The 55,482-nt window shown below is 62.0% G+C and carries 59 protein-coding genes (2 of these 59 only partly in view); 37 read left to right on the top strand and 22 right to left on the bottom strand.

The features are described 5' to 3' along the window. From uvrC to H2509_RS01410, 3 genes are all read left to right on the top strand, one after another. A protein-coding gene (gene uvrC / locus H2509_RS01420; protein ID WP_408022656.1) for an excinuclease ABC subunit UvrC crosses the window boundary here: on the top strand, positions 1-1,696 show its 3' portion. Its footprint begins 293 nt before the window's first position; 1,696 of the gene's 1,989 nt are visible here — the last part of the coding sequence; the start codon falls outside the window, past its left edge; the stop codon is at positions 1,694-1,696. 280 nt (positions 1,697-1,976) lie between these two features. Beyond that, entirely contained in the window at positions 1,977-3,548 is a 1,572-nt protein-coding gene (locus H2509_RS01415) for a tetratricopeptide repeat-containing sulfotransferase family protein (protein ID WP_182161555.1), read from the top strand. A gap of 122 nt (positions 3,549-3,670) precedes the next feature. Beyond that, on the top strand, positions 3,671-3,964 hold the full coding sequence (locus tag H2509_RS01410; protein WP_235974580.1) for an HlyU family transcriptional regulator: 294 nt from the start codon (positions 3,671-3,673) through the stop codon (positions 3,962-3,964). On the opposite strand, the gene H2509_RS01405 is transcribed toward H2509_RS01410, so the two are convergent. Next, complete coding sequence (locus H2509_RS01405) at positions 3,954-4,664, bottom strand: GNAT family N-acetyltransferase (protein ID WP_182161553.1); 711 nt, start codon at positions 4,662-4,664, stop codon at positions 3,954-3,956. The two genes, H2509_RS01410 and H2509_RS01405, sit on opposite strands and share 11 nt — an antisense overlap. 298 nt (positions 4,665-4,962) lie before the next feature. Here H2509_RS01405 and pgsA point away from each other — a divergent pair, with 298 nt between their 5' ends. The 4 genes from pgsA (at position 4,963) to H2509_RS01385 (ending at position 7,772) form a co-directional block, all read left to right on the top strand. Beyond that, a complete protein-coding gene (pgsA, locus tag H2509_RS01400; RefSeq protein ID WP_182161551.1) occupies positions 4,963-5,535 on the top strand; it encodes a CDP-diacylglycerol--glycerol-3-phosphate 3-phosphatidyltransferase in 573 nt (190 codons plus the stop codon). 9 nt (positions 5,536-5,544) lie between these two features. Beyond that, entirely contained in the window at positions 5,545-5,796 is a 252-nt protein-coding gene (gene moaD, locus H2509_RS01395; protein WP_182161549.1) for a molybdopterin converting factor subunit 1, read from the top strand. A gap of 17 nt (positions 5,797-5,813) precedes the next feature. Then, on the top strand, positions 5,814-6,308 hold the full coding sequence (locus H2509_RS01390; RefSeq protein ID WP_182161546.1) for a molybdenum cofactor biosynthesis protein MoaE: 495 nt from the start codon (positions 5,814-5,816) through the stop codon (positions 6,306-6,308). A 141-nt stretch (positions 6,309-6,449) separates the two neighbouring features. After that, entirely contained in the window at positions 6,450-7,772 is a 1,323-nt protein-coding gene (locus H2509_RS01385) for a multidrug effflux MFS transporter (protein ID WP_209001729.1), read from the top strand. An 80-nt stretch (positions 7,773-7,852) separates the two neighbouring features. On the opposite strand, the gene H2509_RS01380 is transcribed toward H2509_RS01385, so the two are convergent. Beyond that, the gene (locus H2509_RS01380) at positions 7,853-8,755 is read right to left on the bottom strand and encodes a branched-chain amino acid aminotransferase (protein ID WP_182161544.1); all 903 of its coding nucleotides are present in this window, start codon (positions 8,753-8,755) and stop codon (positions 7,853-7,855) included. A gap of 274 nt (positions 8,756-9,029) precedes the next feature. On the opposite strand from H2509_RS01380, the gene H2509_RS01375 reads away from it, so the two are divergent. The 3 genes from H2509_RS01375 (at position 9,030) to H2509_RS01365 (ending at position 11,738) form a co-directional block, all read left to right on the top strand. Further along, positions 9,030-9,572 carry a MarR family winged helix-turn-helix transcriptional regulator gene (locus H2509_RS01375; protein ID WP_182161542.1) on the top strand — a complete coding sequence of 181 codons (543 nt, stop codon included), beginning with the start codon at positions 9,030-9,032 and terminating at the stop codon, positions 9,570-9,572. A gap of 43 nt (positions 9,573-9,615) precedes the next feature. Then, complete coding sequence (locus tag H2509_RS01370; RefSeq protein WP_182161540.1) at positions 9,616-10,308, top strand: response regulator; 693 nt, start codon at positions 9,616-9,618, stop codon at positions 10,306-10,308. A gap of 137 nt (positions 10,309-10,445) precedes the next feature. Further along, the gene (locus tag H2509_RS01365; protein ID WP_235974589.1) at positions 10,446-11,738 is read left to right on the top strand and encodes an ATP-binding protein; all 1,293 of its coding nucleotides are present in this window, start codon (positions 10,446-10,448) and stop codon (positions 11,736-11,738) included. Positions 11,739-11,748: 10 nt separating this feature from the next. Here H2509_RS01365 and H2509_RS01360 read toward each other — a convergent pair whose 3' ends face one another. Next, positions 11,749-12,195: a MarR family winged helix-turn-helix transcriptional regulator gene (locus H2509_RS01360; RefSeq protein WP_182161536.1), complete on the bottom strand. Its 447-nt coding sequence runs from the start codon at positions 12,193-12,195 to the stop codon at positions 11,749-11,751. A 249-nt stretch (positions 12,196-12,444) separates the two neighbouring features. Between H2509_RS01360 and H2509_RS01355 the strand changes: the two genes are divergently transcribed. Further along, positions 12,445-13,218, top strand: coding sequence for a VOC family protein (locus tag H2509_RS01355; RefSeq protein ID WP_182161534.1), 774 nt, complete (start codon positions 12,445-12,447; stop codon positions 13,216-13,218). A gap of 67 nt (positions 13,219-13,285) precedes the next feature. Here the strand turns inward: H2509_RS01355 and H2509_RS01350 are convergent, their stop codons facing one another. After that, entirely contained in the window at positions 13,286-13,666 is a 381-nt protein-coding gene (locus H2509_RS01350) for a tautomerase family protein (protein WP_182161532.1), read from the bottom strand. Between the two features lie 115 nt (positions 13,667-13,781). On the opposite strand from H2509_RS01350, the gene H2509_RS01345 reads away from it, so the two are divergent. Then, positions 13,782-14,657, top strand: coding sequence for a LysR family transcriptional regulator (locus H2509_RS01345; protein WP_182161530.1), 876 nt, complete (start codon positions 13,782-13,784; stop codon positions 14,655-14,657). Here the strand turns inward: H2509_RS01345 and H2509_RS01340 are convergent. The 5 genes from H2509_RS01340 to H2509_RS01320 form a co-directional block, all read right to left on the bottom strand. Next, the gene (locus H2509_RS01340) at positions 14,654-14,998 is read right to left on the bottom strand and encodes a tRNA-binding protein (RefSeq protein WP_182161528.1); all 345 of its coding nucleotides are present in this window, start codon (positions 14,996-14,998) and stop codon (positions 14,654-14,656) included. The genes H2509_RS01345 and H2509_RS01340 overlap by 4 nt on opposite strands. Positions 14,999-15,069: 71 nt before the next feature. Then, complete coding sequence (locus tag H2509_RS01335; protein ID WP_182161526.1) at positions 15,070-15,747, bottom strand: TetR/AcrR family transcriptional regulator; 678 nt, start codon at positions 15,745-15,747, stop codon at positions 15,070-15,072. Between the two features lie 103 nt (positions 15,748-15,850). Beyond that, on the bottom strand, positions 15,851-16,669 hold the full coding sequence (gene proC / locus H2509_RS01330; RefSeq protein WP_182161524.1) for a pyrroline-5-carboxylate reductase: 819 nt from the start codon (positions 16,667-16,669) through the stop codon (positions 15,851-15,853). Beyond that, the gene (locus H2509_RS01325) at positions 16,666-17,166 is read right to left on the bottom strand and encodes a type III secretion system chaperone family protein (RefSeq protein ID WP_182161522.1); all 501 of its coding nucleotides are present in this window, start codon (positions 17,164-17,166) and stop codon (positions 16,666-16,668) included. Before H2509_RS01325 ends, proC begins: the two co-directional genes overlap by 4 nt. Positions 17,167-17,503: 337 nt before the next feature. Further along, positions 17,504-17,800, bottom strand: a complete 297-nt coding sequence (locus H2509_RS01320; protein ID WP_182161520.1) for an accessory factor UbiK family protein — start codon at positions 17,798-17,800, stop codon at positions 17,504-17,506. Positions 17,801-17,983: 183 nt separating this feature from the next. Here H2509_RS01320 and lgt point away from each other — a divergent pair, with 183 nt between their 5' ends. The 6 genes from lgt (at position 17,984) to H2509_RS01290 (ending at position 23,955) form a co-directional block, all read left to right on the top strand. Next, on the top strand, positions 17,984-18,820 hold the full coding sequence (gene lgt, locus H2509_RS01315) for a prolipoprotein diacylglyceryl transferase (protein ID WP_182161518.1): 837 nt from the start codon (positions 17,984-17,986) through the stop codon (positions 18,818-18,820). Continuing rightward, entirely contained in the window at positions 18,817-19,920 is a 1,104-nt protein-coding gene (locus H2509_RS01310) for a class I SAM-dependent methyltransferase (RefSeq protein WP_182161516.1), read from the top strand. Before lgt ends, H2509_RS01310 begins: the two co-directional genes overlap by 4 nt. Positions 19,921-19,994: 74 nt before the next feature. Beyond that, entirely contained in the window at positions 19,995-20,765 is a 771-nt protein-coding gene (gene pgeF / locus H2509_RS01305; protein ID WP_182161514.1) for a peptidoglycan editing factor PgeF, read from the top strand. Between the two features lie 53 nt (positions 20,766-20,818). Next, positions 20,819-21,976 (top strand): M24 family metallopeptidase, encoded by a 1,158-nt coding sequence (locus tag H2509_RS01300; protein WP_182161512.1) that lies wholly within the window; start codon positions 20,819-20,821, stop codon positions 21,974-21,976. A gap of 100 nt (positions 21,977-22,076) precedes the next feature. Next, a complete protein-coding gene (locus H2509_RS01295; protein ID WP_182161510.1) occupies positions 22,077-22,625 on the top strand; it encodes a hypothetical protein in 549 nt (182 codons plus the stop codon). 397 nt (positions 22,626-23,022) lie between these two features. Beyond that, complete coding sequence (locus H2509_RS01290) at positions 23,023-23,955, top strand: ribose-phosphate pyrophosphokinase (RefSeq protein ID WP_182161508.1); 933 nt, start codon at positions 23,023-23,025, stop codon at positions 23,953-23,955. A 94-nt stretch (positions 23,956-24,049) separates the two neighbouring features. Here H2509_RS01290 and H2509_RS01285 read toward each other — a convergent pair whose 3' ends face one another. The 4 genes from H2509_RS01285 to H2509_RS01270 form a co-directional block, all read right to left on the bottom strand. Continuing rightward, complete coding sequence (locus H2509_RS01285) at positions 24,050-25,699, bottom strand: EAL domain-containing protein (protein ID WP_328804942.1); 1,650 nt, start codon at positions 25,697-25,699, stop codon at positions 24,050-24,052. Positions 25,700-26,047: 348 nt separating this feature from the next. Next, positions 26,048-26,884, bottom strand: coding sequence for an ABC transporter permease (locus tag H2509_RS01280; protein ID WP_182161504.1), 837 nt, complete (start codon positions 26,882-26,884; stop codon positions 26,048-26,050). After that, positions 26,874-27,644, bottom strand: a complete 771-nt coding sequence (locus H2509_RS01275; protein ID WP_182161502.1) for an ABC transporter ATP-binding protein — start codon at positions 27,642-27,644, stop codon at positions 26,874-26,876. Before H2509_RS01275 ends, H2509_RS01280 begins: the two co-directional genes overlap by 11 nt. A 46-nt stretch (positions 27,645-27,690) precedes the next feature. Beyond that, positions 27,691-28,722, bottom strand: a complete 1,032-nt coding sequence (locus tag H2509_RS01270) for an ABC transporter substrate-binding protein (protein WP_235974579.1) — start codon at positions 28,720-28,722, stop codon at positions 27,691-27,693. Positions 28,723-28,992: 270 nt separating this feature from the next. On the opposite strand from H2509_RS01270, the gene H2509_RS01265 reads away from it, so the two are divergent. Genes H2509_RS01265 through ychF form a run of 3 tightly spaced genes read left to right on the top strand, consistent with a single transcriptional unit; the run spans position 28,993 to position 31,499 of the window. Further along, positions 28,993-29,616: a 50S ribosomal protein L25/general stress protein Ctc gene (locus tag H2509_RS01265; RefSeq protein ID WP_182161500.1), complete on the top strand. Its 624-nt coding sequence runs from the start codon at positions 28,993-28,995 to the stop codon at positions 29,614-29,616. Between the two features lie 41 nt (positions 29,617-29,657). Then, positions 29,658-30,398, top strand: coding sequence for an aminoacyl-tRNA hydrolase (pth, locus tag H2509_RS01260; RefSeq protein ID WP_182161498.1), 741 nt, complete (start codon positions 29,658-29,660; stop codon positions 30,396-30,398). Further along, positions 30,399-31,499 carry a redox-regulated ATPase YchF gene (gene ychF, locus H2509_RS01255; protein WP_182161496.1) on the top strand — a complete coding sequence of 367 codons (1,101 nt, stop codon included), beginning with the start codon at positions 30,399-30,401 and terminating at the stop codon, positions 31,497-31,499. It abuts the gene before it with no gap. An 18-nt stretch (positions 31,500-31,517) separates the two neighbouring features. Here ychF and H2509_RS01250 read toward each other — a convergent pair whose 3' ends face one another. After that, a complete protein-coding gene (locus tag H2509_RS01250) occupies positions 31,518-32,345 on the bottom strand; it encodes a glycosyltransferase family 25 protein (RefSeq protein WP_182161494.1) in 828 nt (275 codons plus the stop codon). A gap of 180 nt (positions 32,346-32,525) precedes the next feature. Between H2509_RS01250 and H2509_RS20785 the strand changes: the two genes are divergently transcribed. The 10 genes from H2509_RS20785 to H2509_RS01200 all read left to right on the top strand — a co-directional run bounded on the left by H2509_RS20785 (position 32,526) and on the right by H2509_RS01200 (position 39,906). After that, positions 32,526-32,984 carry a MaoC family dehydratase gene (locus H2509_RS20785; protein ID WP_182161492.1) on the top strand — a complete coding sequence of 153 codons (459 nt, stop codon included), beginning with the start codon at positions 32,526-32,528 and terminating at the stop codon, positions 32,982-32,984. Continuing rightward, complete coding sequence (locus tag H2509_RS20780; protein ID WP_182161491.1) at positions 32,981-33,466, top strand: MaoC family dehydratase; 486 nt, start codon at positions 32,981-32,983, stop codon at positions 33,464-33,466. The genes H2509_RS20785 and H2509_RS20780 overlap by 4 nt, the downstream gene beginning before the upstream one ends. Before the next feature lie 321 nt (positions 33,467-33,787). Continuing rightward, positions 33,788-34,348: a ubiquinol-cytochrome c reductase iron-sulfur subunit gene (gene petA, locus H2509_RS01235; RefSeq protein ID WP_182161489.1), complete on the top strand. Its 561-nt coding sequence runs from the start codon at positions 33,788-33,790 to the stop codon at positions 34,346-34,348. Between the two features lie 28 nt (positions 34,349-34,376). Then, positions 34,377-35,636, top strand: coding sequence for a cytochrome b (locus tag H2509_RS01230; protein WP_182161487.1), 1,260 nt, complete (start codon positions 34,377-34,379; stop codon positions 35,634-35,636). Positions 35,637-35,672: 36 nt separating this feature from the next. Beyond that, positions 35,673-36,509: a cytochrome c1 gene (locus tag H2509_RS01225; RefSeq protein ID WP_408022655.1), complete on the top strand. Its 837-nt coding sequence runs from the start codon at positions 35,673-35,675 to the stop codon at positions 36,507-36,509. 121 nt (positions 36,510-36,630) lie between these two features. Then, positions 36,631-37,506: an S-methyl-5'-thioadenosine phosphorylase gene (locus H2509_RS01220; RefSeq protein ID WP_182161483.1), complete on the top strand. Its 876-nt coding sequence runs from the start codon at positions 36,631-36,633 to the stop codon at positions 37,504-37,506. A gap of 92 nt (positions 37,507-37,598) precedes the next feature. Continuing rightward, positions 37,599-38,147 (top strand): adenine phosphoribosyltransferase, encoded by a 549-nt coding sequence (locus H2509_RS01215; RefSeq protein WP_182161481.1) that lies wholly within the window; start codon positions 37,599-37,601, stop codon positions 38,145-38,147. A 4-nt stretch (positions 38,148-38,151) separates the two neighbouring features. Then, positions 38,152-38,853, top strand: a complete 702-nt coding sequence (gene bluB / locus H2509_RS01210) for a 5,6-dimethylbenzimidazole synthase (RefSeq protein ID WP_182161479.1) — start codon at positions 38,152-38,154, stop codon at positions 38,851-38,853. A 78-nt stretch (positions 38,854-38,931) separates the two neighbouring features. Further along, positions 38,932-39,282, top strand: a complete 351-nt coding sequence (locus H2509_RS01205; RefSeq protein ID WP_182161477.1) for a hypothetical protein — start codon at positions 38,932-38,934, stop codon at positions 39,280-39,282. A 144-nt stretch (positions 39,283-39,426) separates the two neighbouring features. Further along, complete coding sequence (locus H2509_RS01200) at positions 39,427-39,906, top strand: GNAT family N-acetyltransferase (RefSeq protein ID WP_182161475.1); 480 nt, start codon at positions 39,427-39,429, stop codon at positions 39,904-39,906. Between the two features lie 17 nt (positions 39,907-39,923). On the opposite strand, the gene H2509_RS01195 is transcribed toward H2509_RS01200, so the two are convergent. The 3 genes from H2509_RS01195 to H2509_RS01185 form a co-directional block, all read right to left on the bottom strand. Further along, positions 39,924-41,765, bottom strand: coding sequence for an ABC transporter ATP-binding protein (locus tag H2509_RS01195; RefSeq protein WP_182161473.1), 1,842 nt, complete (start codon positions 41,763-41,765; stop codon positions 39,924-39,926). A 60-nt stretch (positions 41,766-41,825) separates the two neighbouring features. Further along, positions 41,826-42,377 (bottom strand): hypothetical protein, encoded by a 552-nt coding sequence (locus H2509_RS01190; RefSeq protein WP_182161471.1) that lies wholly within the window; start codon positions 42,375-42,377, stop codon positions 41,826-41,828. A gap of 487 nt (positions 42,378-42,864) precedes the next feature. Further along, positions 42,865-44,712 (bottom strand): ABC transporter ATP-binding protein, encoded by a 1,848-nt coding sequence (locus H2509_RS01185; protein WP_328804940.1) that lies wholly within the window; start codon positions 44,710-44,712, stop codon positions 42,865-42,867. A 166-nt stretch (positions 44,713-44,878) separates the two neighbouring features. Here H2509_RS01185 and H2509_RS01180 point away from each other — a divergent pair, with 166 nt between their 5' ends. Further along, a complete protein-coding gene (locus tag H2509_RS01180; protein WP_182161469.1) occupies positions 44,879-45,352 on the top strand; it encodes a tRNA (cytidine(34)-2'-O)-methyltransferase in 474 nt (157 codons plus the stop codon). A gap of 17 nt (positions 45,353-45,369) precedes the next feature. After that, positions 45,370-46,281, top strand: coding sequence for an oxygen-dependent coproporphyrinogen oxidase (hemF, locus tag H2509_RS01175; protein WP_182161589.1), 912 nt, complete (start codon positions 45,370-45,372; stop codon positions 46,279-46,281). Between the two features lie 65 nt (positions 46,282-46,346). Here the strand turns inward: hemF and H2509_RS01170 are convergent, their stop codons facing one another. The 5 genes from H2509_RS01170 to H2509_RS01150 form a co-directional block, all read right to left on the bottom strand. Then, positions 46,347-47,351 carry a TIM44-like domain-containing protein gene (locus tag H2509_RS01170; RefSeq protein ID WP_182161467.1) on the bottom strand — a complete coding sequence of 335 codons (1,005 nt, stop codon included), beginning with the start codon at positions 47,349-47,351 and terminating at the stop codon, positions 46,347-46,349. Positions 47,352-47,443: 92 nt separating this feature from the next. Beyond that, positions 47,444-48,670, bottom strand: coding sequence for a CCA tRNA nucleotidyltransferase (locus tag H2509_RS01165; protein ID WP_182161465.1), 1,227 nt, complete (start codon positions 48,668-48,670; stop codon positions 47,444-47,446). Between the two features lie 4 nt (positions 48,671-48,674). Then, positions 48,675-48,935: a DUF6111 family protein gene (locus H2509_RS01160; protein ID WP_182161463.1), complete on the bottom strand. Its 261-nt coding sequence runs from the start codon at positions 48,933-48,935 to the stop codon at positions 48,675-48,677. Continuing rightward, positions 48,935-49,618, bottom strand: a complete 684-nt coding sequence (locus tag H2509_RS01155) for a CoA pyrophosphatase (protein ID WP_182161461.1) — start codon at positions 49,616-49,618, stop codon at positions 48,935-48,937. The genes H2509_RS01160 and H2509_RS01155 overlap by 1 nt, the downstream gene beginning before the upstream one ends. Further along, the gene (locus tag H2509_RS01150) at positions 49,615-50,178 is read right to left on the bottom strand and encodes a DUF1285 domain-containing protein (protein ID WP_182161587.1); all 564 of its coding nucleotides are present in this window, start codon (positions 50,176-50,178) and stop codon (positions 49,615-49,617) included. Before H2509_RS01150 ends, H2509_RS01155 begins: the two co-directional genes overlap by 4 nt. Before the next feature lie 375 nt (positions 50,179-50,553). Between H2509_RS01150 and H2509_RS01145 the strand changes: the two genes are divergently transcribed. The 4 genes in view from H2509_RS01145 to H2509_RS01130 are tightly spaced (at most 28 nt apart) and all read left to right on the top strand, a layout consistent with a single transcriptional unit that may run on beyond the window. Beyond that, positions 50,554-51,528 (top strand): AAA family ATPase, encoded by a 975-nt coding sequence (locus H2509_RS01145; RefSeq protein ID WP_209001725.1) that lies wholly within the window; start codon positions 50,554-50,556, stop codon positions 51,526-51,528. Positions 51,529-51,556: 28 nt separating this feature from the next. Beyond that, positions 51,557-52,498, top strand: a complete 942-nt coding sequence (locus H2509_RS01140) for a DUF58 domain-containing protein (protein ID WP_182161457.1) — start codon at positions 51,557-51,559, stop codon at positions 52,496-52,498. Continuing rightward, positions 52,495-55,326: a DUF4159 domain-containing protein gene (locus H2509_RS01135; protein ID WP_182161455.1), complete on the top strand. Its 2,832-nt coding sequence runs from the start codon at positions 52,495-52,497 to the stop codon at positions 55,324-55,326. Before H2509_RS01140 ends, H2509_RS01135 begins: the two co-directional genes overlap by 4 nt. A gap of 10 nt (positions 55,327-55,336) precedes the next feature. Next, positions 55,337-55,482 carry the 5' portion of a hypothetical protein gene (locus tag H2509_RS01130; RefSeq protein ID WP_182161453.1) on the top strand. Its footprint extends 1,933 nt past the window's final position, so the window shows 146 of its 2,079 coding nt (coding positions 1-146); it begins with the start codon at positions 55,337-55,339; the stop codon falls past the right edge of the window.

Here is a 55,482-nt window from a genome sequence, read left to right as displayed (position 1 = left end):
CACCGGCACGGAAACCGAAGCTCTCCTGCTGGAAGCCAACCTCATCAAGCGTCTGCGACCACGATTCAACGTGCTGCTGCGCGACGACAAGTCCTTCCCCTATATCCTGGTCACGGGAGATCACGAGGCGCCGGCTCTGGTCAAACATCGCGGTGCAAGACGAAGAAAAGGCAGCTATTTCGGGCCGTTCGCGTCGGCGGGAGCAGTGAACCGCACGATCAACGCCCTGCAGAAGGCCTTCCTGATCCGCAACTGCACCGACAGTTTCTATTCCAACCGAACCAGGCCTTGCCTGCTCCACCAGATCAAGCGTTGCGCCGCCCCCTGCACCGGCGAGATTGCGCTGGAGGACTATGCGGGCCTCGCCGCCGAAGCCAGGGCCTTCCTGTCCGGCAAGAGCCACATGGTGAAGACCGAACTCGCCGCACAGATGGAAGAAGCCGCCGAAAGGCTAGATTTCGAACAGGCCGCGGTCTACCGGGACCGGCTCGCGGCCCTTTCGCACGTCCAGTCACACCAGGGCATCAATCCGCAGTCGGTGGAGGAGGCCGACGTCTTTGCCGTTCATCAGGAAGGCGGGCAGACCTGCATCCAGGTCTTCTTCTTCCGGACGGGGCAGAACTGGGGCAATCACGCCCATTTTCCGAAAGCCGACAAATCGGTAAGCGAGAACGAGGTTCTGGAAAGCTTCCTCGCTCAATTTTACGACGACAAGCCCTGCCCTCGCCTGATTCTGCTGTCGCATGAAATCGAGGAAAGGGACCTCCTGTCGCGCGCGCTGAGCGAGCGCAGCGAACACAAGGTGGAGGTCGCGGTTCCCCAGCGCGGAGAAAAGCGCGACCTGGTCGAACATGCGCGAAAGAACGCCCGCGAGGCACTGGGCCGCCGCCTCGCCGAAACATCGAGCCAGTCCCGCCTGCTGAAGGGCGTCAGCGAGGTCTTCGGACTGGCCCACCCGCCGCGCCGGATCGAGGTCTACGACAACTCCCATATCATGGGCACGAATGCGGTCGGCTGCATGATCGTGGCCGGTCCCGAAGGTTTTGCGAAAGCGCATTATCGCAAGTTCAACATCAAGTCGGCGGAACTCACACCGGGTGACGATTACGGAATGATGCGGGAAGTCCTGACACGCCGCTTTTCCAGGCTCCTGAAGGAACATGCCGAAGAGCGACGGATAGCTTCCGGGCAGGCAATGGACCCCGGTGCGGATCACAACGAGCCTGAAAGCGATGCCTCGACGATCCCCGCATGGCCGGACGTCGTTTTCATCGACGGCGGCATCGGCCAGTTGAACGCGGCCCGCGACACGCTGGAGGCACTCGGCATTCAGGATGTGCCGCTGGTCGGAATCGCCAAGGGTCCGGACCGCGACGCCGGTCGTGAAAAATTCTTCATGGCAGGCCGGCCATCCTTCATGCTGCCTGAACGCGACCCCGTCCTCTACTTCGTGCAGAGGCTGCGTGATGAAGCCCATCGCTTTGCCATCGGCACGCACCGGGCGAAACGAAGAAAGGAAATCGCCAGGAGCCCGCTAGACGAGATTGCCGGTATCGGCCCGACCCGCAAGCGCGCGTTGCTCCGCCATTTCGGGACGGCAAAGGCGGTCTCCAAGGCAGGTATTGAAGATCTGAGCGCGGTACCCGGTATTTCCGAAGCAGTAGCCCGGCTGATCTACGATCACTTTCACGAATAGCTGCAAGTCGTGAATATCCCCGGCCCAAAAACATCGAACCTTGCCTTGAGCAGATCCCGCCGAACTTAAACAGGATCTGGCGACAAGGATATGCTTAAGATAATGATCGTTGAGGGATTTCTTGTCACCGAAGCGGTCCCGCTTTGGTGGAAAGGGGTCCAGGCTTGCTTCGACAGCTTGCATTGCCGCTACGATGCCCCTATTGCATGGCATCAAATTGCTGCAATTGCCGGGCATATCCAGCCCCCGGACCGGATATCAATGCGGGGAGAGGCCACTCTTGAATACTGCCGTTGCCTTTGATCGCGCTCTTACGCTCATCGAGAACAGGAAATTCAAGGAGGCGGAGCCGATCCTGCTGGATCTGCATCATCGCGCGCCGCAGGACGCCAGGATTAATTTTTCGCTCGGACTGATCTACAGCGAGTACGACGATCTCGGCCTTGCACTGGACTATCTCGAAAAATCGGCATCCATAGCGACCAAGAAGTCCATCGTCTTCGAGGAGCTTGGACGCGTTCTCAATCGCGCCATGGACTACGAGGCAGCGTTGGAAGCCGCGCGCAAGGCCGTGAAGTTCGATCCGCAGAACGCGGCTGCGCGCATCGTCCTTGGCGATGCCTATGCCAAGCTTCAACGCCCGGTTCTGGCGAAGCAGGCCTATGAAGCCGCGCTGAAGATCAAGCCCGGTCATGTTGGCGCGCTGATTGCCTATTCGACGCTCGAAAAATCCCTCGGCAACACCGAACGCAGCAACGAACTCCTTGCGCAGGCGCGGGAGGAGGCGGCCGACGTGGATCTGCCTTCGCTGCTTTGCGAGGCGGCCAACGGCCAGAAGCACAAGGAGCGGCCCGACGTCCTCGACAAGATCGAGAAACTGCTGGAGGAAAACCCGGACCTGAAGCGGAACCAGCTTGCGAACCTGCATTATGCGGCGGCCAAGGTTTATGACGACCTTGGCGAGATGAAGGATGCCTTCAGGCATTTCGAGAAGGGCAAGGAGTTCCTCTATTCACCCTATAGCGGCAAGCTGCGCCGCTGGCAGATCGACTCCTTCAAGACCTACTTTTCCAAGTCCTTCTTCGAGGAACGCAAGGATCTCGGCTTCGAAAGCGCGAAGCCCGTCTTCGTTTTCGGCATGCCGCGATCGGGCACGACGCTGACCGAGCAGATCATCGGCCGCCACTCGCAAACAGTCGGCGCCGGGGAGCTCAGCTATTTCTCGCTGGAGCAGAAGAAGCTCTATAACGGCCGGCATATCAAGCCCGAGATCTTCTTCAATATTTCCAAGATGGACGAGAAGGATTTCCGGCGGATCGGACGTGGCTATCTTTCCATGATCGACGCCATAGGCGGCAAGGCCCGCCGCGTCGTCGACAAGATGCCGCACAACTTCGAAAACCTCTGGCTGATGGCGCTGCTTTTCCCAAATGCGACCTTCATCCATTTGAACCGGAATCCGATCGACAACTGCATTTCGATCTATACGACACCGCTGCGCGATGGCCACAACTACGCCAGCACCCAGAAGAACCTTGGTGAATATTATTGCATGTACCGGGAACTGATGGATCACTGGGTCGACGTGCTGCCCGTCAATATCCGCCAACAGTCCTACGAAGCTCTTGTCGCCAATCAGGAAGAAGAGAGCCGCGGACTGATCGCCCATGCCGGACTTGAGTGGGAAGACGCCTGTCTCGAGTTCTACAAGGGAGACAGGCAGGTAACGACCTTCAGTATCAGCCAGGTCCGCAAGCCGATGTACAAGTCCTCGGTCGATCGCTGGCGGCGCTATGACGGTGTGGTCGATGAGCTGATCGAGGCGCTTGGCCCCTACGGCCCAAAACGCTAGGTCGGGCATGTAACGCAGGACTGGCTGTCCCGGAGACGGTCACTCCTGCCGACCTCACACTTTCAATCGCCCGCACCATCCCCTAAATTCGCACCCTGAATAACCGGGAGCGAAGGAAAACCATGGCATTGGGAAATTGGCTTTCCCGCCTTTTTGGCTCAGGCGGCGAGCCGTCGAAAGGGCCGGACGTTCCGAGCGTGGACCACAAGGGCTTCACGATCCGCCCGACCCCACGTCAGGCGGACGGCCAGTGGCAGGTCGTCGGCGTGATCACGAAGGAAATAGACGGCGAGGTCTTCGAAGAGACCTTCATTCGAGCCGACAAATGCGGCAGTTCCGAAGAAGCCGTCGAGATAACCCTTCGAAAAGGCCGCCAGCTCATCGACGAACAAGGGGATCGCCTGTTCAGGCCGTGAGGCGCAAATCCGCAAGCGAGCGCTTCTGACGCCCCTGCTTGTCGAAATTTTCCGGCGCCAGCCAGGCAAGAAACGCCTGCTTCAGCGCCGGCCATTCCTTGTCGATGATGGAAAACCAGGCGCTGTCGCGATTGCGTCCCTTGTAGATCATCGCCTGCCGGAAAGTCCCTTCGTAGCTGAAACCCAGGCGCCGGGCGGCCTGCTGCGACGGAGCGTTCAGGGCATCGCATTTCCACTCGTATCGGCGATAGCCGAGTTCGTCGAATACGCGGCGCATCATCAGGAACATGGCTTCGCTCGCCACGGCCGTTCTTTGCAGAAGCGGCGAGAAATTGATGTGCCCGACTTCGATCACACCCTGCCTGTCGTCGATCCGCAGATAGCTTGCGACGCCGACGGGCTTGCCGGTTTCGGCGGAAACGATGGCATGGAAGAGCGGATCGTCGCCGAAGCAGGTCGCCGTCATCCAATTGCGAAACTCATGCAGGGAGGCGAACGGTCCGTAGCTGAGATATGTCCAGATCCGACCGCTCTCGTCCGCCTGGTAGGCAGAAAACAGATCTTCGGCGTGATCGGGAGAGAGGGGAACGACGCTGCAGAACCTGCCCGTCATCGTAGTTCGGGGCGGCAGGGGGCAAGGCTCCCAGTCCGGCACAGGAAAGCCTATCGGCTGGCCAAGTGCATTCGTGTAGTCGCTCATTCGGACATCCTGTCATTTTTCCGGAATCGAGCCGGAAACGTTGGTTTACCAGTCTGCGGGCGCCGGTTTCAGGCCGGAAGGTTCAGTTGCCGCAGGTTTTTCGGGACCGGTGGAACAATACGCGCTCATCGCGAGCTTGTTATGCCCAATTGCGGTTCTCGACCAAAGGCCGCGCTTGCATTGACGACGCGGCCCGCCCATGCTTCAAGTCCGAAAGGGGGAGGAGGATTCTCTACATCTTGCCGCCTCTTCCCGTTGGAGCAGCTACCGCGTCGTGTCCCAGCAAGCGATAGGCCCTATGTCGAAATCCCTTGCCTGGAGCCTGCCGAACCTTCTCACTTACGGAAGGATCCTGGCGGTGCCGGCCGTGGCTGTCTGTTTCTATTTTCCGGGCTTTGGAGCGCGTTGGACTGCACTGGCGATCTTCATCCTGGCAGCGGTGACCGACTTTCTCGACGGCTATCTCGCGCGTGCCTGGCAGCAGCAGTCGCGGCTGGGGCAGATGCTCGACCCGATCGCCGACAAGCTGCTCGTTGCGGTGTGCCTCCTGCTGATGGCAGGAGATGGAACGATCGGCGGCTGGTCGATGATGGCCGCGATCATCATCCTGTGCCGCGAGATTCTGGTCTCCGGCCTAAGGGAGTTTCTGGCTGAACTCAGGGTCAGCGTACCCGTGACCCGGCTCGCCAAATGGAAGACGGCGGTACAGCTCGTGGCGCTGGCCCTGCTGCTTGCCGGCCCGGCCGGCGAGGCGCTGATACCGGGAGCAACCCTCGTCGGGCTCATGGCTTTGTGGATCGCGGCAGTGCTGACACTATATACCGGCTACGATTATTTCCGCGCCGGTATCGGCCACCTGATGACCGACTGAGGAATGTTGATGAAGATCCGCTATTTCGCCTGGGTTCGAGAAAGGGTCGGCCTCGAGGAAGAAGAGATCGAGCTTCCCGCGGGCGTCGCCAGCGTCTCGGAGCTGATGGCGTGGCTTGCCGCCCGCGACGAAGGCTACGCCGCCGCATTCGCGGAGCCGGAAGTCATCCGCGTCGCGCTCGATCAGTTCCACGTCGAACATGAAGCCCCGCTCGGCGGCGCCTCCGAAGTGGCATTTTTCCCGCCGATGACCGGCGGCTGAAGCTCGCTGGAAACGCAATGGACAAGACCGCTCCAAAGCCCGACTACGATGCCGCGGTCAGCGTTCGCGTTCAGGCGGACGATTTCGACATCACGCGGGAAATCGCAACGCTGTCGGAAGGGCGAAGGGACGTTGGCGCGATCGTGACCTTCACCGGACTTTGCCGCGACGAGGATGGCCGGCTTTCCGCGCTTGAGCTTGAGCACTATCCGGGCATGGCGGAGGCTGAGATCGGCCGCATCGCGGAGGAAGCCGCCGCCCGCTGGCCGCTGACCGGCCTGACCGTCATCCACCGCTTCGGCAGGATCGCCCCCGGCGCCAATATCGTGCTGGTGGTTGCGGCATCCCGTCACCGGCGCGCCGCCTTCGAGGCAGCCGATTTCCTGATGGATTTCCTGAAGACCCGCGCCCCCTTCTGGAAGAAGGAACATCTGGCGGAAGGCGCGGAGTCCGGCTGGGTCGAAGCAAAAGCCGCCGATGACAGTGACGCCGCACGCTGGGTGAAGAACTAGAAATACATTCGCCCTAGCGAGGTCAGCCCAGGACTTGACGTTGCGTGCTTGCTGGCCAATTCTGCCAACCAAACGTTTTGCCCCTTCCCTGCATTCGAAGCCGCCGCGATCAGGCTGATTGCCGGCTTTTCAAGGTGTTTCATGTCGAATTCAACTTCGGGTGATACCGTCAGGGTCTCGCCGCACCCCGGCATGTCCTTTGCGGAATTCGTGGCGATGATCGCCGCGCTGATGGCGCTCAACGCGCTGGCGATAGACGTCATGCTGCCGGCGCTTCCCAACATCGGCGAGGCCTTCGACGTCGCGCTCGAGAACGACCGCCAGAAGGTGCTGATCGCCTATCTGGTTGGCTTCGGAGGAGCGCAACTCGTCTACGGCCCCTTTTCCGACCGCTTCGGACGGCGGCCGTTGCTGCTCGGCGGACTGGCGCTCTATTCCGCCGCAAGCGTCCTGTCGCTCGTCGCCGACAGTTTCGACCACCTGCTCCTGGCAAGGCTGCTGCAGGGCATCGGCTGCGCGGCTCCCCGCGTCGTAGCGCTGTCGATCGTGCGCGACTGCTATTCGGGCCGCCAGATGGGGCGCGTGATGTCGCTCGCCATGATGGTCTTCATGGCCATCCCCATCGTTGCGCCGTCGCTGGGACAGGTCTTGCTCTTCGTGGCCCCATGGCGGGCGATCTTCGGCATGCTGCTGCTGGGCGGCCTTGCCTGTTTCCTCTGGTGCTACATTCGCCTGCCCGAGACGCTTCCTCTAGGCCGGCGCACGCCGCTTCAACCCTCCGCGATCCTTGGCTCCTACCGGCAGGCCATCACGACGCGGGTCACCGTCGGATACATGGCTGCGACGGCACTGGTTTTTGGTGCCCTATTCGGTTTCATCGCCTCCGCACAGCAGATCTTTGTCGATGTGTTCAACCTTGGCGCCCTGTTTCCGCTGGTATTCGCCGGCGTTGCACTATGCATGTCGGCCGCCTCCTTCCTGAACTCCCGGCTTGTCGGACAAATCGGTATGCGCAGGCTTTCGCATGGCGCGCTGATTGCCTTCACGCTGATGGGCATTCTGCAAGTGTTACTCGCGGTGAGCGGCCTCGACAGCCTCCCAGCGTTTCTTGCGATCCTTTGCGTGACGATGTTCCTGTTCGGATTCATAGGGCCGAATTTCAACGCACTCGCGATGGAACCGGTCGGCCATATTGCGGGAACCGCGTCGTCAGTGCTCGGCTTCGGCACGACGCTCGGTGGCGCAATCATGGGCTTCTTCGTAGGACAGCAGTTCGACGGCACGATCGTGCCGATTGCGCTCGGCTACAGCACCTTCGGCCTCGCCGCAGTCCTAGTCGTGCTTCTGACCGAACGCGGGCGATTGTTTCATCCGATCGAAAGGACGTTCCAGCCCAGTCCCGCCCGGCCCGCTTGCCCGGCCGACGGCGGGCTTTCAAAAAATGCCGAAACACCGGGGCAATAACACCCGGTCCCGATAAACGACAAACTCCCGCATGGGATTACCAGTGCGGGCGTTCGTCAGTCAGTTGCAGCACTCCAGGCTCAACCGGCAGCCGCCACCCTGGGCGCGGCCTTCGGCTGCACTGCCGCCGTATAGTCTTCCATCAGGACGCGCGAAATCTCGCCAACCTGGAAATTGTGCGGTCCGATCTCCGACACTGGCGTAACTTCGGCGGCCGTACCGGTGAGGAAACACTGCTCGAAGCCCGAAAGCTCCTCCGGCATGATCGCCCGCTCGATCACCTCCAGGCCGCGCGCCCGGGCAAGGCCGATCACGGTGCGGCGTGTGATGCCGTCCAGGAAACAGTCAGGCGTCGGCGTATGAAGCTTGCCGTCCTTGACGAAGAAGACGTTGGCGCCTGTCGCTTCCGCCACCTGGCCCCGCCAGTCGAGCATCAGGGCATCCGCATAGCCCTTGCGCTCCGCGGCATGCTTGGACAGCGTGCAGATCATATAGAGACCCGCTGCCTTGGATTTGTAGGGAGCGGTACGCGGATCCGGCCGGCGGTAATCGGCCATGTCGAGGCGGATGCCCTTCAACCGCTCTTCAGGCTTGAAATAGCTCGGCCATTCCCAGGCGGCGATGGCCAGGTGAATGGTGTTGTGCTGGGCGGACACGCCCATCATCTCGCTGCCGCGCCAAGCGACGGGCCGGATATAGGCATCGACGAGATTATGGCGGCGAAGCAGTTCCTTCGTCGCGGCGTTGATCACCTCGGCGCTGTAGGGAATTTCGAACCCAAGCACGTCGGCGGACATATGCAGACGCTCGGTATGTTCTTCCAGCTTGAACACCTCGCCGCCATACGCCCTTTCGCCCTCGAAGACACTGCTGGCATAGTGCAGGCCATGAGTAAGCACATGAACCTTCGCGTCCTTCCAGGGAATGAATACGCCGTCGAACCAGATTTCGCCGTCGCGCTGATCAAAAGGCACCGCAGCCATAATGTTTCAACTCCACATGCAGGGAGGCCTGCACCATCCCTTTGCGCCAAAACGCCATATCTTCCGGAGGCAGAATTCCAACCGCAGATAGCGCGGTCTTCACGTTCCGGCATTTTTGCAACATGGCGAAACTGTCGATATCTTATCGCACCCGCAAATCGCGGCGGCCGCTGGAAAACGGGAGAAACGTCATGTTGCCTAAATCCCAGGCAAAGCGTTCAATCCTTTCTCCAAAGGCACTGTATCAGTAACAATCGATCAGAAATATGTCAATATGGCTGACGTAAATTTCAAACCGGCTCCGATGAGCAGTCTGCGGCCCGACGCCGGAGCGTCCGATGCCGGAGGCGGCGAACCGCCTGCGCCACCTTACGACCTGATCGAATTGTTGTTTTTCGCCTATCGCGACTTCACATCCGATCCCGATACGGTGTTGTCGGAATACGGTTTCGGCCGCGCGCATCACCGTGTTCTCCATTTCGTGAACCGGAATCCCGGAATGCGGGTGACCGACCTCCTGGCGATCCTCAAGATTACCAAGCAGAGCCTTGGCCGCGTGCTCAAGCAACTGGTGGATGAAGGCTTTGTCATGCAGGAACCGGGACCGGTGGATCGCAGGGAACGTCTGCTCTTCGCCACGCCGAAGGGGATGGAACTGGCCCGGCGTCTCACCGACCTGCAGAGCCGGCGTATCGCACGCGCTCTTGCCGCGCTGCCGGAGGAAAGTGCTGCCGTCGCCAGGCAGTTTCTTTATGAAATGATCGATGTAGACCAGCGCAAGGACGTGCTACGGCTGATCGCAGGCGAGCGACGCTGAGCTCCGCCCGGCGTGAATACGACTTCAAGAAGGGCACCGAGCCATGGCGCAGCCGGACGACAACGCCTCCCATCTCCTGCTCGTGGACGACGACAAGCGCATCCGCGACCTGCTCAGCCGTTTCCTCGCCGAACAGGGCTACCGGGTGACGACGGCGGCCGACGCTGCGGAAGCGCGCCGGCGGATGGAGGGGCTTTCCTTCGACATGCTGATCCTCGACATCATGATGCCGGGCGAAAGCGGGCTGGAGCTTGCACGTAACATTCGCTCAGGTTCCGATGTACCGGTCATCATGCTAACGGCACGTTCGGAAACCGACGATCGTATTGCCGGACTTGAGGCGGGCGCCGATGATTATTTGCCCAAGCCCTTCGAACCGCGAGAATTGCTGCTGCGTATCGCCGCAATCCTGCGCCGCCGGGCCCAGACCAAGGCCGGTCCGCCGCCGGAAATCCGTTTCGGCCCATTCGTCTTCGACAGCGCACGCGGTGACCTGAAGCGCGGCAGCGACACCATTCGGCTCACGGACCGGGAAAAGCAGATTCTGACGCTTTTTGCCGAAAAGCCCGGCGACACGATTGCCCGCAACGAGATCGTCGGTGACGACAGCGGGCTGGCCGAGCGCACGGTCGACGTCCAGATCAACCGTTTGCGCCGCAAGATCGAGGCCGACCCGAGCAATCCGATCTACCTGCAGACCGTGCGCGGCATCGGCTACCGACTGATATGCGACTGATCCGGACGCCCTTCCCGTCCATTCCTCGTCCTCTTCGACAACTGGGAGAGCGGCTTTGGCATTCTCGGGCCTTGACGCAGGCCTGGGATGCGGCGGCAACTCCATACCGCTATGTCGCCGGCCATCTGCGCCGCTTCATGCCGAAGGGGCTGTTTACCCGCGCGCTTCTCATCATCGTCATCCCGATGGTGATCCTTCAGGGCGTCCTTGCCTTTCTGTTCATGGAAAAGCACTACGACCTGGTCACCCGGCGGCTCGCCCAGGCTGTGATCCGCGAAGTCGCGACAATCATTTCGGTCATAGAGACCTATCCGCAGGACGCGGATTTCCGATCGATTACCGATATCGCTGCCAACGATCTCGGCCTTTCCATCGCGGTCTTGCCACTGGAGCCGCTACCGCCGCCACGGCCCAAACCTTTCTTCGACTTTGTCGACCAGGTGCTCTCCAACGAGATCCGCACACAGATCAGCCGGCCTTTCTGGATCGATACGGTGGGCCGTTCGAGCTACGTGGAGATCCGAATTCAGCTCAAGGAGCACGTGTTGCGGGTCATCGCCCGCCGCAGCCAGACCTACGCTTCAAACTCCCACATCTTCATCGTCTGGATGGTGACAACCTCACTGGTGCTGCTGGTGATCGCGCTGATCTTCCTGCGCAACCAAATTAAGCCGATCGAACAACTCGCCAATGCGGCGGAAAGCTTCGGCAAGGGGCGGCCGATCGACGACTTCCGCCCGAGGGGAGCGCTGGAGGTGCGCCGCGCGGCTCAGGCCTTCATCGAGATGCGCCGGCGCATCGAGCGCCAGATCGAGCAACGCACGACGATGCTGGCAGGCGTCAGCCACGACTTGCGCACTATCCTCACCCGTTTCCGCCTGCAACTGGCGCTTTTCGGCGACAGCGAGGAAACGGCGGCGCTCAAGAGCGACGTCGACGACATGAACCACATGCTGGAGGACTATCTGGCTTTTGCGCGAGGCGACGGCGACGAACAGGCCAGACCCGCCGACCTCAGCCTGATGTTCGAGGATCTGGAAGCGGAAGCCGAGATCGCCGGCGCCGAAGTCTCTTCCGCGCTCATCGGCGAAACGACGGTGGTCGTGAAGCCAATTGCCTTCAAGCGCTGCCTGACCAACCTCGTGACCAATGCCGCCCGCTATGCCGGGACCGTCCGCATCGAAGGGCGCAACGCGGAGCGCTGGCTGACGATCACGGTGGAAGATGACGGGCCGGGCATTCCACCCGAAGAACGGGAGAATGTCTTCCGCCCCTTCTACAGGCTCGACGCGGCACGCTCGCGGGAAGCCGGCGGCAGCGGGCTGGGACTGGCAATCGCTCGCGACATCGCGCGGGCGCATGGCGGAGATATTCTCCTCGACGACAGTCCCCTCGGCGGCCTGCGAGCGAAGGTGCGACTGCCTTCCTGATCGACAAACGTCAGGAAATGGCCTTCAGATCCCGCCGTAAACTGTCGCCATTGCCATTCGGCAACCGCGCTTCGATCTCGGCATGGCTGCGTCGCCAGGCCGGAACGGCGGCGGCAAGCACCTCCTCCCCTTCCGCCGTCAATTTCATACGGCGGATGCGCCTGTCCTTCTCGTCGCCGAAGACGATGACAAGGCCCCGTCGCTGCAACGGTTTTAAGGCCGCAGTCAACGTGGTGCGATCCATGGCCAGCAGTTCGGCGACCGAACCCATTGCGGGCGGTTCGGGCCGGTTCAGGGACATCAGCAACGAGTATTGGCCATTGGTGAGGCCGAATGGCTTCAGCGCTTCGTCAAAACGACGGGCAAGCGCTCTCGCGGCGCGCTGCACGGCGAGGCAGAGACACGTATCCCGCACTTCCAGTGTCGTCTGAAACGGGACGGGTTTCGCCTTTGACATGCCCAAATAATGTTGATATCAACGTAATTGTCAAGGTTACAGCCAGGAGCGTTTGGCGCTGATGGCATTTTTTTTGCGCGTCGGCACCTGCCGACATCTCACGGGCGCATTTATCGCCCCGAATTGAAGAATAACCAGAATATCGCGCAGGAGGGACAGGTTGCCAACAAGGCTAAATACTCCAGCGTAATCAAATATTTCACGATGGGGAGCTGCAACAAGGCGGCCCCCATACCGGGAGGCAGAATAATGGCAATGACTCACGGCAGTTTCGTCTGGTACGAGCTGATGACCACCGATACGGCGGCGGCCGAACGCTTCTACACCTCCGTCATTGGCTGGAGCGCCAAGGACGCCGGCATGCCAGGCATGAATTACACGCTGCTTTCGGCCGGCGATGCGCAGATTGCGGGTCTCATGGCGCAGCCTGAGGAAGTGCGTGCTTCGGGCGCTCCTCCTGCCTGGCTCGGCTATATCCTCGTCGATGACGTGGATGGCTGCGCCTCCGAAATCGCCACTAAGGGCGGCAAGGTGCACCGCCAGCCCGATGACATTCCGGGCGTAGGGCGGTTTGCCGTCGTTGCCGACCCACATGGCGCGATCTTTTGCCTGTTCAAGGGAAGGGGCGAGCCGCCGGCGGACCGCCCTGCTCCGGGCACGCCGGGCACCCCCGGTTGGCACGAATTGATGGCTGGCGACGGCGAACAGGCCTTCGCCTTCTATTCCGACATCTTCGGATGGACCAAGGCGGACGCCATGGATATGGGCCCGATGGGCATCTACCAGATCTTCGCAATCGACGGCGTACCCGCCGGCGGCATCATGACCAAGCCGGAGCAGGTGCCTGTTCCGAATTGGGGCTACTATTTCAACGTCGAAGCCATCGACGCGGCAATCGAACGCGTGAACGCCGGTGGGGGCCAGATCATCAATGGCCCGATGGAAGTGCCGGGCGGCAGCTGGATCGTGCAGGGCTTCGATCCGCAGGGAGGCTATTTCTGCCTCGTCGCGCCTAAACGATAAATCCGCGGCAGCGGCGAAGGATAAATGCCGCCGGCCTCGCCAGCGGCATTTTTCAATACGCAAGGATTCAGGCGTATTGCGCGTCGCCATATCCGAAGGACCAGTTCTCCTTCACAACCTCCACGAGATTGAGGAAGACATCCTCCGGCCGAACCCCCGGATTTTCGGCCAGCCTTTCGACAATCCGCTTGTAAAGCGCCTGTTTGGTGGCCGCATCGCGCGTATTGTTGACGGTGAGCTGAATGAGAAGTAGGTCCTCCGATCGCTCGATATCCATATAGTTCCAGCCGATCGCCATGTTCTCGCTGTCGTGCTCGTGGATCACCATGAACTGGTCGTCCGCAGGCACCACGAATGTCTCGCGCATTGCGTGATAGAGATTGTCCATCACCGCCTTCTTGAATTCCGCCGATTTTCCGCGACGCATGGAAATCCTGGTCAATGGCATCTTCTGTCTCCTTGATCTGTTCGGAAGATTTCCTTCCGCATCGGTGGACTGATCGTAGGAGTGCCTTTATCATCTACAAAACGAATTTAACTGATTTCAAAAATCAGGAATCGTGATGGTGCACACGCCAACCCTGGACATCGACCTGCTCCGCACCTTCGTGGCGACTGCCGACGCCACCGGCTTCACTGCGGCAGGGCAAACGATTGGCGCGAGCCAATCGGCAATCAGCATGCGGATCCGCAAGCTCGAAGACCGGCTCGGCCAGAGATTGATGGACCGCGATCCACGCTCCGTCAGGCTGACGTCCTTTGGCGCAAGTTTCCTGGAAGATGCGAGACTGGTCCTCGATGTGCACGATCGAGCCGCACGGCGCGCCTCGTCACCCGATGCCCGTCAGCAATTTTCGCTTGCCGTCAGCGACCACGCGGCAGGGGCGCTCCTTCCCGCGCTCATCGCCGGATTGCAACGGTCCTGCCCCGAAATCCGCTACTCGGTCACCGTATGCAGTTCGGATCAGGCGTCCCAGGCTTTCCGGAACGGCGAGGTCGATGCGGCGATTTCCCGACGCGATTCTCCACAATCCAGCGGCTTCGTGCTCTTCCGGGACCAGCTCATCTGGTTGGCGGCGAAAGACTTCATCCTCGATCCCGACCAACCCTTGCCCTTCCTGTCCTATTCCGCCCATTGCAGCGTGCGAAAGCAGGCGATCAAGGCGTTGGAAGCAGCCGGTATTTCCTGGATAGATGCCTTCACCGGTACGGGCGTTGCCGCCGTCCAGGCAGCCGCGACCGCCGGCCTCGGCGTAGCCTGCCTCGATGCGCGCAACCTGCCTTCGGGATGCCGGATACTCGGTCCAGACCACGGCCTGCCGCCCCTGCCCTCGAACGACATGCTCCTGCATTGCAGAACCGCCAGCGAATACGAAGCGCCCGTCAGAGCGATCCGCGAAACGTTCGGAAAGATCGGCAGGAAGCCAATCGGCGCCTAATACATCCGCCCGCCGATCGGCACGTCCTTGTCAGGCGTGAGCAGCACCACTTCGCCGTCCTTATCCGGCGCGCCGAGGGTGAGCACCTCCGACATAACCGGACCGATCTGGCGCGGCGGGAAATTGACGACGGCGAGCACCAGACGGCCGATCAATTCCTCCGGCGAATAGTGCCTGGTGATCTGTGCTGAAGATTTCTTGAGGCCGATCTCGGGACCGAAATCGATCATCAGCTTGATCGCCGGCTTGCGCGCCTCGGGAAAGGGAGCCGCCTCGACAATCCGGCCAACCCGGATATCCACTTTCAGGAAATCATCGAAGGAAATCGTGTCGGACGGCATCAAGGAACTCCACTGCGCAATAAGGGAGCTCCAAGAAAGCCGAAGACCCGGCCGGATTCAACCTCGCTGCTTCAAATCCCGGCCCCCGCGATCTCTCCCTCGTCGCCAGGTGCGTCCGGCGCCCGGCGACGACCGCGCCGACCGGTAAACTTCTCGGCGAGCGGGCGGACAAGTTTCTCAAGCCGGCCCATGCGGCCCAGCCAGTCGGCGCCGCGCGTCAGTTCCCGATCAACCGCCGCCATGGTGCGGGCGAGCCCGGGATCGTCGTCCTCCAGCCAGGTGTCCAGGATGCGCGCGAAGGCGACGACCAGCCCCTGCACCATCATCCGGCCGCGCAGACCTCTCGGCTCGATACCGGCTGCCGTGAGCATCCAGCGCATCGAGGTAGCGGCAACCGGATTGATCTCAAGCGCCAACATCGGATCGCGACGCACAGCCGCCTTCAGCGCCCGAACTGAAGCCTTGTAGGGAGCCATATGATCGAGCCGGCTGAGAATGACGTCGAACAGCCGGTCCTTTGCCGGTTCCTCGGCCATCGAGGCATCGACGGCGTCGAGCACCTGCTGATCGACATTGCTGAGAAGTGCCGCAAGCAAGGAAATACGCGTGGGAAATTCAGCACGCATGGCGGAAAGGGAAACGCCCGCATCAGTGGCCGCCCGCGCCGGACTGGCCGCCTCCCAGCCTTCCTCGCCAAGTATGGTGGCAAAGGCCTGGACGATCTTCTGCCTCGTCTTTTGAGCGACCATGGCAAACTCCCGCATTCTTCGCTTGTCTTATTGGAAGATAAGGCGAAATCGCGATATTTCGAGATGCGGGACTGCGGCAAAAAGACTTTTCGATACAGACCGCTCAGCCAGCGAGTTCGCGCGAACGCCGCGTGGCGGCGGCAACCGCCTTCTCCATCAGGGCACCCAAGCCGTCGGGCGCCATCAGAACGGAGAGAGCAGCCGCCGTCGTACCGTTCGGTGAAGTGACGTTTTCACGCAAGGTGCCGGCATCGAGTTCCGACTGGTGCAGGAGTTCACCGGCGCCCACCACTGTCTGGCGCGCAATCACGCGGGCGAGTTCAGCCGGCAGACCCGCCTTGACGCCAGCCGCGGCCAGCGCCTCGACCAGATGGAAGACATAGGCGGGACCGGAACCGCTTACAGCGGTGACCGCGTCCATCTGGTCCTCGGCATCCGCCCACGCGACCATGCCGATCGCCGACAACAGCAAGTCGACTTCCCTGCGCTGTTCGTCCACAACCTTGTCATTGGCATAGGCGACACTCATACCGCGTCCGACCTGCGCCGGCGTATTCGGCATGACACGGACGATCGGCACGTCGCCGAAAGCGCTTCCGAGCGTTGCCACGGTTGTGCCCGCGGCAATCGACAGCACAAGCGTATCGGGGAGGACGGAAGGCGTCAGTGTCGGCAGCACCCTTTCCATCAGCTGAGGCTTGATTGCAAGAAGCAGGATACCCGGCTTGCACGAAGCCGACAGCGCTGTTTCGTGACCGATGCCGTGCCGCGCCAGCAGATCCGACATCTCGGGGGCGGGCTTCGGGTCGACCACAACGATCGACCTGGGATCGGCTCCGCGTTTCACCCAGCCTTCCAGCATGGCGCCGCCCATCTTGCCGGCACCGATCAACGCCAGCGGACGCTCCGCAGTCTGGGTCATGCCTCGCCTGCAGTCTCGAACAATACGGTATCGACCGCTTCAACGGCGGTCTTGCCGGCCCAGACGACGAACTGGAAAGCCTGATAGTAGCGCTCGCAAGCATCCAGGGCGTTGCTCAGAAGTCCTTCGATCTGCCCTGACGTCGCCTCGGCGCCCCCGGCAAGCAGCAGCGACTGGCGGAAGATCACCACCCCTTCGCGACTCCACAAGTCGAAATGCCCCATCCAGAGCTGCTCGTTGACAAGAGCCAAAAGCCGCGTGATCTCCGTCTTGCGCGGATCGGGAACCTTGAGATCGAAGGCGCAGGCAAGATGCAGGGCTTCCAGCTCTTCCATCCAGGAAAAGGAGATATGGTAGTCGCACCAGTGGCCCGCGACGGAGATGGTGATCTCGTCCTCGCCCGAGCGCTCGAACGACCAGTCGTTGATCGCCGCGATATGCTCGATCGTATCGACAGGGTTGCCGGGTTGCTCGTAATCGGCGTCGATGAGGCTCATGATCGTTCCTCTCGTCTTGGGAGCGCGGGATCTTTCATCGACCGGCCTCGCAACCCTGGTTCGGTCCACGTGATACGGCACCTGCAGCAAGTCAGGCGCATCGCGATGAGGAAGCTTTTGACTGCCCGAACATCGATCGAACGCGAATCCTTGTGTGGATTCAATATACAGCCATAAGCGGCCGTAACGTAGGATCACATTTTCAAGACGACCGTGAAAATTGTGGATGGTTTTATGGCATGTTTTGGAAAAAGCAACTGAAAGTGCCGAGCAGCGGAAATATTTTCTCCGCCGCACAATCGCGGGCACTTGAAAAAGGAACGTCGATTAACCGCGACTAACCGCCGAGGTTTTCGTCTTTTTTTCTTGATCCTGCGCTTTTCTTCTCGGCGAGCTTCGCTTCGAGTTCATTTACCCGCGCTTCCAGCGCCTCGATCCGATCGAGCGCGCGCACGGCAATATCCTTCACGACATCGTGCTCTTCGCGTTTCACAAGGTCCATGTCGGCGAGGAAACGCTCGGCCTGTGCCCGGAAAGCGGTTTCGACTTCACGCCTTGCCCCTTGCGCGACGCTGGCGGCGTCGGTCATCAGCTTGGCGAAATCGTCGAGGATGCGGTTCGTTCCCTGGGTCATGGTCCTTCTCCGTAGGGCGGCGCAGATACAGGCCGCAGCGCGAGCCCGTCGGAATTTTCGAACAGTCTCTAGCTTATATGATAGCGCAGGCAACCCCGCTTCAAGCGCTTGCGGCGGGAAAACCGTGCGAATATCAGGAACACGGCCAATCGGCCGTCCCAAGAGTCCAGCCGGGAGCCATCGATGCCGTTTCTCGCCCTGCCCTTCCCAGCCATCGATCCGGTGCTGGTCGAGTTCGGGCCATTCGCGATCCGCTGGTATGCGCTTGCCTATATCGCCGGCATCCTGCTGGCGTGGCGCCTGATGCGCCGCGAAGTCGCCGACGAACGGCTGTGGAACGGAATGGCGCGTCCCCAACCTGTCGACATCGATGATTTCGTTCTTTGGGCGACGCTCGGGATCATCCTCGGCGGACGGCTCGGCTATGTGCTCTTCTACGATCCCGTCTATTTTCTCAACAATCCGACAGATGTATTGAAAGTCTGGACCGGCGGCATGTCCTTCCATGGCGGCTTTCTGGGCACCGTCCTGGCGATGGTGCTGTTTGCCCGCATGCGCGGGCTGTCGGTGCTGACCTTCTTCGATCTTGCGGGAACGGTGGCGCCGATCGGATTGTTCTTCGGCCGCATCGCGAATTTCATCAATGGCGAGCTCTGGGGACGGCCAAGCGACGTGCCCTGGGCAATCGCCTTCCCGACGGGCGGGCCGGAGCCGCGCCATCCCAGCCAGCTCTATGAAGCTGCACTCGAGGGAGTGGTGCTGTTTCTCCTTATCCGCCTCGCGGTTACCCGCTTCTCCACGCTGCAGCGCCCCGGCTTGACGGCTGGCCTTTTCGCCGCCGGCTATGGAGCGGCCCGCACCATTGCCGAGTTCTTCCGCATGCCCGATGTCCAGATCGGGTATCTCTATGGCGGGCTGACCATGGGCATGCTGCTTTCCGCGCCGATGATCCTTGCAGGACTTGCGCTCGCGCTGTGGGCCGTGCGCCGAAAACCGGCAAGCGGACCGAACCCGTCATGACCGGCAGCGTCCAGGAGACGGCGCTCGGACGCCGGCTTGCCGAGCGCATCGCGTCGCTTGGTCCGATCTCCATCGCCGACTACATGGCCGCCTGTCTCGGCGATCCAGATCACGGCTACTACATGACGGCCGAGCCGTTCGGCGCCTCGGGCGACTTCATTACCGCCCCCGAAATCAGTCAGCTCTTCGGAGAACTCATCGGCGGCTTTCTCGTCCATGCCTGGCGCCTTGCCGGCCGGCCTTCCCCCTTCCACCTTGTGGAACTGGGGCCGGGACGCGGCACGCTGATGGCGGATGCCTTGCGCGTCGCACGCCTCGATCCGCAATTCATCAGGGCGGCACGACTGCACCTCGTCGAAACGAGCCGGCGACTGCGCGACATCCAGGCGGCGACGCTGGCCAACGCACCTCTCGAACCGGCGTTTGCCGACCATTTGGACTCAGTGCCCGAAGACGCGCCGCTGTTTCTGGTCGCCAACGAGTTTTTCGACGCCCTGCCGATCCGCCAATATGTGCTTGCGGGAGGCGAGTGGCGGGAAAGAATGATCGGCCTCGATGACGACGGTCGTTTCGCATTCGGCCTCGGCCCGACGGGACTGGCAGCCGCCGACGTGCCGGAAACAGCCAAAGGCGCGCCGGAAGGCAGCATTCTCGAAACCCAGCCAGCCGCCAATGCGATCGCGGAGGCTATTGGAGCGCGCATCACGGCTTCGGGCGGCGTCGGGCTCGTTATCGACTACGGATACGAGACGGGCGGGCCGGGCGATACGCTGCAGGCGCTCTACCGGCACAAGCCGCTCTCCGTGCTGGAAAAGGCTGGCGAGGCCGACCTCACCGCACATGTCAATTTCGACACGCTCGGCCGCTCCTTCCGGCAAGGCGGCGCAACCGTCCACGGCCCGACGACGCAGGGCAATTTCCTGCTCGATCTGGGTTTGCTCGAACGCGCGGGCCAGCTCGGCACGGGCAAATCCGCAGAGGTGCAGGAACGTATTCGTGGCGAGGTGGAGCGGCTTGCAGCGCCGCAGGCGATGGGCGACCTTTTCAAGGTACTCGCGATTTCGTCAGGCGGATTCGCCTTGCCGCCGTTTGACAGGTGAAGCGCGGGGTTGCACGATCCCTTCCCTCCCCCCGAGAGGATTTGGGGGTGAACGGATTCGCTCGGAGTGGTGGAATGATCGAGGCGCCCGACCTTGCAGCGATCCCTGGCATCGCGCATGGCTATTTCACACGGCAGGGCGGCATATCGCAGGGCATCTACGGCAGCCTGAACATCGGACTTGGTTCCGACGACGACCGCGCTGCAGTGCTTGAGAACCGCCGCCGGATTGCCGGCAAGCTGAGCGCATCGCCGGAGCGGTTGGTTTCCCCGCATCAATTCCATTCCGCCGAGGTGACTATCGCCGATGATGCATGGGCGCCGGGCAGCGGGCCGAAGGCCGACGCCCTGGTGACGGCCAAGCCCGGGCTGGCGCTGGGAATATCGACGGCGGATTGCGGCCCCGTCCTCTTCTGCGATCCGGAAGCGCGGGTGATCGGCGCCGCCCATGCCGGATGGCGCGGCGCGCTTCACGGTGTGCTGGAGGCGACGCTTGCAGCAATGGAATCGCTTGGCGCGCGAAATGATCGCGTTACCGCAGTACTTGGGCCGACGATTTCCGCAAGCGCCTACGAAGTCGGCGGCGAATTCGTCGACCGGTTCCTTTCGCAAGATCAGGGAAGCGATCGATACTTTTCGCCGTCCGAACGCACCGGACATGCGATGTTCGATCTGCCGGCCTATATTGTCGGGCGCTTGCGCACCGCAGGTGTGAAGAAGGCAGGCAATCTCGACCTTTGCACCTACGGCGACGAGGAACGGTTCTTTTCCTATCGCCGCGCAACACATCGCGGCGAAGCCGATTACGGCCGGCTGATGTCGGCCATCGTGCTGAAGGACGATTGAGCGGAGCCGGGTCGATTCGGCGCGAAGGCCCGCGCATTTCAGGGGATACGGCGATGGCGCTGCATTTTACCCGCGAAGAATATGCTTCCCGACTGACGTCGCTTTGCGCCCTCATGGCGGATGAGGGCCTCGATGCCATGCTGCTTTTCGCTCAGGAAAGCATGTATTGGCTGACGGGATACGACAGCTTCGGCTTCTGCTTCTTCCAGTGCATGGTGGTGACGCGCGACGGGCGGGTGGTATTGCTGACCCGTTCCGCCGACCTGCGCCAGGCAAGGCACACCTCGATCGTCTCGGACATCCGGATCTGGGTCGACCGCGGCGGGGCATCGCCGACCGGCCAGCTGCGCGACCTGCTGTTCGAGATGGACCTTCTGGGCAGCCGCCTCGGCGTGGAATACGACACGCACGGTCTGACGGCAAAACTCGGCCGGGAGCTGGACCAAACGCTCCATTCCTTCGCCGATCTTGACGATGCCTCCTCCCTCGTCCCGCTGCTACGCTCGGTAAAGAGCCCGGCGGAAATCGCCTATGTGCGCGAGGCCGCTCGCCTTGCCGACGCGGCCTACGAGGCAGGCTTCGCCGAAATAAAGGCGGGCGCAGACGAAGGCCGGGTGCTCGCCGCCATGCAGGGCGCGATCTTCGAAGGAGGCGGCGACTATCCGGGCAACGAGTTCATCATCGGCTCCGGGCGGGATGCCCTCCTTTGCCGCTACAAGTCCGGCCGCAGGCAGTTCAGTGCCCAGGATCAGGTCACGCTGGAATTTGCCGGCGTCTATCGGCACTACCACTCGGCACTTATGCGCACGGTCGTCATCGGCGAGCCGACGCCGCAACACGTCGCCTTGCATGATGCGGCTCACGCAGCCTTGCAGGCGATCGAGGACACCATGGTGCAGGGTAATACTTTCGGCGATCTTTTCGATGCCCATGCGCGCGCGATCGACGACCGGGGCTTCCTCGCACACAGGCTCAATGCCTGCGGCTATTCGCTGGGCGCCCGCTTCACGCCAAGCTGGATGGACTGGCCCATGGCCTATCATGCCAATCCGGCCGAGATCGTCCCGAACATGGTGATATTCATGCACATGATCCTGATGGATTCGGAGAGCGGAACCGCCATGTCCCTGGGCCACACCTATCTGACGAGCGAGGGGGCGCCAGAACGGCTATCCAAACTCTCTCTCGACCTGCCTGTAAAGGCGGGATAAACGAACATCTGCCAGCATCCCGGCAACCTCCGGCCCGTGGAGCACATTCGGGTTCCGGGCAAGTGTGGCGATGACAGAAATGAGTGACCGGCGAGACACCATGATCCGATTGACCGACAGCAAAAGATCTTCAGACTGCTCCCGCCGCTTTATCCCACTCGTTTTTTCCCTGTCCTCGGCCCTGTTGGTGGCGGCCTGCGCCAACGATACGACACCTCCGGGCAAGATCGTCAGTCAAACCGCGGCCACTCGCGGCGCCGTCATCTCCACGCCGCCCACGGTCGCGCCCGACAAGATTTCCTACGCCTTCGAGCCCTTTACCGGGGCACCGGGCAATATAGCCGATGAACTGTCCGGCTATCTCGGCAATGAAGCTCATGCCCAGGGGCTAACGCTTGTGCGCCGCATCGGCGCCCCGGCCACCTACCGCATCAATGGCTATCTGTCGGCGACCGGTGACAGTTCCTCGATCACGCTGTTCTACGTTTTCGATGTGGTCGACAATGCCGGCAACCGCGTCCATCGCATCGTCGGACAGGAAAGCGCTCCGGGTTCGGCCGGCGACCCATGGTCCGGCATCGATTCCGAGACGCTGCGCCGCACGGCGCAGCGTGCTATCGCATCGCTGCGTGCCTGGGCCTATCGGTAACACCGCCTTCCGTTTCAACGGTCGGCCGACGATGAAGCCGTTTAAGCCAAACCGCTGGAGCGTTGCCCGAATTCACCTTGTCGGCGTTGAAACAGCTTCAATTCGCAAAAAACACTCCGAAACGCATCTGATTGGTTGTCGGCTCGCGGTTCGGTTGCTAAAACGCCGCCGCCCGCCGGGGGTGGGCGAGGCAGGCCGGCAATGGTTTCCCGATGGCGGAGCGGATTTTCCGCGGCGGATAGACCTCGGCAGGCATGAAAACGAGACGTCCGATCGGCCAGGCCGGGGAATCGGTCCCGCGGCGCGAACCGAACGGCAATAATGAGACTGTGTCCCTGTCGTACCGCTGCCGAGGGCGCAAAGAGCTTCGGCATCTCACATAAAGGACTTGCGGGCTATGAAGATCGTCGCAGGCAACTCTAACCGCGCCCTTGCCGAGGAAATCTCGGCCTATCTCGACGTACCCCTGGCAAGCTGCCAGGTTCGTCGCTTCGCCGACCAGGAAATCTTCATCGAGATTCAGGAAAATGTGCGCGGCGAGGATGTGTTCGTCCTGCAGTCGACCAGCTATCCGGCAAACGATCACCTGATGGAACTGCTGATCCTGATCGATGCGCTGCGCCGCTCCTCCGCGCGCCGCATCACAGCCGTGATTCCCTATTTCGGCTATGCCCGGCAGGATCGCAAGCCCGGCCCGCGCACACCGATCTCCGCCAAGCTGGTCGCCAACCTGATCACCCATGCCGGCGCCGACCGCGTCCTTACGCTCGATCTCCATGCCGGCCAGATCCAGGGCTTCTTCGATATACCGACGGACAACCTCTATGCCGCGCCGGTGATGACACGCGACATCAAGGAGCGCTACGAGCAAGGTACGGCGATGGTGGTTTCGCCCGATGTCGGTGGCGTGGTGCGCGCGCGCGCACTTGCCAAGCGCATCGACGCTCCGCTCGCCATCGTCGACAAGCGGCGCGAACGCCCTGGCGAATCCGAAGTGATGAACATCATCGGCGACGTCTCCGGCCGCGACTGCATCCTGGTCGACGACATCGTTGATTCGGGCGGCACACTTTGCAACGCAGCGGAAGCGCTGCTGAACAAGGGCGCAAAATCGGTGACCGCCTATATCACCCACGGCGTTCTCTCGGGCGGGGCCGTTGCCCGCGTTTCCGCGTCGAAGCTCAAGGAACTGGTCATAACCAATTCCATCGAACCGACGGCCGCCGTACTCGCCGCTCCGAATATCCGCACGATCTCGATTGCGCCCCTGATGGGCGAAGCAATTAACCGGACCGCATTGGAAAAATCGGTTTCAAGCCTCTTCAACTGATATCGGCAGGTGGCCAGCTGCCGGATATACGGATGAAAAAGCCCGCAGGAACATTCCTGCGGGCCTTTTTTTGCATGTAGCAGCAATGGATCGGTCAACTGCAGCACTTGATATGTGGCCCCTCCGGAGCGCCAAGCGGGCGGGAATCCGGGCTTCGGACCAGGCTTTGACCAGACGGCGACGAACCAAGCGGACGAGGCCCGTCGAGCGAAACGATCTTGCCGCCGCGATTGCTCTTTCGCAGCAGGTCGATGAAGTCCTCAACGGGCAACGGTTTGGAGAACAGAAAACCCTGACCTTCCTGAACGCCCAGGGCCTTGAGCACCGCCAACTGTTCGGCCTGCTCAATGCCTTCGGCCACCGTCATCATGCCGAATTCGCGTGCGACGGTGACAAACATTTCAACGAGCGTGCGCGTCCTATGGTCCGTGGCGACCGCATCCACGAATAGCTTGTCGATCTTCACATAGGCTGCGCCCAGCGTCTGCAGGGAAGAGAGGCCATTGTGACCGGTGCCTGCGTCGTCGATCGCCACGGTGATTCCATGCTCGCGCAGTTCCGATGTCACCTGGCGCGCACGGGCGAAATCGGTAATTTGCTGGCGCTCCGTGACTTCCACGACAAGGCGTGCCCGGGCAAGTCCGGCACGATGAACCAGCTCGCAAAGTCGCGTGACGAATGCCGCCCCGAGGAACTGCTCCGGCGTGACGTTGAAGCTGAGCTTGAGGTTGGGCCTTTCGGCGAGCATTTCCGTCAGTTGAGGACCGGCACCGCAGATTACCGCTTCAAGAACGCCGTCGATAAGGCCGCTCGATTCGGCAAGCGGAATGAATTGGGCGGGTGAGACCATGGTGCCGTCGCGCTTGATCCACCGGGCCAGCAACTCGCAGCCGACGATCTCGTTTGAGCCCAGCGAGATGATCGGCTGGAAATAGGGACGGATCTCGCCCAACCGCAAGGCCTTGCGCAACTCGGCCTCAGCTGATTGCGGACGCATCAGCAAGTGGCCCATTACCGCACCCAACACCGCCGCAAAGGCAATGGCGACAATGTCGACGAAGATCGGAACGTCCTGGTTCCAGGCCGCAAGCACATTCCGGTCAAGACCCAGAACCGATATCAAGGGATAGCGTGGAGAGCGGGCCTGCCGTATATCGTCGAACTCGCGCCGCCCGCCGATCGAACTGATTTCCGGCCGGTAGGAGGCGACCTGCCGATGGCCCTCCAGAAGAAGGGTCACCTCACCGAAGTCGCGCAGCTCGGCCGGCAGGATGTCGAAAAGCAGACTATCCGTAACAAGGATGGCAGCGGCTTCGGCGCCTTCCTCGAAACTCCAGGAAACGCCAAGGCCGGGTTTTCCGTCCTGCCGGGTTTCGAACAGGCTGATCCGCGGATTGCGCGATACAAGGCGCGGAGCGCTGAGCACCTCGCTGATGTCGCTGAATCCGGCATGGTCGAATGCCTGGCACGAACCGCGATGGTCCGCAACGACGATATTCTTGATTGCACCGGTGGAAAAAACGGCCCGGCGGATAATGGATAGAGATGCCGGATCGCAGGAAAAATGACCCTCGGCAAGTAGATCGCCCAAGGTGATGACGGCCTGATCGACAGCCAGTTCCGCGCGGGTTATCGCACGCTGTGTAAGCTCGCCGACCTGCTTGTCGTTCCATGCGTCGATAAATCTGGCATACAGGAAGTGCGTACCACCTAAACTGCCCAGCGCCGCAAGGCAGATCAACACAACCAACAATATTCCGCGCTTCATAAAATCTGTCCCGCAATTCCTGGACCAATGGCTATCCGCAACTCATTTCGTAGTCTTTAAGCGCCCACCAGATCGCAATTGCCGGGCCTCGCAACAATCACCAAATGGCAACATCGGCGGTAGCGGTACGGCACAGGACGTAACCAATGCAAATTCGTGCAAAGCGCCGTTCGCACGCTGCACATCATAGAAATATTCAGTAAAATCAGTCTGTTGATCGATAGATCGAAATTCGCTGCGGTCGCGTGACAGCTCAATGCCGGCACCATGGGGGCGGCCAGATCATTTAATATCAACCCTAAGTCACGACGCCGTGAGGCAATGCTATCCGCGCCAGCGAAGCAGCACAGCTTCGGCACGCCCGATCAGCCAGCCCACTGCCAGGCCCATTGCCGAAAGAAGCGCGACGCCGGCGATGAGCTGATCGGTCGCCATCAGACTTCCGGCCGTGAGGATATAGGCGCCGACGCCATACTCGGCCCCGATCATCTCGGCCGCAACGAGCAGGATGATGGCAATCGACGCGGATATCCGACAGCCGGAGAGTATCGCCGGCAAGGCGCCGGGAATGATGATCTTCCGCAGGATCGACCACCAAGACAGGCCAAACGACTGGCCCATGCGGATGAGGGCCCGATCCACGTTGTCCACGCCGCCGTAGGTCGCAATCACGGTTGGAAAAAAGGTGCCGAAAAGAATGGTCGCAACCTTCGACCCTTCGCCGATGCCGAACCAGATGACGAAAAGAGGCAAGAGCGCGATTTTCGGAATCGGAAAGAGCGCGGAAACGAGCGGCAGGAGACCGGCCCGCGCGAGCGAAAAAAGGCCGATCGACATGCCGACCGCCATCCCCAGCAGCGACCCGAAAGTCCATCCTAAAATCAATCGATAAAGGGACGCACTCAGATGCTGCCATAGGAGCCCGCTCTCGGCGAGATAGCGAAATGCCTCGAACGCCTCGGATGGCGCTGGCAGGACGAGACTGCTGATCAGCCCGCTGCGCGACCCCATCTCCCACAGCACGATCAGGACCGCGAAGACGAGCGGCGCGACAAAGCGGACCGGACGCGGGCGAAAGCCGCCGCCGCGATAGGGAACCGGCCGGACTGTCTCCATTTCCGGTGGCCGGCCGAACGAGCCTGCTTCCACATCAGCCGACATCGGCAAGCTCCCGATCCGCCGCTAGCGCTTCCTCACGCATCAACTCCCACAAATGCCGCTGGCGCTCTTCCATAAGCGCCAAGTTCCGCATGCGCTCGCCCAGCGGCACATCGATCTCCACCACCTCGCGGATCCGGCCGGGTCGACGCGACATGACGACGATACGGTGACCGAGGCGCACGGCCTCGGCCAGATTGTGGGTGACATAGCAGGCGGTGAACGCTTCCCGCTGCCACAGGTCGATGAGGTCGTCCATCAGCAGTTCGCGCGTCTGGCTGTCGAGAGCGGACAGCGGCTCGTCCATCAACATGACTGCGGGCCGAACGCTCAGGGCACGCGCGATTGCGACCCGCTGCTTCATGCCTCCGGAAAGCTGGCGCGGCAGCGCCTTGCGAAAGTCGGTCAATTTGGTGCGGCGAAGCACATCGTCGATGATCGCCGAACGCTCGGCGGCCGAAAGCCGGTGGTCCTCCAGCGCGAGGCTGATATTGCCCTCCACGCTGCGCCAGGGCAGCAAGGCGAAATCCTGAAACACATAGGTGAGAGGGTTGAGCGAGCCAGACGGCGGCTCGCCCCGCATCAGCACCTCACCCGCCTTCGGGTGCTCCAGGCCGCCGATCAGCCGCAACAGCGTCGATTTTCCGCATCCGGAAGGGCCGATGATGCAGACGATTTCCTTCGCGGCTATCTCGATGGAGATATCGGCGAGGACCTCCGTTCGATCGTAGCCGTGGCTGACGCCCCGCAGAATCAGATCCATGAACCTCAAAGCGCGAGGCGGGCACCTCCCGCCCCGCTCCTTCCCATCAATAGGTTTCGACGAAACTCGGATCGACCAGCATATCGATCGTGATGGTGTCGGAGACCATCTTTTCGGATTGGAACCAGGCAAGCTGGTCCTTCACGCTTTCGAGGTTCAGCGCGGCATCGCCATTGATGCGCATGGCTCCGCTGCGAATGGCCGGCGCCACCTTCTCGAAGGGCTGGTCGGCGCTGACGTATTTATGAATCAGCTGCAGCACCGCCTCTGCTTCGTCTTCGCCGGCGCTTTTGTCGACGAGTGCTGCATTGAAGTCCGCCGCTCCCTTGGAAAACGCGGCGAGGAAGCGCTTTACGAGATCCTTGTTTTCGGAGGCAATTTTCGCGGACGTGAAAACGGTCGTCACCTGGTAGCCGGGAATGTAATCGGCAACCTGACCGATCTCCATCACCTCGCCGCTCTGCACCAGCGTTTCGGCAATGTTGGGCACGATCGCCCAGGCGTCGATCTGCCCGCTCTTCAACGCGCCAATGACCGCACCTACCTTCTGCAGAGGTTTCAGGGGAATCTCCGATGCTGGAATTCCTTCCTTCTCTGCAATCTTGTGCGCCATGTAGTGGAAGGACGAGCCCGTCTGCGTGATGCCGAAGCTGTGGCCTTTCAGGAACGAGGGCGCGGTCACCCCCTCCTCGTAAGCCTTTTTCGAAACAAGGATCTTCTGGCCAGGAATCCCTTCCTCCTCGCTCAACGCACCGCCAATGACCTTCACAGCGCCCTTTTCGGCGAGATTGATCAGTCCGCCTGAAATAGCGGTGATACCGAAGTCCACGTCACCGGATGCGATCGCAACGGCCATTGGCTGGGCGGCCTGAAAATATTCGAACTCGACATCCAGCCCCTGATCGGCGAAATAGCCGCGCTCGAAGGCAATGAAGCTCGGCGCATGCGAAGCGAGGCGGAGCGCCCCTACCTTGATCTTTTCGGCGGCCGAGGCCGCACCGGCCGTTGAAACCGCGACGGCGGCCGTTAGAAGCAACGCCTTTCCAAGCCGGCCTGCCAGCATTCTCCACGCAGCCATTTCGTATCCTCCCGCTCGCCTGCCTCGTGACCGCGGCAGTTCCTGTCGAGCGCAGACCGTGACCCGCTCCAGCGGACGTGTCAATTGCGTGGCGTAATGACGGGAAAGGGAACGCGTCTTGCCCTTTGCTCACCCTTCGGCTATAGGTCGCCCGCGCGTATTCTCACCCCTGGAGGAGATACGCGGGCAGGCTGGCGGGCCGGTACGCTCAATGGAACTTACCGGTTTTTCCGTCGGCTTTTTCACGTCACCACCCGAAGGAGTACCGCCATGGCTGTTGGCTATGAGCTCAAGGCTTCGCCGCGTGATCGTGTGGGCAAGGGGGCCGCTCGTGCGCTTCGTCGCGAAGGCCTGATTCCCGCCGTGATCTACGGCGACAAGAAACCCGCCCTCCCGATCGCCATTCCGGTGAAGGAAACGACCGTCCTGCTACACAAGGGCGGCTTCATGACCCATCTCGGCTCGATCGAGGTCGACGGCGAGACACACCGCGTCATCGCCAAGGATTACCAGCTCGATCCGGTCCGCGACGACCTGATGCATGTCGACTTCCTGCGTGTCGCCTCCGGCGCGACGCTGACGGTCGAAATCCCGGTTCACTTCCTCAACGAGGAAATCTGCCCGGGCATCAAGCGCGGCGGCGTCCTGAACGTCGTGCGCCATGCGATCGAAATGACGGTTCCCGCCGACGCCATTCCGGACGCGATCGAAATCGATCTCGCCAATGCGCAGGCCGGCGACTCCATCCACATCTCGGCGGTCGCCCTGCCCAAGGGCTGCAAGCCGACGATCACGGATCGCGACTTTACCATCGCCACCATCGCCGCGCCGGCCGGCCTCAAGGAAGAGGCTGAAGAAGGCGAAGGCGAGGACGAAGGTAACGGCGAAGACTAATCCGCACGCCTTCCGGCTGCGCTCATCCGGTAAGAGACCCGATGCGACTCATCGTCGGCCTTGGCAATCCCGGCCAGAAATACGAGCGCAACCGCCACAATGTCGGGTTCATGGCGGCGGATGCCATCTTCCGCCGCCATGCCTCCTTCACTCCCTGGCGCGCCCGCTTCCAGTCGGAGGTCTCCGAGGGAATACTCGACGGGCAGAAGGTGCTGCTGATCAAGCCGCAGACCTACATGAACGAGTCGGGCCGCGCCGTCGGCGAGGCCGCGCGCTTCTTCAAGATCGCTCCCGCCGATATCTGCGTCATCTATGACGAACTTGACCTGCCCCCCGGCAAGCTGCGCATGAAACAGGGCGGTGGCCACGGGGGACACAACGGCATCCGGTCAATCTCCGCTCATGTCGGCCCGGATTTCCGCCGGCTCAGGATCGGCATCGGCCATCCGGGGTCGAAGGATCGCGTGACGCACTGGGTGCTGGGCGATTTTGCCAAGGCGGACAACGCCTGGCTCGAGCCGATGCTCGATGCGATTGCCGCAGAAGCGGGATTGATCGCCTCCGGCCAGGACGCCCAGTTCGCCAATCGCCTGCATCTCGCGCTGGAACCAGCGCGGCCGAAAGCGGCAAAGACGCCCAAGCCCGGCCCTGCGAAGGCGGCGAAGGACAAGCCGGCCGATCAGGACACACGGCCTGCAGGCACGGGCGTGGAAGGCCCCAAGCCAGGCGGTCCGTTCGCGGATGCGCTCAAAAAGCTATTTGGATCGAAAGGATCGGACTAAATGGGATTCCAGTGCGGTATTGTTGGCCTGCCGAATGTCGGCAAGTCCACTCTTTTCAATGCCCTGACGCGCACGGCCGCTGCGCAGGCCGCCAATTATCCCTTCTGCACGATCGAACCCAATACCGGCGACGTGGCCGTGCCTGATCCGCGCCTGACCGCGATTGCCAAGGTCGCCGGCAGCGCCAATATCGTGCCGACTCGGCTCACCTTCGTCGACATTGCCGGCCTCGTTCGCGGCGCCTCCAAGGGTGAAGGCCTCGGCAACCAGTTCCTAGCCAACATTCGCGAAGTCGACGCTATCGCGCATGTGCTGCGTTGCTTCGCCGACGACGACATCACCCATGTCGACGGCAAGATCGACCCCATCGCCGATGCGGATACGGTCGAGACCGAGTTGATGGTCGCTGATATGGAAAGCCTGGAGCGCAGGATCGCGCCGCTGCGCAAGAAGGCATCCGGCGGCGACAAGGAGGCCAAGGCCGTCCTGCCGATCATGGAAGCCGCGCTTGCCCTGCTTCAGGACGGCAAGCCCGCCCGCCGGCTGGAACTTCACTCTGCAGAGGAACGCAAGATCCTCGACGGCCTCAACCTGCTGACGGCAAAGCCGGTTCTCTATGTCTGCAATGTGGACGAGGCCTCGGCGGCGACAGGCAACGAACTCTCCACCCGCGTCATCGAAAAGGCCAAAGCCGAAGGGGCTGCCGCCGTCGTCATTTCTGCCGCGATCGAAGCGGAAATCGCCCAGCTTGCCGATGCGGAACAGGCCGAATACCTGGAATCCCTCGGTCTGGACGAACCCGGCCTCGACCGGCTGATCCGCGCCGGCTACGAACTCCTGGGTCTGATCACCTATTTCACCGCGGGCCCGAAGGAAGCCAGGGCCTGGACTGTAGTCAAGGGGACGAAGGCGCCGGGAGCCGCCGGCGTGATCCACACGGATTTCGAGCGTGGCTTCATCCGCGCACAGACGATCGCCTACGACGACTTCGTGACGCTGGGAGGCGAAACGGCGGCCAAGGAAGCCGGCAAGGCGCGCGACGAAGGCAAGGAATACGTCGTAAAGGACGGCGACGTGATGCTCTTCAAGTTCAACACGTAAGAGCATGCCCTGTTTGAGTTACGTGAGCGTGCCGTCGAAGGGAACCACCACTTCTCGCGCCGTCAGCCTGCGCCAGACATTGCCGGGCACGCGGCGCGCCATGAGCATGATATCGCCGGCCTCGTAGACGAGCTTGCGCGGCAGGGAAGATGTATCCCGCTTGCGTTGAACCTCAGCCCGACGCCCTTCCCGTATCAGGCGGTCCGACATGATGTCGCTGTCCCGGCCGAATTTGGCCGGATCCGCGAATTGCCGCTGAATGACGAGGGCGGGTTCGATCTGCAGCACATGGAGCGGTGCATTGCGCCCCGCCGCCTCCGGATCGAAAAGCAGGTAATCGACCTGAATCCGGGTCGATAGATAGGACCCGCACAGTCTTTCGGCCCCCTCGCGCGACAGGATATATCCGGCCGAGCCGTATTGCCTGTTTCTGAGCCTGGCCGCGCGAAGGCTGCTTGTGCCGACAGGCGCGGGCCGCCCCAGGAGAGCCGGCTTCGGTGAACTCTCCAGTCGGACGACTTCCGCCCGCGGGTCTATCCAGCCCGGGTCCCCGAGCAGGCCGGCAAGGCGCGGGGAAATCAGGATGTCGTCCTCGAAGATCGCCATATGGCTCTCATCGGAGGCAAGCAGCCGTCGCCACAGGCTGAAGTGGCTGCAAAAGACGCCGATCTCCGAAGGTCCGAGACACCCCGGAGCAAAATCGGGAAAGCCTTCCTTCTCCAGGGCCGCCTCGCCGTCAAAAGCGGCAAATCTCTCGAAATCAATACCGGCGGCACCAAGCAGGTCGCTCACCTGCGCCAGGCGATCCGGCCGGCGATCCAGATTGATCACGAAAGCCTTCAGCAAGAAGTCGGTCCTCGGTGCGGAAAATGGAGCGAGTTCGAACGCCAACCCAGGCTGTTTCTATCATAATGTCTGGATATCACCGCCGACGGAGCGACCTCAAGCACGGAGCTGCCGCTACTGCGGGTTCCAAGCCAACTGATCACCTCGACAGGGGATCCGAATTGCCTCTAAAACGGCCTCATGAGCACATTCCGCCACTTTGAGGATTTCACGGTCGGCCAGAGGTTCGATCTCGGCGAAAAACACGTCACGGCCGAAGAAATCATAGCCTTTGCCCGCGAGTTCGACCCTCAGCCTTTTCACCTCAGCGAGGAAGCCGGCAAGCAGTCCATGCTGGGTGGCCTTGCCGCCTCGGGCTGGCACACGATAGCGATGCTGATGCGCCAGCTTTGCGACGGCTTGCTCCTTGCCTCCAGTTGCGTCGGCTCTCCCGGCGTCGACAAGGTGAGATGGATCAGCCCGGTCCGGCCCGGTGACCGACTGAAAATGAGCGCCGAGGTCATTGATACCCGCATCCTGAAATCCAGGCCCGGTCTTGGCATTGTACGCTTTGTCTTCACCATCGCACGAGCGGATGACACGCAGGTGATGACCCAGGAGAATGCGATCATGTTCGGGTGCCGGGAGACGGCGGCATGAGCGAGGTGCTGCTTGGCGCAGAAAGCCGACGCATCGCGCTCGGCAGCTTCACCTTCACCGCCGACGATATCGTGCGATTTGCCTGCGCCTACGACCCGCAGCGGTTCCACCTCTCGGAAGAAGACGCGGCAAAGACGCATTTCGGCAGGCTTTGCGCCTCCGGATGGCATACGGCGGCCGTATGGATGAAACTGATGGTCGCCTATCACCAGCACGCGGCGGAAGAGGCACGTCGCAACGGCGGACGATACCCGATACTGGGCCCCTCGCCCGGCTTTGAAGACCTCAAGTGGCTGAAGCCGGTCTTTGCCGGCGACACGATCTCCTATTTCACCACGGCACTGAAGGTGCAGCCGAGCCGCTCCCGCCCGGGCTGGGGTCTGCTTTTCAGTCACAACGAAGGCGTGAACCAGAATGGAGAAGCCGTCTTTTCCTTCGAAGGGCGGGTTTTCGTGGCGTTGGAAGACACATCCGTTACCTGAACCGTCGCGGCCAACCTTCCGCGGCAGCAGGTTGTCCGTTCGGCCGGGGCACGGCGAAAAGGCGATGGAAAAATGACGCACAACCGCGACAAAGCGTCATTCCGGCCAAAGGCGATCTGGACAACAGGCGGGAACGATGCAAAAAGACCCACCGCTTGTTAGGGTGCTGATTTGACGCAACCAATAGCTCTGTCGGCCTGCCCGGCCGCCAACCCGGTATCTCCACCGGGAATGGCGGATTGTGGCGGGCTGATCGTTCAGGGCAATTCGGTCTGAGGCACCTATCGTCTAGAGCACGAACTGTTTGAAGAGGACGCGACCTTGGCACAGCAGGATACGGTCGAACCTACACGCCGCGATTTTCTCTATATCGCGACCGGTGCGGTTGGGGCGGTCGGCGCTGCGGCGCTTGCATGGCCCTTTGTTGATCAGATGAACCCCGATGCCTCGGCGCTCGCGCTGGCTTCGATCGAGGTGGACGTTTCGGCGGTCGAGGAAGGCCAGTCGATTACCGTGAAGTGGCGTGGCAAGCCGGTCTTCATTCGCAACCGTACCGCGGAGGAGATCCAGGAGGCGAAGTCCGTCCCGGTCGGCGAATTGCCCGATCCGCTGGCGCGCAACTCCAATCTTCCGGCCGACGCGGAAGCGAGTGACACCAACCGCGCAGCGCCCGAGAAGGAGCCCTGGCTCGTGATGGTCGGCATCTGCACCCATCTGGGATGCGTGCCGCTCGGCCAACAGGGCGACTTCGGCGGCTGGTTCTGCCCCTGCCACGGTTCGCACTACGACACCGCAGGCCGCATCCGCAAAGGGCCGGCTCCCGAGAACCTCCTCGTGCCGCCGTTCGAATTCGTCTCCGACACAACGATCAAGGTCGGCTGAGGTCAAACAGGGGTTTTAGGAGACAGCCATGGCTGGACATTCCAACTACGTACCGCAGAGCGCGGCCGCCAAATGGCTTGAAAGCCGTCTGCCGGTGATCTCGCTGATCCGCGGTTCCTTCGTCGATTTTCCGACGCCTAAGAATCTCAACTACTGGTGGACCTTCGGCGGCATCCTTTTCATGGTGCTGATCGCGCAGATCCTCACCGGTGTCGTTCTGGTGATGCACTACACGCCGTCCACGGCGAACGCCTTCGCTTCCGTCGAGCACATCATGCGCGACGTGAACTTCGGCTGGCTGCTGCGCTATCTGCACGCCAACGGCGCCTCGATGTTCTTCATCGCCGTCTACATCCACATTTTCCGCGGCATGTATTACGGCTCCTACAAGGCGCCGCGCGAGATTTCGTGGATCCTTGGCGTGATCATCTTCCTCATCATGATGGCAACCGCCTTCATGGGTTACGTGCTTCCCTGGGGCCAGATGTCCTTCTGGGGCGCCACCGTTATCACCAATCTCTTCTCTGCCATTCCGCTGGTCGGCGAAGAGATCCGCACGTGGTTGTGGGGCGGCTTCTCCGTCGACAATCCGACCCTGAACCGCTTCTTCTCGCTGCACTACCTGCTGCCGTTCATGATCTTCGGCGTGGTTCTGCTGCATGTGTGGGCTTTCCACACCACCGGCAACAACAACCCGACCGGAGTCCAGCCGAAGACCAAGCAGGACACGATCCCCTTCCATCCGTACTACACGGTCAAGGATCTGTTCGCGATCGTCGTCTTCCTGATCCTTTTCGCCTGGTTCGCCTTCTACGTGCCGAACTACATGGGCCATCCGGACAACTATACCGAGGCCAATCCGCTGGTGACGCCGGCCCACATCGTGCCCGAATGGTACTTCCTTCCCTTCTACGCGATCCTGCGGGCCATCCCGGACAAGCTTGGCGGCGTGATTGCGATGTTTGGCTCGATCGCCGTGCTGTTCGTCCTGCCGTGGCTCGACACCTCGAAGGTGCGTTCGGGGACGTTCCGTCCGCTCTTCAAGCAGTTCTTCTGGATATTCGGCGCCGTCTGCATCGGCCTCGGCTATCTCGGCTCGCAGCCTGCGGAAGGTATCTACGTGATCCTGTCGCGGATCCTGACGGCCTACTACTTCGCCCACTTCCTGATCATCCTGCCGCTGCTTGGCTTCCTGGAGAAGCCGAAGCCGCTGCCGGCCTCGATTTCGGAAGCGGTGCTCGGCGCTGGCCAGCCGGCCGGTGCCGTTGCCGGACCGCAAACCAAGTGATCGCGAGCGAGATCGGAGTTTGATGACATGACAGGAATGGTCAAAACCGCTCGCGCGCTCGTTGCGGTCGCCGCCCTTGCCTTCTCCGCGACGGCGTTCGCCGCGGAAGGCGAAGCGCCTCATATCGAAAAGCAGCAATGGTCCTTTTCCGGTCCCTTCGGGACCTACGACCGGGCCCAGCTGCAGCGCGGATTCAAGATCTACAAGGAAGTCTGCTCGTCCTGCCACGCGCTGAAGTTCGTCGCGTTCCGCAACCTGGCCCAGCCGGGCGGACCGGGCTTCACCGAGGAAGAGGCGAAGGTCATCGCGGCCGAATACACGGTGACCGACGGACCTAACGACGAAGGCGACATGTACGAGCGCCCCGCCGTTCTCGCCGATCACTTCCCCTCGCCGTTCCCGAACGAGCAGGCGGCGCGCGCTGCCAATGGCGGCGCCTATCCGCCGGACTTCTCGCTTCTCGCGAAGGCTCGGGCGGCACACCGCGGCTTCCCGGCGTTCGTCTTCGACGCCTTCACGCAGTACCAGGAGCAGGGGCCGGACTATATCTACGCGCTCCTGACCGGGTATGAGGAAGAAGCGCCGGAGGGCGTCGAGGTGCCGGCCGGGCAATATTACAACCCGCACTTCCTGGCTGGAAAGACGCTGGCCATGGCGCCTCCGCTGTCCGACGAGCTCGTCGAATACACGGACGGCACGCCCATGACAGTCGACCAGTACGCGCGTGACGTCTCCGCCTTCATGATGTGGGCCGCAGAGCCCAAGCTCGAAGAGCGCAAGAAGATCGGCTTCCGCGTGATGGCCTTCCTCGTCATCTTCGGCTCGCTGCTCTACTTCACGAAGCAGAAGATCTGGCGCAAGGTCGATCACTGATCGCCGATAACGCCCTTGCTCAGAAGGCCGCCGGAGAAATCCGGCGGCCTTTTTTAATTGACCCGGGCGAACATGAGCCTTCTTGTCCTTTACGGCCCGAAGAAGGAAGGACGTATCGACCATGGCAAGAACCATACTCGGCGTGATCGGCGGCTCGGGAATATACGACCTGCCGGGTCTTGCTGGCGCCGAATGGCGGAGGCTCGAGAGCCCATGGGGCGAACCATCGGACGCCCTTCGATTCGGCGAGATCGACGGGCTTCCGGTCGTTTTCCTGCCACGCCACGGCCGAGGGCATCGCTATTCGCCTTCAGATATCAATTACCGTGCGAATATCGACGTGTTGAAGCGGGCCGGCGTCACCGACCTCGTGTCCGTTTCCGCCTGCGGCTCGCTCAAGGAAGAACTGGCCCCGGGAACCTTCGCTCTGGTCAATCAGTTCATCGATCGCACGACAGCCCGCCAGAAGAGCTTTTTCGGCAAGGGTCTGGTCGCCCATGTATCGATGGCCAATCCGGTCAGTCCGCGCCTCATCGATCATCTGGAAGCCGCGGCACGGACGGAGAAGCTTGCCTGCCGGCGCGGCGGGACATATCTCGCGATGGAAGGCCCGCAATTCTCATCGCTTGCCGAAAGCCGGCTCTACCGGGAATGGGGATGCGACGTCATCGGCATGACCAACATGCCCGAGGCCAAACTCGCCCGCGAGGCGGAGCTTTGCTATGCCAGCGTCGCCATGGTCACGGACTACGACAGCTGGCATCCCGACCATGGCGAGGTCGATATCCAGAAGATCCTGAAAGTCCTCAGGGATAATGCCGCCAATGCCCAGCGCCTCCTTGCCCGATTGGCCCGGGATATCCCCCGCGAGCACGAAGCCTGTCCGATCGGCTCCGACACCGCGCTCGATTACGCGATCCTCACTGCACCGGAGGCTCGCGATCCCGAACTCGTCGCGAAGCTCGACGCTGTCGCGGGACGGGTGCTCCACCGATAAAATTCGCGCTTAAAGCTCGTCGACGCTTCCCTGACTAGGCCAGTGCTGTGTATGCAGAAGGCACGACAGACAAGAACACTGCGAGGCGGGCAATGGGTGCGGACAGCATCTCCGAAGAACTGGTCAAGGCGATCCGCACGATCCCCGACTATCCCAAAAAGGGCATCATTTTTCGCGACATCACGACCTTGCTCGGCGATGCACGCGCCTTTAGGCGTGCCGTGGATGCCCTCGTGCAGCCGTGGGCCGGCTCCAAGATCGACCAGGTCGCCGGGATCGAAGCGCGCGGATTTATTCTCGGCGGAGCGGTGGCGCATCAGCTTTCCGCGGGCTTCGTGCCGATCCGCAAGAAGGGCAAGCTGCCGCACGAAACCGTCCGCATCGCCTACTCGCTTGAATACGGCATCGACGAAATGGAGATGCACAAGGACGCGATCAAGCCGGGCGACCGCGTAATCCTGGTGGACGACCTGATCGCCACGGGCGGCACGGCGGAAGCGGCAACCAGGCTCCTGCAGCGGATGGGAGCCGAGGTGATCGCGGCCTGCTTCATCATCGACCTTCCGGATCTCGGCGGCAGGGCGAAGATCGAAGCCCTTGGCGTGCCGGTGCGTACACTCGCGGCCTTCCCGGGGCACTGACGGCGTGCCGGCGGACAAGAAGGGAGGACGACGCCCTCCCCTCGGCAGCGGGCGGGCGAGCCCATACGACCGTCCGCCCGTTTTCTCGAAAGCTTTCCAGGCACAGTTCGACACGTTGCTTCACTGGCGGCGGGACGTGCGCCGTTTTCTGAGGACGCCACTCCCCGAGGGCCTTGTCGAGGAACTGTTGTCGCAGGCGCATATGTCACCCTCCGTCGGCAACAGCCAGCCCTGGCGCTTCGTGCTGGTGGAAAGCGAGGAAAGGCGCCGCGCCGTGCGGGAAAGCTTCCTGCGGGCCAATGCGAAAGCGCTCGCCAGCTACGACGGCGAGCGGGCTGCGGCTTACGCGCGGCTGAAGCTTGCCGGACTCGACGACGCACCGGTCCACATCGCCGTCTTCTGCGACGAGGCGACCGGACAGGGTTTCGGGCTCGGCCGGCATACGATGCCAGAAATGCTCGCCTATTCCGTCGTTTGCGCCATTTCCACACTTTGGCTTGCCGCCCGGACACGAGGCATTGGCCTAGGCTGGGTCTCGATCCTCGAACCCGAGGTCGTGACCGAGGCATTGCAAGTCGAACGCGGCTGGCGTCTTATCGCCTATCTGTGTCTCGGCTACCCGCAGGAAGAACATAGCGACCCGGAACTCGAACGAGCACACTGGCAGAGCCGGGGAGACGTTCTCGACCGCATCTTGAAACGATAGGGACCGGCGGCATAGCTCAACGACTGGTTAGTTCAATACCGCTTTCAACCTTCCAGACAGCAAAGGAACCAGGTTCCGATGCCGCAAACTGACTTCTCTGATAATCCGACCTGCAAGGCAGCGTTGACATTCGCGAAGGCGCTCTGCGACGGCGACTTTGCCGGTGCCCGTGGCTTGCTGGCCGCGACGCTCAAGGCAGATTTCACCGAGGCAGACCTTCAGCGGGAATTCGATGAGATGACCGACTACGGCGACGGGCCGCCGGACACCGTCGAAGTCATGAATTTTCTGGATGACTGGCCGCAGAAAAAGCCGGGAGATCTCGGATGGGCTTACGTGGCGATTTCCGGCCCGGGCTTCGGCGAAGCCGTAGCAGTCATCGTTACCGGCGAGCGCCTGATACGCGAGATCGAATGGGGGCGCCCGTAGCGACCTGTCCTAACTCCTCGCTCCGTCCCCCCAATCAGGCATTGCAAGTGCGAGGTGACTGACGTCTCATGACCATTGCCTTCGACGAGCATTATCGAGGCAGACACCGATCGCGTCGATCGATCATCCTTGACGGAGACCCGAATGGCCGTAACCATCCGAACGATCGAAGAGGCGGATCATCAGGCAGTCGTCGATCTGCTGACACGGCGATGGACGAGCCCGATGCAGCTTCTCGACGGAGAGATGGTCGATGCGTCTCGGCTACCCGGCTTTATCGCCCATGACGGTGACGAGATTGTCGGCCTTGTGACAGTCATCCATCGCCCGGACGAATGGGAGATCCTGACACTCGATTCGCTCAGCCGTCAGAGCGGCATAGGCACGCTCCTGCTGAACGCAGTTATAGGCGCAGCTGTCGAGAATGGCATGCGGCGCGTCAGCGTGCGCACATCCAACGACAATCTCGACGCCTTCCGTTTCTATCAGCGGCGCGGCTTTCGCCTGGAGAAGGTCAATCCGGGCGTCATCGACGAAGAACGAAAGGTCAAGTCGGAGATCCCGCTGACCGGCGAATACGGCATCCCGATCCATGACGAAGTGGTGTTCGCGCGCAAGGTGTGAGGGACGCCGTTCGCCCCTCACGCCACCGCGGCCGCATCGATGAACCCGCCCGACTGACGCTTCCAGAGGTCCGCGTAAAGGCCACCGCGCGCCACCAGTTCCTTGTGCGTCCCCTCTTCGACGATCCGGCCGCCGTCCATGACGATCAGCCGGTCCATCGCCGCGATCGTGGAAAGCCGGTGCGCGATCGCGATCACCGTCTTGCCCTGCATCAATTCGACGAGGCTTTCCTGGATTGCGGCCTCCACCTCGGAATCGAGCGCGGAGGTTGCCTCGTCGAGCACGAGGATCGGCGCGTTCTTCAGCAAGACGCGGGCAATGGCGATCCGCTGACGCTGCCCGCCGGAGAGCTTGACGCCCCGCTCCCCGACATGGGCATGAAAGCCCTTGCGACCATTCAGGTCCTCCAGTCCGGTGATAAAGGTATCGGCATGCGCCCGTTTTGACGCCCTCATCGCGTCCTCGATGCCGGCGCCCGGCTTGCCGTAGACGACATTCTCAAGAACGGAGCGGTGGAGGAGCGAGGTATCCTGAGTGACGACGCCGATCTCGGCACGCAGCGATTCTTGCGTGACCGCAGAAATATCCTGCCCGTCGATCAGGATGCGGCCGCCTTCAAGGTCGTAGAAACGCAGAAGCAGGCTGACGAGCGTCGACTTGCCGGCGCCGGAGCGGCCCACAAGGCCGACCTTCTCGCCCGGCCGGATCGCAAGCGACAGGTCTTCGATAACGCCCTTTTCCTTGCCGTAGTGAAACCGGATTTTCTCGAAACGGATGCCGCCCTCGCCCACGACAAGCGGTCGAGCATCAGCGGCATCCACCACTTCCCTTTCGCGCGAGATCGTCGAAATACCGTCCTGGACAGTTCCGATATTCTCGAACAGTCCGGAGACTTCCCAGAGAATCCATTCCGACATGCCCTTCAGGCGAAGCGCCAGCGCAATGGCGACCGCGATGGCGCCGGTCGTCAACGTACTGGCTTGCCAGAGGATGATTGCCAGCGCGCCGGTTGCGAAGATCAGCAACGTATTGATGGCGGTCAGGGTGAAATTCAGCACCGTCACCAGCCGCATCTGGCCGTAGACGGTCTTCAGGAAGGCTGTCATCGAACGCTTGGCGTGGGCTTCTTCCCGTGCCGCGTGCGAGAACAGCTTTACGGTGGTTATGTTGGTATAGGCATCGACCACATCGCCCGTCATCACCGCGCGCGCATCTGCCTGCGCCTTGGAGATCGCCTTCAGCCGCGGCACGAAGTAGGTCAGCACACCAACATAGGCCGCAAGCCAAAGCAGCAGCGGCGTCGCGAAAACCGGATTGGCCTCCGCCACGATCACGACTGCCGACGTGAAGTAGACCGTGACGTACACGACGATGTCGGCCATCCGGGTCACCACTTCCCGTACAGCAAGCGACGTCTGCATCACCTTCGTGGCGATGCGGCCGGCAAAATCGTTCTGATAGAACCCGATGCTCTGGCGCAGAAGATAGCGGTGGACGCGCCAGCGCACGCTCATCGGGTAGTTGCCGATCAGTCCCTGGTGAAAGACCAGCTCATAGAAACCCGCCAGCAGTGGCAGGATGACGAGGATCACCACCGCCATCCAGAGCAGCTGCCCGGCATTGTTCGTCAGAAAGGTTTCCCGGTTTTCTTCCGACAGCCAGTTGACGAGGTCGCCGAGGAAGGAAAACACCATCACCTCGAAGATGGCGACGAGCGCCGCAAGCACTGAAACCGCGGCCAGGATCGGCCAGACAGGCTTGGTATAGTGCCAGCAGAAGCCCATCAGCGTATCGGGCGGCGGTCCCTCGGGCCCGGCGCTACGAAACGGATCAACGAGGCGCTCGAAGAGAGCGAACATGAAACCTACTCCCGGAGCACGGCCCGGACGACAAATGCCATCCGGGTCATCATGCTCGTCTCACTGAATGCCAACCTGCCTCTTAAACTCGGAAGCGCCCGAACGATAGGGAAACGCATCCGTTCTGCGAGGCCTCCGTTCAAGCCCGAACCGGTAATCCGATGGGGTATGGAACCGCGGCTCGAAGGGCGCGAGCAGGAACGACATGATGAAAGATATGATCGCCGACGAGACGATGACAGCGCCGTAGAACAGACTTCTCAGCCGGGCGGCGAAATCGGCGGCCGATTCAATGCCGGTTGCCGTGAGCACGCCATCCACGCGCGACAGCTCGCCGATCAGGATCGGCACGAACAGAAGCACAGCCCCCAGAAGCACGGCGACGGCAGCCCCCGCGAAGATCAAGGCAGCCCTGCGGACGGTTTCGGCCCGGCTTTGATCCGGCACTCTTTCCAACTGGCGACGTATGTCGATGTCGGGTCTGTCCGGCTCGGTATCGGACCTCATCGATAAAGGGAACAACATGGCGAACTCTCTTTTTCGTCCGGCAGCGTTGAACTGCCGGTGCTGAAAGGAAATTCGGCCGCCGGGAAAACGGGTCGGAACCCGCATCCGCCTGGTTTGCGCGGTTTCTCTGCAAGGAAGCCCTGTCGAAAGGCGACCCCTTGCAGCTTCTCTCCGGTCGCCTGCCAATCATTGCAGGTTAACGGACCGAAGGAATGCGCACGTGGGCGAATTGGCCGGAGGCCGGCTATGCGAGATATTTTGAGAGGGAAAGCCCGCTATTTACGGGCAGTTCTGGCCTCATCCCGCTGAAGCGATCAGAGGCTCGTCGGTCGGTCAGGCCCGCCTGCGATAACCCGGAATGAATCGGGAAAGGCCGAAGGACGACATGCCGCCGGTGCGGTGTACGTACATGGTGATCATGCAGTCGCTCCTGTTGCAGCCTGAAGCCGGTTGACGATCTCGCCGCGAAAACACCGCAAGGAGCGGCGACAACGAGGGTTGTGAAAATACACAATTCCCCCGAGTGCGCCAGCGTCGAAGTGGATTGGCTGCGGCAAACTGCCGCTCCCGTTGCCTTTTTACAACAACTCTCTCATGCGGCCCGGCCGGCGGCTATGAAGCCGCCCGACTGGCGCTTCCAGAGGTCCGCATAAAGCCCGCCGCGCGCGATCAGTTCCTTGTGCGTGCCTTCCTCGACAATCCGCCCTTCGTCCATAACCACGAGGCGGTCCATCGCCGCGATCGTTGAAAGCCGATGTGCGATCGCGATGACGGTCTTTCCTTCCATCAATTCCGACAGGCTCTCCTGGATTGCAGCCTCGATTTCAGAGTCGAGGGCCGACGTTGCCTCGTCCAGCACCAGGATCGGCGCATCCTTCAGTAACACGCGGGCTATGGCTATTCGCTGGCGCTGTCCGCCGGAAAGCTTCACTCCCCGTTCGCCGACGAAGGCGTCGTAGCCTTTCCGCCCGCGCTTGTCCTCAAGCGCCTGGATGAAGCCATCCGCATGGGCGCGCACCGCGGCGGCACGGATCGCCGCATCGTCTGCCTCGGGCCGGCCGTAGACGATATTTTCACGGATGGATCGATGCAGCAGCGAAGTATCCTGGGTTACCATGCCGACCGCTGCGCGCAGCGAGGTCTGCGTGACGCGCGAGATATCCTGTCCGTCGACAAGAATGCCGCCGCTCTCGAGATCGAAGAAACGCAGCAGCAAGTTGGCCAGCGTCGATTTTCCCGCCCCCGACCGGCCGACGATGCCGACCCTTTCGCCCGGCTCGATCGTCAGGGACAGGTTTTCCAGAACCCCGTCGTCCCTGCCATAGTGGAAGCTGGCATTTCGGAACTCGATCCGTCCGGCGCCGACCCGAAGAGGAACCGCCTCGCGATGGTCGGTCAACGTGACCTTGCGAGTGATCATATCGGCGCTGTCCTGCAGCGTGCCGAGCGCGCGAAACAGTCCGTTCATCTGCCCCATCAGCCGATTGAGCAGGATATTCAGCCGCAGGACGAGCCCCATCACGACGGCCACATCGCCTGCACTTATCCTTCCGCCCTGCCAGGATTGAATGGCCATGGCGGCTATGGAGACGATCATGAGGCCGCTCAGCACGCTCATGGCAGCGCGCACTCCCGTCAACGTGCGGGTGAAGGTTCTCAGCGTGCCGAGAAAGCCGAGATAACCAGCCTTCAGTCCCTCTTCCTCGCGTCCCAGATCACCGAAGAGCTTCACGGTCTGAATATTGGAGTAGGTGTCGACGAGGCGGCCCGTGATCCCGGATCCCGCGTGGGAAACCGCGCGGGCGCGAGCCCTGATCTTCGGTACGAAGAACCGGGCCGTCAGCGCGAAGAAACCGAGCCAGAGCGCGATCAGCAGGGCGAAGCTGCCATCGAGCCCGCCCAGCAGGGTAAGCGTGGATAGGGCGAAGACAACGATGTACCAGATTACCTGAAGCAGCGAGACCATGAAGTCGCCCGCCGCCTGTCCCGCCTGCCAGACCTTCTGGGATATGCGGCCGGCGAATTCGTCCTGAAAATAGCCGAGCGACTGGCGCATGATGCGGTCGTGCGATTGCAGGCGCACCAGGTTGAAGAAGCCCGGCACCACCGCCTGTTCCTCGACCAGGGCCGTCAACACGGCGACGAGGCTGCGGAAAACCAGAACGGCGGCGGCCATCAGCAGGAGCAGCCCCGCATGGCGCAGGAAGAAGCCCTCCCTTTCGCCCTGCTGCATCAGGTCGACGAGGTCGCCGACAAAAACGTAGAGCGCCGCCTCGATCAGCGCGGTCAGGCCACCGAGGATAAGCATGGCGAGAAAGACGCCCCGAGCCTGAGAGACGAAGTACAGCAGAAAGCCGACCGCATCTGACGGCATCGGCCGTTCGGGACGCGCGGCGAAGGGATCTATCCGGCTTTCGAACCAGCGATAAATGCGCTCCACCCGATCCTGCTCCCTGATTTCCCGGCTTCCTGCCTGCGACCATTGGTTATAGGCGATCCGGCAGGGCTTGCCATGCACACTGCGGCGTTTTGCCGGAAAAGCCGAGCCCTGACAAAGCGGCATGCGAATGGTAGGACGGGCGCAAGTTCAATTTGGGATGGGCCCCTTGCCGGACATCGCTCTCTTCGAACCGGATATACCGGTGAATACCGGAACGATCCTGCGGCTTGCCGCCTGCATGGGTACGACCGTGCACCTGATCGAGCCGGCGGGCTTTCCCCTGTCGGATCATTCGCTGAAGCGCGCCGGCATGGATTACCTGGAGCGGGCGGCGCTGCGGCGCCATCTCAACTGGGTCAGCTTCGACGAATGGCGGCGAGGCGAAAGGCGCCGGCTCGTCCTTCTTTCCACGAGCGCTAGCCTGCCCTACAGCGAATTTGCCTTCGGCAGCGACGATATCCTGCTGTTCGGACGGGAATCCGCAGGTGTCCCCGAACCTGTCCATGACGCGGCGGATGCGCGGTTGCTCATCCCCATGGCACAGGGACTTCGGTCATTGAATGTAGCGGTCTCGGCCGCGATGGTGCTGGGCGAGGCCTTGCGCCAGACCGCCTCCTTCCCTAATCAGTCGGCAACATGACGGAGCAAGGCGACACGATGAGCGAGCGCGGCGGGCCGATACCGGCTGATATCGAAGGGAAGAAAGCACGGGCAAGCGCCTGGTTCGCAGCGATACGCGATGAAATCTGCGTTGCCTTCGAAGAACTGGAAGACCGGATCGGAGATCTGGGTGGCCCACTGTCCGAACAGCCTGCCGGCCGGTTCGTACGCACGCCCTGGGACCGGACCAACTTCGACGGGGAAAATGGCGGCGGCGGCGTCATGTCGATCATGCATGGCCGCGTCTTCGAGAAAGTCGGCGTCCATGTCTCGACAGTGCATGGCTCGTTCTCGCCCGAGTTCCGGGGCCAGATCCCGGGTGCTGCCGATGATCCGCGATTTTGGGCGTCCGGCATTTCGTTGATCGCTCATCCGCAGAATCCGAATGTTCCGGCGGTCCACATGAACACACGCATGGTGGTGACGACGCGGCAGTGGTTCGGCGGCGGCGCCGATCTCACACCGGTTCTGGATGCGCGCCGAACGCAGGAAGACCCCGATACGGTCGCCTTTCACGCCGCGATGCGCTCGGTTTGCGAGGCGCATGCAGTCGCCGATTACGATCGCTATAAAGCCTGGTGCGACGACTATTTCTTCCTGAAGCACCGCAACGAGCCGCGCGGCATCGGCGGCATCTTCTACGACTACCTGAACAGCGGCGACTTCGACGCCGATTTCGCCTTCACGCAGGACGTTGGCCGTGCCTTTCGGGAAATCTACCCGAGCCTGGTGGCCGCCAATTTCGAGAAGCCATGGACGGAAGCCCAGCGCGAGGAACAGCTCATCCGGCGTGGGCGCTATGTCGAATACAATCTTCTCTACGATCGCGGCACGATCTTCGGCCTGAAGACCGGCGGCAACGTGGCGTCGATCCTGTCCTCGCTACCGCCTGTCGTTAAGTGGCCATAGAGCATTGATATTGTAGCGAACTCTTGTCACGAAAGGGATGCCGCTTTCGTGACAAGCGCCCCGGCCTATTCGGCCTGCTGGATCGCCGAAACGCGCCAGCCGTCGCCCGGACGGCGAACGAAAGTCCAAAGCTCGGTCGTTTCGCTCGCCTGTTCGGGATCGCCCTCGACCACGCGGTTGGTCGCCCGCTCACGCGTGACGTCTATCGAGGAATAGCGCATGGCAACCGTCGCATATTCGGCCTCCGCCTCGCGCCAGGCTTCAGCGAGGTCGCCTTGTTCCAGGCGAATGTCGCGCACCTCGTTGATAAGGCCCCGGCTTGCGGCGGAACCCAATTCTTCGGCCAGAAAGCCCATGATTTCCGGAGTGGTGCGGGATCTCAACGCAGCATAGTCCTCCCGCCCGTAAGCCTGCCAGACTTCGCTCAAAAGCCGTTCGAACGTATCGAGATCCTCGCCCGTTATTCCGATCTCGTCACCTTCCGAAAAGGCGTTGGCCGGCTGCCGCGGCTCCGAATGCGAAGCGGAACCGGCGCCGATATCGGGAATACGGAAGCTGGAAGCCGCCGAAGTCCGCTGGGCCGGTGCCTCCCGGTAGGAATTCGGGCCGCTCGCGTGCGCAAAGGCAGGCCTTTGCCCCTTGCGGCCCAGAAACCTCATCAGCAACAGGACGCCGCCCACAATCAGCGCCACCTGCAATAGCAAGCCGATGAAGCCCGCAAAGCCGCCCATGCCGTGGCCAAGCAGCATGCCGATCAACCCGCCCAGCGCCAGACCGCCCAGCATGGAGCCGAAGAACCCTCCGCCGAACAGCCCCCGGCGGGGAGCCGTTGCCGTATTCTGCAATGTGTTAGCTCCCGGATTGACCGACTGGCGCGGCGAGGTGCTTTGCTGCGGTGTCGCGGTGCGCGGTGCGGTTGGCGTTGCCTTCGGCGCGGAATAGGTACGAAAGCCCCGGCTGCCGAAGGAAAAGCCACGCTTCGCTTCGGCGAAATCCACGGCCACAAGGCTCAGGCTCAGCGAGACGAGAAGGAGGGCTAAAATATTCCGCGACGACTTCAGAAAGGACATGGATACTCCGGCGCTTTTCTTCCCGATTTTTCGTGCATGAGATGTAGGAAGGCGAGGCGGTCATTGAAAGTGGCGTGGAGAGCAAAAATCCGTCAACTGCGGGAGATCTCCACCGCGCCCAACAATTCATCGCGGCCGGGCCGGAAATCCTGCTCGATCCAGTGCGCTTCGAGCTCCGACAACCGTTCGCCGACCTGCGGGCCCCTGGGGATGCCAAGTGCGACCAGGTCCTTGCCCTTGACCGGAAAAACGGGCGCAATGAACGAATGGGCGATTTGCAGCAAGGACAAATGGCGCCGATCCATGGGATCGCCTCCCTGCCGCGCCCAGGCGAGCAGAATGCCGTCAACCACCGCTTCCCTGCTCGTGCGATAGATCATTTCCCTTACCTGATGCGTGTCGCTCTGCTTGCCGAAGCGGTCGGCCATATGAAGGGCATGGAGCATGCGCTTCCGTTCGGCATTGGACAGGCGCATGCGGGTGGATATCCGCTCGATATCCTCATCGATGAAGCCGGCAAGCGCAGCCAGGCCAAGGGAAGGCGCACGCGTCTCATGCGCCACGATATCGAGACGGCGCAGATTGCGGAAGTCGACGATCCTCGCAACGCCGGCCAGCACAATTTCGATGATGCCGATGTCGGCCATCAGCGACACGGTGTCCGCGGCAGCTGGCGCCGAGACAAGCTTGCGCATTTCCATGCCGATCCGCTCGGCCGAAAGACGGCGCAGCCCGTCGCGTGCCTCGATTGCCGCATGCAGCCCGGCGGCGTCCAGCGCGCCCGATCCGTATTGGGCATGAAAGCGGAAGAAGCGAAGAATACGCAGGTAGTCCTCGGCAATTCGCGCCGCCGGATCGCCAATGAAACGGACTTGCCGATGGCGCAGGTCCGGGAGGCCGCCAACAGGATCGTAAAGCCGCCCCTGCCGATCGACGTAAAGTGCATTCATCGTGAAATCGCGCCGCTCGGCGTCCTTCAGCCAGTCGCTGCCGAAGCGGACTGTCGCATGTCGCCCATGGGTCTCCACATCCTCGCGCAGCGTGGTGACCTCGTAGGCCACGCCCCGGCTGATGACGGTGATCGTCCCGTGGTCGATACCGGTCGGGATCGCGCGCATGCCGGCAGCCTCGGCTCGGGCAATGACCTCCTGCGGCACTGCCGTCGTCGAGATATCGATGTCGCTGACAGGTACGCGCAGCAATGTGTTGCGAACGGCACCGCCGACCGCGCGTGCCTGGTCGCCGCCGACTTCCAGCGCGTCGAAGACTGCCTGAATCGACGGTGAGGCAAGCCAGTCGGGATTCAGTGTTTCGGCCATGGATCTACTCGTATCGGCCGGGTACGAACTCGCCGTCGCGGATTTCGGCGGGCCGGTACGTCTTTCCTTCCGGCATATGCTCGAATGAGGCGAGGAAAAACAGGCTGGCACTCACGATCACGATCCCGCCGAAGGCGAGCCAGATCAGCGGCCCGCTGCGCCAGTTCTCGGAGGTCTGCGCCTTCCGGTTTATCCAAAGCCAGAACGCATAGCCAATGAAGGGAATGAGAAACAGCAGCAGGTGAGTGAAAATAATTCGCAGCATCAACCATATACCGTGTCATAGAGCAAACGGATGATACCTGCGGTAACGCCCCAAATATAGCGCTCGCCATAAGGCATTGCGTAGAAATGTCGTCTCTCACCTGCCCAGACGCGGCTCTGACGCTGGTGATTTGCAGGATTCATCAGAAACGACAGCGGCACTTCGAAGACATCAGCGACCTCGCCGGGGTTGGGTACCAGCCGCGGGGCGGCTTCAATGATCCCGATGACCGGCACGACCTTGTAGCCGGACCCCGTCAGATAGGGCGGGAGGGAGCCGATCGTGCGAACGAAGTGGGGGGATAACCCGATTTCCTCATGCGCCTCCCGCAATGCGGCGCCGACGGCACCATGATCGTTCGCGTCTATCTTGCCGCCCGGAAAGGCAACCTGTCCGGCATGAGACGCCAGGTGCTCGGTGCGCAGCGTCAGCAATACCGTCGGATCCCTGCCGCGATCGACGATCGGGATCAGCACGGCCGCATCCTTCAGCGGATCCTTGCGGTTCAGAAAGCGAGAGCTGCCAGGATTGAGAATGTGGTCGCCCGCCTCCCGTCCGCCGGCGGCGGCAAGGCGGGCCTCCGCACGCAAACGAAAGTCGACGACCGAGAGCCGCTTGCCCGGCGGGCCGTGATCTTCCGCGATCGGGACGCGGTCATCTTCGTGGCGTTCCCTCAAGGTCATTCCACCTCCGTGCCATCTCTCGCCTCTGCCGCCGGCAGGGCGGGAAAGAAAGTGCCGCCGCTCCATATGCCGACCATGGGCAAGCCGTCGATTTCGCACTCCTCGAAATGATCGGCGATCTGGTGCAGCAAAGGCCGGGTAAGCAATGCCTCCAGTCCGCCGCGTACGAGAACATAGGGCTTGAGCCCTCCCGTGCCTTCCTCCGTGGCGAAGCGCATCGGATGCCTCGGACCAACTTCCACCACATCGCCGACATTCGTGCGACAGGTTACCAGCGTCCCTTCCCCTTCGCCCGAGACGTGCAGTTCGACCGCCAGGAACGGTGCATCGTCCACCTTGATGCCGATCTTTTCCACCGGCGTGACCAGATAGTGCTTCCCGTCCTCGTCCTTTCGCAGCACGGTCGAGAACAATCGGACGAGACTCTCTCGCCCTATGGGAGAACCAAGATAGTGCCAACGTCCGTCGCGGGTAATGCGGATATCGAGGTCGCCGCAAAATGGCGGGTTCCAAGCCTCCACGGGCGGCAAAGAACGTTCCTGCCCCTGCGCCCTCGACATCAACGCCTTCAGCCCGGCCGGCAAGGGGCGCCCGGCAGGGTCGGCGTCATCATCAGCGATATTTTTCGTTTCCTGCACGTTGTCCTTGCCTTGATTTGGCCCATACCCTGTCATGAGATCGGATTTTGTAATGCCAATGCAAGAGCGTCTCGCCTTTTTGGAATTGCGGATCGATCATGCAGGCTGCGGGATCATGACGGCAAATTGACCGGCAAGTTCTGAAACGCAGGGCTTAAGTCGGGCTCTTATTGGTGTCAAACTCGCGAATGCTGCCGATCGTCCCGATTTGAGTCGGATGAAGGCGGGTGCCATGACGGCGTTAAGCAGGAGGCTGAGTTCAAGATGAGCGCGTTGACCACTGCAGGAGAAGCCGACATGGATGCAATCGTCCGCGAAACCGAAGCCGCGGTGGAACGCATCACGGCGGCAAGGGCGGAAATCGCACGCGTCATCTTCGGCCAGGAAAGCGTGGTCGAACGGAGCCTGGTGACCATTCTGTCCGGCGGTCACGGATTGCTGGTGGGCGTACCCGGCCTCGCCAAGACGAAACTCGTGGAGACGCTCGGGACCGTACTGGGTCTTGCCGCCAGCCGCATCCAGTTCACGCCGGATCTGATGCCTTCCGACATCCTGGGCGCGGAAGTCCTGGACCAGGCGCCGGACGGCACACGCTCCTTCCGCTTCATTCCCGGCCCGATCTTTTCGCAACTCCTGATGGCGGATGAGATCAACCGCGCCAGCCCGCGCACGCAGTCGGCGCTGCTCCAGGCCATGCAGGAATATCATGTGACGGTTGCCGGCCAGCGCCACGACCTGCCACGCCCCTTCCACGTGCTCGCCACGCAAAACCCGCTGGAACAGGAAGGCACCTATCCGCTGCCGGAAGCCCAGCTCGACCGCTTCCTGATGCAGATTGACGTGCATTACCCCGACCGGGAAGCCGAGAGGCGCATCCTGCTCGAAACGACCGGCGCGAACGAGGCAACCGCCGAAGCGATCATTACAGCCGGCGAACTGGCGGGTTTCCAGAAGCTTGTGCGGCGCATGCCCGTCGGCGAGAGCGTTGTCGAGGCGATCCTGGAACTGGTGCGGTCCGCACGCCCCGGAGAAACCGGCGGCGACGTCTCGTCGTTGCTTGCCTGGGGAGCGGGTCCGCGCGCCAGTCAATCGCTTATGCTGACGGTTCGCGCCCGGGCCCTGGTCGACGGCAGGCTCGCGCCTTCGGTCGACGACGTGCTGGCACTCGCCGAGCCCGTCCTGCAACACCGCATGGCACTGACTTTCGCCGCTCGCGCGGACGGGCATACAATTCGCGACGTCATCAGCCGCATCAAAGCCCGTATCGGCTGAGGATGATCGGATAGGTAGGCCTACGTCCATGGCATTGGCCCGAGGGAGTGGCGACAACAAGGACGTGATCGAGCGGCAAAGCTGGCCGCAGATCCTGACCGATTCGCGCCAGATCGCCGACGCGCTGCCGGATTTGCTCGTGGAAGCGAAGCAGGTGGCCAACACCTTGGTCGTCGGCTGGCACGGTCGCCGGCGCGCGGGGCCGGGTGAAAGCTTCTGGCAGTACCGTCCATTCACCGCCGGCGAACCGATGAAACGTATCGACTGGCGCCGCTCTGCCCGTGATGATCACCTCTACGTTCGCGAGCGCGAATGGGAGGCCGCCCATACGGTGTGGCTGTGGGCGGATCTGTCGGCTTCGATGGCTTTCCGCTCCAGGCTCGCACCTGTTACCAAGCGCGACCGCGCGCTCGTTCTGCTGCTCGGGCTTGCCGAACTTCTTGCAAAGACAGGCGAGCGTGTCGGCCTGCCCGGCGTCAGGCGACCGACCTCCGACCGACAGTCCGCCGAGCGGATCGCAGCCTCCCTCACCCATGTGAGCGAACCTGCATCCCTGCCGGACAACCACGAAATACGCCGCTTCTCGGACGTTGTCGTCTTCGCCGATCTGCTGGACCCGATCGAAAAGATCACCGGATGGATCCGTCAGGTTGCGGCGACCGGCGCACGCGGCCACCTCGTCATGGTGCTCGATCCGATCGAGGAAACCTTTCCCTTCTCGGGCCGTACCGAGTTTCGCGATCCAGAAAGCGGAGAACGCCTGACCGCGGGTCGCGCGGAGGAGTGGCGCAAGGCCTATACCGACAGGCTGGAAGCCCAGCGTGAGACGATCCGCGACCTTGCCCGCAGGGCTGGTTGGACATTCGTTCTGCACCATACCGATCGGCCTGCGTCCGAACCGTTGCTCCTGCTTCACAGCAGGCTCAGCGGTAATCTGGAAGCCGCAGGCCTGGGAGGGCATGCGCCATGAGCTTCTTCCCGATCGGTTTCACAGCGCCGTTTGTTCTATCCGCCTTGCTGCTGCTGCCCGTAATCTGGTGGCTTTTGCGCCTGACCCCGCCACGACCCAGACAAGTCGCCTTTCCGCCGACGCGGCTGCTCTTCGACATTGAAAAACGGGAAGAAACGCCGGAAAAAAGCCCTTGGTGGCTGACGCTCCTGCGGCTTCTGCTCGCCGCCGCGCTGATTGTCGCGCTGGCGGGGCCGATCTGGCGGCCGGCGGCCGACACGATGCCTGGCAAAGGGCCGCTATGGCTGTTTGTCGACAATGGCTGGAGTTCCGCCAAGGGCTGGCAAAACATGCAGGCGCTCGCAGAAGAACTCCTGGATACCGCCGGCCAACGCGGCGCGACCGTTCTTTTTGCTGCAACCGCCGACGGTGCGAGCCAGCCGCTGATACCTCAAAGTGCGGCGGAAGCGCGCGACCGGCTGCGCGCGCTCGAGCCGCGCGCCTGGCCGACCCATCGCGCAACGCTGACCACTGCCTTGCGCAAGGCCGCCACGGAAGAGCAGCCAGGCGCGGTCGTCTGGTTGACCGATAACCTTTCCGATGCCGGTAGCGACGCCTTCCTTCGTGACCTCGACGCAATGAGCGGAGACGCCGGCGTTAGCGTTTACGAAGGTCTCGATATCCCGCTCGCACTGGCTGGCGCCCGCAATAATGCCGACGCGCTGACTGTTGCGGTGCTTCGCAGAGATGGCGGGGCGGAAAGATCTGCGACGATCCGCGCGCTCGATCTCAAGGGACGGGTGCTTGCGGAGACCGAAGCGCGGTTGGAGGCAGCCGCCACGAATGCCGAAGCACGCTTCGACCTTCCCGTGGAACTGCGTAACGACGTCGCGAAGCTTGAGGTAGCAGGCGAAGAGAGCGCCGGCAGCGTCCAGCTTCTCGACGATCGCTGGCAGCGGCGCTCGATCGGGCTTGTATCCGGCGCGTCGGTCGACCAGGCGCAGCCGCTGCTTTCGCCGCTCTACTATCTGCAGCGTGCCCTGTCCCCCTTCGCGGAACTGCGGGTACCGCGCGATGCCGATCTCGCCCGCGCGGTGCCGGACCTCATCGAACAGGGGGTCTCGGTTCTCATTCTCGCCGATGTGGGCAGGCTCCCCGACAACGTCGCCGACAGGCTGGCGCGCTGGGTCGACGACGGCGGGATGCTCGTCCGCTTCGCCGGTCCGCGCATGGCCGGTGGGGCCGACGACCTCACGCCGACGCGACTTCGTGCAGGCGACCGGTCGTTGGGCGGCAGCCTTTCCTGGGAGGAACCTCAGCCGCTGGCCGCCTTCTCCGAAAACTCGCCCTTTGCCGGGCTGGAGATACCCGGCGATGTCACCGTCACCCGGCAAGTACTGGCGGAACCGAGTGCCGACCTGCCCGATCGCTCCTGGGCACTCCTGAGCGACGGCACTCCTCTTGTCACAGCCTCTCTGCGGGGGCGCGGCCGCCTGGTCCTGTTCCATGTGACGGCGGATACCAGCTGGTCGAATCTGCCGCTTTCGGGCTCGTTCGTGGAAATGCTACGCCGGATCATCGCCATCGCCGACGCCTCCCGGCAAACGGGCGAAGGCCAGGGCACTTCGAACAGCAGCGTGGAACAGGAGCGGACCATGCTGCCGCCCTTGCGCACGATGGATGGCTACGGCCACTTCTCCACGCCGGGCGCCGATGCTCTGCCTATTGCGGCTGATGCATTTGACGAGGTGGAGGCAAGCCGAACTCATCCGGCAGGCATCTACGGCAGCGAGGACGCTTTCCGCGCCCTGAACGTCTTCAGGGATGGCGATGCATTGAGGCCGCTCGATCTCGGTCCGCTCGCCGCAAAAGCCCAGCGTCTTGCCTATCCGACGGCCGGGCCAACTGAGCTCGCACCGGTCTTGCTGATGATGGCGCTTGCCCTTCTGCTTGCAGATGCCATTGCCATGATCATGCTCAGAGGCGACCTTGAGCGGATCAGGCATGGAATACCGTTGCGCAGCGGTATCGTGATCCTCATGGCTGCGCCCCTGATCCTGGCGCTTTCCGGAGAGGGACGCGCACAGGATACTTCCAGCGATCTTTTCGCCCTGAATGCCACGCTCGATACCAGGCTTGCCTATGTGGTCACCGGCGACCCGGAAGTGGACGGCACGAGCCAGGCCGGTCTCCTGGGGTTGTCGCGCTATCTCATGCAACGAACGGCACTTGAGCCCGAAGCGCCGGTCGGCGTGGATATCACGCAGGACGAACTGTCCTTCTTTCCGCTGCTCTATTGGCCGATCACAACGACGATGCCTGTTCCTTCCGACGACACGATGGCACGCATCGATGCCTATATGCGGAACGGCGGCACGATCCTTTTCGACACCCGCGACCAGCTCAGCGCCGGACTTCAGCCATTCGGGACGACCGAAAACGGCGCCCGGCTGCGGGCAATTCTCGAAGACCTGGACATTCCTCCGCTGGAGCCCGTGCCGATCGATCATGTGCTGACCAAGGCCTTCTATCTGCTCGATCAATTTCCCGGGCGCTACTCTGGAAGCCCGCTTTGGGTCGAAGCGATCGAACCGCAGGCCAACGAAGGCAGCCGCCCGGTCGTTGCCGGCGACGGCGTATCGACGATCATGATCACCGGCAATGATTTCGCCGGGGCGTGGGCGACGACGGAGACCGGCACTTTCCTCTTCGCCACCGTGCCTTCGGACCCTGCCCAGCGCGAATATGCCTATCGCTCGGGCGTCAATATCGTGATGTATGCGCTGACCGGCAATTACAAGGCGGATCAGGTGCATATTCCGGCCCTGCTCGAAAGGCTCGGCCAATGAAGGAGATGTCGTGATCTGGTCGCTCTCCTTTGACCCGCTCGTACCGGTCTGGCTGTTGCTGACGGCCGCAATAGCCGGCGCAGTCGTGGCCCTGGTAGCCGCGTTGTTGCGATTGCGGGCATGGCCGCTTCGCGCCGCCGCGATAGCTCTGACACT

Source organism: Stappia albiluteola (genome assembly GCF_014050225.1).
Classification (GTDB): domain Bacteria; phylum Pseudomonadota; class Alphaproteobacteria; order Rhizobiales; family Stappiaceae; genus Hongsoonwoonella; species Hongsoonwoonella albiluteola.
This window is presented reverse-complemented; position numbering and strand designations above follow the sequence as displayed.

What these genes read in the sequence shown, in the direction of transcription:
- H2509_RS01410 (WP_235974580.1), top strand. Translation starts at nt 3,671, where the DNA reads ATGGCATTGGGAAATTGGCTTTCCCGCCTTTTTGGCTCAGGCGGCGAG.
- H2509_RS01405 (WP_182161553.1), bottom strand. Translation starts at nt 4,664, where the DNA reads ATGAGCGACTACACGAATGCACTTGGCCAGCCGATAGGCTTTCCTGTG.
- pgsA (WP_182161551.1), top strand. Translation starts at nt 4,963, where the DNA reads ATGTCGAAATCCCTTGCCTGGAGCCTGCCGAACCTTCTCACTTACGGA.
- moaD (WP_182161549.1), top strand. Translation starts at nt 5,545, where the DNA reads ATGAAGATCCGCTATTTCGCCTGGGTTCGAGAAAGGGTCGGCCTCGAG.
- H2509_RS01390 (WP_182161546.1), top strand. Translation starts at nt 5,814, where the DNA reads ATGGACAAGACCGCTCCAAAGCCCGACTACGATGCCGCGGTCAGCGTT.
- H2509_RS01385 (WP_209001729.1), top strand. Translation starts at nt 6,450, where the DNA reads ATGTCGAATTCAACTTCGGGTGATACCGTCAGGGTCTCGCCGCACCCC.
- H2509_RS01380 (WP_182161544.1), bottom strand. Translation starts at nt 8,755, where the DNA reads ATGGCTGCGGTGCCTTTTGATCAGCGCGACGGCGAAATCTGGTTCGAC.
- H2509_RS01375 (WP_182161542.1), top strand. Translation starts at nt 9,030, where the DNA reads ATGGCTGACGTAAATTTCAAACCGGCTCCGATGAGCAGTCTGCGGCCC.
- H2509_RS01370 (WP_182161540.1), top strand. Translation starts at nt 9,616, where the DNA reads ATGGCGCAGCCGGACGACAACGCCTCCCATCTCCTGCTCGTGGACGAC.
- H2509_RS01365 (WP_235974589.1), top strand. Translation starts at nt 10,446, where the DNA reads ATGCCGAAGGGGCTGTTTACCCGCGCGCTTCTCATCATCGTCATCCCG.
- H2509_RS01360 (WP_182161536.1), bottom strand. Translation starts at nt 12,195, where the DNA reads ATGTCAAAGGCGAAACCCGTCCCGTTTCAGACGACACTGGAAGTGCGG.
- H2509_RS01355 (WP_182161534.1), top strand. Translation starts at nt 12,445, where the DNA reads ATGGCAATGACTCACGGCAGTTTCGTCTGGTACGAGCTGATGACCACC.
- H2509_RS01350 (WP_182161532.1), bottom strand. Translation starts at nt 13,666, where the DNA reads ATGCCATTGACCAGGATTTCCATGCGTCGCGGAAAATCGGCGGAATTC.
- H2509_RS01345 (WP_182161530.1), top strand. Translation starts at nt 13,782, where the DNA reads ATGGTGCACACGCCAACCCTGGACATCGACCTGCTCCGCACCTTCGTG.
- H2509_RS01340 (WP_182161528.1), bottom strand. Translation starts at nt 14,998, where the DNA reads ATGCCGTCCGACACGATTTCCTTCGATGATTTCCTGAAAGTGGATATC.
- H2509_RS01335 (WP_182161526.1), bottom strand. Translation starts at nt 15,747, where the DNA reads ATGGTCGCTCAAAAGACGAGGCAGAAGATCGTCCAGGCCTTTGCCACC.
- proC (WP_182161524.1), bottom strand. Translation starts at nt 16,669, where the DNA reads ATGACCCAGACTGCGGAGCGTCCGCTGGCGTTGATCGGTGCCGGCAAG.
- H2509_RS01325 (WP_182161522.1), bottom strand. Translation starts at nt 17,166, where the DNA reads ATGAGCCTCATCGACGCCGATTACGAGCAACCCGGCAACCCTGTCGAT.
- H2509_RS01320 (WP_182161520.1), bottom strand. Translation starts at nt 17,800, where the DNA reads ATGACCCAGGGAACGAACCGCATCCTCGACGATTTCGCCAAGCTGATG.
- lgt (WP_182161518.1), top strand. Translation starts at nt 17,984, where the DNA reads ATGCCGTTTCTCGCCCTGCCCTTCCCAGCCATCGATCCGGTGCTGGTC.
- H2509_RS01310 (WP_182161516.1), top strand. Translation starts at nt 18,817, where the DNA reads ATGACCGGCAGCGTCCAGGAGACGGCGCTCGGACGCCGGCTTGCCGAG.
- pgeF (WP_182161514.1), top strand. Translation starts at nt 19,995, where the DNA reads ATGATCGAGGCGCCCGACCTTGCAGCGATCCCTGGCATCGCGCATGGC.
- H2509_RS01300 (WP_182161512.1), top strand. Translation starts at nt 20,819, where the DNA reads ATGGCGCTGCATTTTACCCGCGAAGAATATGCTTCCCGACTGACGTCG.
- H2509_RS01295 (WP_182161510.1), top strand. Translation starts at nt 22,077, where the DNA reads ATGATCCGATTGACCGACAGCAAAAGATCTTCAGACTGCTCCCGCCGC.
- H2509_RS01290 (WP_182161508.1), top strand. Translation starts at nt 23,023, where the DNA reads ATGAAGATCGTCGCAGGCAACTCTAACCGCGCCCTTGCCGAGGAAATC.
- H2509_RS01280 (WP_182161504.1), bottom strand. Translation starts at nt 26,884, where the DNA reads ATGTCGGCTGATGTGGAAGCAGGCTCGTTCGGCCGGCCACCGGAAATG.
- H2509_RS01275 (WP_182161502.1), bottom strand. Translation starts at nt 27,644, where the DNA reads ATGGATCTGATTCTGCGGGGCGTCAGCCACGGCTACGATCGAACGGAG.
- H2509_RS01270 (WP_235974579.1), bottom strand. Translation starts at nt 28,722, where the DNA reads ATGGCTGCGTGGAGAATGCTGGCAGGCCGGCTTGGAAAGGCGTTGCTT.
- H2509_RS01265 (WP_182161500.1), top strand. Translation starts at nt 28,993, where the DNA reads ATGGCTGTTGGCTATGAGCTCAAGGCTTCGCCGCGTGATCGTGTGGGC.
- pth (WP_182161498.1), top strand. Translation starts at nt 29,658, where the DNA reads ATGCGACTCATCGTCGGCCTTGGCAATCCCGGCCAGAAATACGAGCGC.
- ychF (WP_182161496.1), top strand. Translation starts at nt 30,399, where the DNA reads ATGGGATTCCAGTGCGGTATTGTTGGCCTGCCGAATGTCGGCAAGTCC.
- H2509_RS20785 (WP_182161492.1), top strand. Translation starts at nt 32,526, where the DNA reads ATGAGCACATTCCGCCACTTTGAGGATTTCACGGTCGGCCAGAGGTTC.
- H2509_RS20780 (WP_182161491.1), top strand. Translation starts at nt 32,981, where the DNA reads ATGAGCGAGGTGCTGCTTGGCGCAGAAAGCCGACGCATCGCGCTCGGC.
- H2509_RS01230 (WP_182161487.1), top strand. Translation starts at nt 34,377, where the DNA reads ATGGCTGGACATTCCAACTACGTACCGCAGAGCGCGGCCGCCAAATGG.
- H2509_RS01225 (WP_408022655.1), top strand. Translation starts at nt 35,673, where the DNA reads ATGGTCAAAACCGCTCGCGCGCTCGTTGCGGTCGCCGCCCTTGCCTTC.
- H2509_RS01220 (WP_182161483.1), top strand. Translation starts at nt 36,631, where the DNA reads ATGGCAAGAACCATACTCGGCGTGATCGGCGGCTCGGGAATATACGAC.
- H2509_RS01215 (WP_182161481.1), top strand. Translation starts at nt 37,599, where the DNA reads ATGGGTGCGGACAGCATCTCCGAAGAACTGGTCAAGGCGATCCGCACG.
- H2509_RS01205 (WP_182161477.1), top strand. Translation starts at nt 38,932, where the DNA reads ATGCCGCAAACTGACTTCTCTGATAATCCGACCTGCAAGGCAGCGTTG.
- H2509_RS01200 (WP_182161475.1), top strand. Translation starts at nt 39,427, where the DNA reads ATGGCCGTAACCATCCGAACGATCGAAGAGGCGGATCATCAGGCAGTC.
- H2509_RS01195 (WP_182161473.1), bottom strand. Translation starts at nt 41,765, where the DNA reads ATGTTCGCTCTCTTCGAGCGCCTCGTTGATCCGTTTCGTAGCGCCGGG.
- H2509_RS01190 (WP_182161471.1), bottom strand. Translation starts at nt 42,377, where the DNA reads ATGCGGGTTCCGACCCGTTTTCCCGGCGGCCGAATTTCCTTTCAGCAC.
- hemF (WP_182161589.1), top strand. Translation starts at nt 45,370, where the DNA reads ATGAGCGAGCGCGGCGGGCCGATACCGGCTGATATCGAAGGGAAGAAA.
- H2509_RS01170 (WP_182161467.1), bottom strand. Translation starts at nt 47,351, where the DNA reads ATGTCCTTTCTGAAGTCGTCGCGGAATATTTTAGCCCTCCTTCTCGTC.
- H2509_RS01165 (WP_182161465.1), bottom strand. Translation starts at nt 48,670, where the DNA reads ATGGCCGAAACACTGAATCCCGACTGGCTTGCCTCACCGTCGATTCAG.
- H2509_RS01160 (WP_182161463.1), bottom strand. Translation starts at nt 48,935, where the DNA reads ATGCTGCGAATTATTTTCACTCACCTGCTGCTGTTTCTCATTCCCTTC.
- H2509_RS01155 (WP_182161461.1), bottom strand. Translation starts at nt 49,618, where the DNA reads ATGACCTTGAGGGAACGCCACGAAGATGACCGCGTCCCGATCGCGGAA.
- H2509_RS01150 (WP_182161587.1), bottom strand. Translation starts at nt 50,178, where the DNA reads ATGTCGAGGGCGCAGGGGCAGGAACGTTCTTTGCCGCCCGTGGAGGCT.
- H2509_RS01145 (WP_209001725.1), top strand. Translation starts at nt 50,554, where the DNA reads ATGGATGCAATCGTCCGCGAAACCGAAGCCGCGGTGGAACGCATCACG.
- H2509_RS01140 (WP_182161457.1), top strand. Translation starts at nt 51,557, where the DNA reads ATGGCATTGGCCCGAGGGAGTGGCGACAACAAGGACGTGATCGAGCGG.
- H2509_RS01135 (WP_182161455.1), top strand. Translation starts at nt 52,495, where the DNA reads ATGAGCTTCTTCCCGATCGGTTTCACAGCGCCGTTTGTTCTATCCGCC.